Origin of the sequence: Vibrio sp. Hep-1b-8 (assembly GCF_006124995.1) — a bacterium.
Taxonomy (GTDB): Bacteria; Pseudomonadota; Gammaproteobacteria; order Enterobacterales; family Vibrionaceae; genus Vibrio.
Genome location: NZ_QEWN01000087.1, coordinates 1 through 57,671, shown reverse-complemented (window position 1 = coordinate 57,671; position 57,671 = coordinate 1). Strand labels below are relative to the sequence as shown.

The following is a 57,671-nucleotide window of genomic DNA, read 5'->3' as shown; positions in this document are numbered from 1 at the left end:
TCTACGATGCGCTTCACGCAAAAACTGATCAAATTAAGCATGTACTCGTTCGTCATGAACAAGCAGCAACTCATATGGCTGATGGCTATGCACGAGCCACTGGCAACTCAGGTGTAGTGCTTGTCTGTTCTGGCCCTGGTGCTACCAACACCATTACCGGTATTGCGACGGCGTATATGGACTCTATTCCAATGATCGTAATTTCGGGCAACGTACCGAATAACATGATTGGTAATGACGCATTCCAAGAGTGTGATATCGTGGGTGTATCTCGCCCAGTTGTTAAACACAGTTTCTTAGTAAAGAAAGCTGAAGACATTCCTGAAACGGTTAAGAAAGCCTTCTATATTGCAACCACCGGTCGCCCTGGCCCTGTACTTATTGATTTACCTAAAGATGTAATGAATCCTCAGGTTAAGCTGCCGTATGAGTACCCTCAAGCTATTTCAATGCGCTCTTACAAACCGACAACGACTGGTCACAAAGGTCAAATCAAGAAAGGCCTGAAGACCCTTCTAGAAGCAAAACGACCTGTGCTGTATGTAGGTGGTGGCGCCGTTATTTCTGGTGCAGAAGAGCACCTAACTAAATTGGCTGAAGCGCTAAATCTACCTGTAGTCAGTACTTTGATGGGGCTTGGTGCATTCCCCGGCACTCATAAAAATTCCTTAGGAATGTTGGGTATGCATGGTGTGTATGAAGCCAATATGGCGATGCATAGAGCGGATCTCATTTTTGGTGTCGGCGTTCGTTTTGATGACCGAACCACAAACAATCTAGAGAAGTACTGCCCAGACGCTAAAGTAATGCATATCGATATTGATCCTTCATCAATCTCGAAAAACGTGAAAGCGGATCTGCCTATTGTAGGCTCTGCAGAAAAAGTTCTCGAAAGCATGGTTAAACTGCTTGAAGAGCAGGGTAGCACGAACGATCAAGATGCTTTAAATCGCTGGTGGGATGAGATCCAAGTGTGGCGTGATCGTGAGTGTTTGTCTTATGAGACATCACCTGAGCGTATTAAGCCTCAGCAAGTTATTGAAACCTTGCACAAGCTGACAAATGGCGACGCTTATGTTGCTTCTGATGTAGGTCAGCACCAAATGTTTGCAGCCCTTTACTACCCATTCAATAAACCTCGCCGCTGGATCAACTCTGGTGGTCTTGGCACGATGGGCTTCGGTCTACCAGCAGGTATGGGTGTTAAGTTCGCCAAGCCTGAAGAAGAAGTGGTGGTAGTGACTGGTGACGGCAGTATCCAAATGAATATTCAGGAACTATCGACAGCAATGCAATACGATATCCCTGTTAAAATCATTAACTTGAATAACCGATTCTTAGGCATGGTAAAACAATGGCAAGACATTATTTACCAAGGCCGCCATTCAAACTCATATATGAGTTCTGTTCCTGATTTTGCCGCCATTGCTGAAGCTTATGGCCATGTTGGTATCCGAATTGAGTCTCCAGATCAGTTGGAATCTGGTCTAAAACAAGCACTTGATATGAAAGATCGCTTAGTGTTTGTTGATATCAATGTGGACGAGACTGAGCATGTATATCCAATGCAGATCAAAGGTGAGGGTATGGACAAAATGTGGTTAAGCAAGACGGAGAGAACGTAATTATGAGACACATTATTTCACTACTAATGGAAAACCAACCGGGGGCTTTATCGCGTGTTGTTGGTCTGTTTTCTCAACGTGCTTACAACATCGAATCTCTAACGGTTTCACCGACAGATGATGAAACATTATCGCGTTTAAACATTACAACCATCTCTGATGACATGGAACTGGAGCAGATCCAGAAGCAACTTAACAAACTGATTGATGTCCTTAAAGTGCAGGAAGTGACAGAGCTTGACCATATCGAACGTGAACTGATGATGGTGAAAGTGAAAGCCAGCGGTTTTTCACGTGCGGAAGTTAAACGTACTGCTGATATCTTCCGTGGTCAGATTGTTGATGTTACGGCTTCCCAGTACACGGTACAGATGGCAGGAACCAGCGAGAAACTTGATGCCTTTATTCAGGCCATTTCTGAAGTCACAGAAGTGATCGAAGTAGCACGCAGTGGTGTCGTTGGAATCGCTCGTGGTGAACGCGCTTTAAAACCTTAAAAGTCGCTGTTTAGCCAATAAAAAAACCACCGTATAACGGTGGTTTTTTGCATTTATGAATTGATTAGTGAAGGATACGAGCGCGAATAGTACCTTCGATGCTTTTTAGCTTTTTCAGTGCTTCTTCAGAGCGTTCCGTTTCTACATCAATAACCACATAACCGAAGTCTGCTGCTGTCTGTAGGTACTGACCTGCGATATTAATCCCCTCTTCAGCGAAGATGGTGTTAATTTGAGTCAGAATACCTGGACGGTTTTCGTGAATGTGCAGCAGTCGTGAACAATCGCGATGCTCTGGTAGAGAAACTTCAGGGAAGTTAACGCTTGATAGCGTTGAACCATTGTCTGAGTACTTAGCCAATTTTCCTGCTACTTCTACGCCAATGTTTTCTTGAGCTTCCTGAGTTGAGCCGCCTACGTGAGGAGTTAGGATCACGTTATCGAATTTTTGCAGTGGAGACTCAAATGGATCTGCGTTGGTTTTAGGCTCGGTCGGGAATACGTCAATTGCCGCACCAGCAAGGTGACCTGCTTCCAGGCTATGGCAGAGTGCTTCGATATCAACTACGGTACCACGAGCAGCGTTGATAAAGATTGAACCTGGCTTCATGCGAGCGAACTCTTCGGCACCCATCATGTTCTTTGTATCAGCGGTTTCAGGAACGTGAAGTGAGATGACATCACATTTATTTAGAAGCTCACTCATGGTGTGGACTTGAGTCGCGTTACCTAGTGAAAGCTTGTTCTCAATATCGTAGAAGTAGACACGCATCCCCAGGTTTTCAGCAATAATGCCTAACTGTGTACCAATGTGACCATAACCGATAATACCTAAACGTTTACCGCGTGCTTCGTATGAATTGTCAGCACTCTTCTTCCAAATACCACGGTGAGCTAGCGCGTTCTTTTCTGGAATACCGCGTAGTAGCAATAAGATCTGACCCAGTACCAATTCCGCAACACTACGTGTATTTGAGAAAGGTGCGTTAAATACTGGAATACCGCGAGATGCGGCTGCTTTAAGATCAACTTGGTTGGTACCAATACAGAAACAGCCAATGGCGACTAACTTTTCGGCAGCGTTGATCACTTCTTCTGTCAAATTAGTGCGCGAACGGATACCAATAAAATGGACATCCTTAACGGCTTCTAGAAGCTCATCTTCTGGAAGTGAACCTTTGTGATACTCAATGTTGGTGTAGCCGGCAGCCTGAAGAACTTCTACTGTTGATGGATGTAGACCTTCAAGCAAGAGAATTTTTATTTTGTCTTTTTCCAGTGAAACTTTGGCCATTGTCTTCTTCCTTAAAGTGGGGAAATTGGGCTTAAGTGGCGCACATTAGACTAAAGCAGATAAAGCAAACGTTTTTATCAGCGTTATGTAGCACGCAAACGTTTTCCTTGTGCGTCTTCTGACCATTAACTTAACAAAAAAAATACAGTTTGGGTAAGAAAATTACGGAATAAGGCAGAATATTTATTGATTAAAATGAAAAAAACGGCGCCAAATGGCGCCGCTTGTAATGAAATAACCAAAATTGATGGGTTACTCTTCGATTTTTGCCCCTTCCGGCGTACCAGTGATGACAACATCAGCACCACGGTGTGCGAATAGACCAACAGTGACGACACCAGCAATAGAGTTGATTTTATCTTCTAGATCTTTTGGATCTGTAATCTTCATGCCATGCACATCAAGAATAACGTTGCCATTGTCAGTGACTACACCTTCACGGTAAGCAGGATCACCACCGAATTTAACCAACTGGCGAGCGACGTAAGAGCGTGCCATTGGGATAACTTCTACTGGTAGTGGGAATTGGCCAAGTACGTCGACTGCTTTAGTATTGTCAACGATACAGACGAACTTCTCAGAAATAGCAGCAACAATTTTCTCACGAGTCAGTGCTGCGCCACCGCCTTTGATCATGTCACGAGATGCGTTGATCTCATCAGCACCATCAACATAGATGTCTAGCATCGCAACATCGTTGCAGTCGAAGACTTCGATGCCGAGACCTTTTAGCTTTTCAGTTGATGCATCAGAGCTTGAAACAGCACCTTTGATGTCATCTTTCATTGTTGCAAGTGCATCGATGAAGTGATTCACAGTAGAGCCTGTACCAACACCAACAATGCTGCCTTTTTCAACATACTTGAGTGCTGCCCAACCAGCTTCTTTCTTCATTTCATCTTGAGTCATGCTCATCTCCTAGAGGCGGTAGTTAAATCGTTTGCGGCGGCGATTATAGCTGCAAATTGGTTTTATTCCCAATCCCAGATCTGGCTTGGCGTCACTATTTTAGGTAGAGGTACATCCCAAGACTCAATAGGCAGTGAGTCGACTTGCTGGCAGTCATGGGCTAATCCAATCGGTTTAGGCCCGAGGCGAGTGTTGAACCAAGGCTCTAGCGTTCGATCGTAGTAGCCCCCTCCCATTCCTAGGCGATGTCCAGTCGAGTCAAAAGCGACTAAAGGGGTGCAGATGAGATCAAGCTGAGCGACAGGAATAATCTGAGTCTGGTCTAATTTGGGTTCTGCAATTGCATAGCGGTTTAGCACCATAGGTGTCGTGCTTGAGTATCGAAGAAACAGTAGATGACCGTGGGAGAAGGGATGAATTACAGGCAAGTAGACATCCTTTCCCTGCTGCCATAGCCATTCAATGAGTGGTTTAGTATCGATCTCGCCATCTGCGGTGATGTACAAAGCGATGTGTTGTGCTGAGGCGATCTCAGGCAATTGCTTGAATTGTGTCACTAAGTCTAATCCTGCCAGATATTGCGTGTCGCTACTGAGCGCATTGCGTTTCTGTCGAATGACTTTGCGTAAGTCTTGGCGTGAAAGAGTCATGACATTACCCATGGTTGCTGGGTATCGAGATAGGGATACCCCAGAGTGCCGTTGGAGATATGGACCCTTGAACCAGCTGGTTCAAGGCGGATCAGCAGAGATAACCGTAGGCTTCTCGGTACAAGCCGAGCTTGCTCAATAGCTATCAAGTACTAACCCTTGGGTATTGCTTATCGGCTCAGGGACTTAATCCCCTCACGAACACTCCAGGGTAAATTCTTGATGGTGTAAAGGTTACTGCTGTCCTGGCTTAACTTTACTAATTGCATCATCCAAAGACGCAGAGAGCAGTTCCATACGCTCAACCATTGCATCTTGTTCCTGCTTTGAATCGTTGTCGCGGACTTCGAGTTCGTGACAAAAGTTTAAGGCAACAAAGGTCAGCAGCTGTACTTCGTTGGTCATCTTGGTTTTAGCCGCTAACTCTTTAAGGCGATCATCTAAACGTGCTGCTGCATTGATCAAAGACTCTTCTTGTCCTGCTGGACAGTTAACACGAGTTAGTTTGCCTAAGATTTCGACTTCTACCGCTTGATTACTCATACCGACTCTATATCTGTTGTCTAAGGTGATAAAGCAGATAATCACCGAGGGAGAAACTATAGAAAAAGCCTTATTAAGATTCAAGCTTTTCAGTTAGACCTAACCAAAATCAGTGTGTAACAACACAGTAATTGGGCAATTTGTGTAAAAGCTCCCCATAATTGCGCAATCACGCGTTTTCGCCTGCTTTGGTAAGTGATACGATTGAGGATATTTACTTTATTTTAGGTCATAGCAATGAGCGACACCAAATTACCTGATTATCTGACATTTGCCAGTGAGTTACAGTCGGCAGGCTTAGCGGTTAACCCAGCAGAACTTCACGGCTTGCTTACTGGAATGCTTTGTGGCGGTTTGAGCCTAATAGATAAAAGTTGGCAGCCACTTGTTTATGACTATGTGAGTGAAGGTATGGGGTGGCCTACAAAATCTTTGCAGTTAGCCGAAGGCACTTTAGATGCAACTATTCAGGAGCTAACAGGTTCTGGAATGGATCTTGAGCTACTCCTTCCCGATGATGAAGCGAGTGCAACACTGTTTGACGTCGCAGATGGTTTGGCCGAATGGGTTAACCACTTTATTTCTGGTCTTGGTTTAATCAATGCTGCGCTCAATAAGGCATCAAGTGACGTTAAAGAGGCATTGGCTGATTTAGAAGAAATAGCCAAACTGGGTATTGACGAAGAGGATGATCTCGAAGAACAAGCTCAGTTATTAGAGCACGTGATCGAACATGTTAAGGCATGTGTGTTGACCATTCATGCAGAATTTGGCCAAAAACCGGTCGAGAAACAGGCTCCAACGATTCATTAATAGGTAACGCGATGAAGCAGTTTGATGTGGTGATTGCTGGTGGTGCTATGGCAGGAATGACCTTAGCATTAGCGATAAATAAGCTTTCCAAACAACCTTTGTCTATTGCGGTGATAGAACCTTTTCCTGTTGACGATCAGGCTCATCCTGGCTTTGATTCACGTTCGATTGCACTTTCCTATGGTAGCGCGGCGATCCTGAGGAAGTTTGGTTTATGGGAAGAAATTGCAAAAATTGCCACGCCAATTGAACACATTCATGTCTCCGACCGAACCCATGCAGGTCTGACCGATATCGCAACTCAGGAAGTGGGTCTAGAAGCCTTGGGGTATGTTGTCGAATTGGCTGATGTTGGTCGTATTTACAATAGTCAGGCTCAGTTAGACGGCAATATTGAACTGATCCAAGCTTCTGTAAGTCAAGTTACTCGTCATGAGAAAAAAGTGCAGATAAGGCTCACCAATGAAACGGTGGTTGAAGGTAAATTGTTGGTTGCGGCAGATGGCGCGATGTCTACCTGTTGCCAGCAGTTGGGGCATGAACTGACTGAGCATAACTTCGATCAAGTTGCTGTGATAGCGAATGTTACCACAGAGCTTGCTCATAAGGGGCAAGCATTTGAGCGTTTCACCGAGTCCGGACCTGTTGCCCTGTTACCTATGTCGGAAGGGCGTATGTCCTTAGTTTGGTGTTTGCGTCCAGAACATGCGACAGAAGTCATGGACTATGATGACAAACAGTTCTTGTCAGAGCTTCAAACGGCATTTGGTTGGCGGTTAGGTAAGTTAAAAAAAGTCGGACAGCGAGCGAGCTACCCGTTACTACTTAGATATCGAAAAGAAAATGTTTCGCACCGCTTTGCTGTTGTCGGGAATGCGGCACAAACGCTTCACCCTATCGCTGGACAGGGATTTAACTTAGGTATCAGAGACGTCGCTACCTTGGCTGAAAGTATTGCAAATTCGACACATGATGTGGGTTGTTATCAGGTTTTAAAACGCTTTAAGCAGTCTCGATGTGATGATCGTGATGCGACAATTGAGATGACCTCTGCGTTAGTACATCTGTTTTCAAATGATTACTTAGTGACGCGGATCGGGCGAAATGTGGGTCTGTTTGCGATGGATAATTTGCCGATACTCAAAACACCACTATTGAGAAGAACATTAGGTTTGGTGTCTCGTTAGAGATATCAGCAAGGACACAAAGATATGATGCAAAGTGTAGATATCGCCATTGTTGGTGGTGGAATGGTTGGCTTAGCGCTCGCCGCTGCGTTCAAAGATACAGAACTACGTATCGCGGTGATCGAAAGTCGTGAACCAGAAAGTGAGCTTGGTGAGCTTCCTGATGTGCGTGTTTCAGCATTAAGTCGTTCTAGTGAGACAATTTTGCGAAACCTAGGGGCATGGCAAGGAATCGTTCAGCGTCGAGCGGCCCCTTATCGTGCAATGGAAGTCTGGGAACAAGACAGTTTTGCTCGAATTGAGTTCGAAGCACAGCAGCTAGCGCAACCGGACCTCGGTCATATTGTAGAGAACCGAGTTATTCAACTTGCGTTACTTGATCAAGTTAAGCAGCAAAGTAATGTCACTCTATTTATGCCGGCGAAATGTGCTTCGATGGCGATTGGAGAGAGTGAAGCATGGATCAACTTAGATAGCGGGCAATCATTGACGGCCAAGCTAGTTGTTGGTGCTGATGGCGCCAACTCTTGGGTACGCAAGCAGCAAGATATTCCTTTGACACATTGGGATTACGGTCACAGCGCGATTGTTGCTAACGTTCGTACTCAAGAATCTCACCAAAGTGTTGCACGTCAAACCTTTACACCTCAAGGTCCAGTGGCTTTTCTTCCTTTAGGTGAAGATAATTTGAGTTCTATTGTGTGGTCGACGGAACCGAATCGTGCTGAACGTTTACTTGGTATGTCAGCCAATGAGTTTAGTAAAGTGCTTACTGCTGAGTTTGATAATAGACTTGGCTTGTGTGAAGTGCTTGGTGAGCGATTCGCCTTCCCATTAAAAATGCGCTATGCACGCGACTTTGTGACAGAGCGAGTTGCATTAGTTGGAGATGCGGCACATACCATTCACCCACTCGCAGGGCAGGGGGTAAACTTAGGTTTGCTTGATGCGGCGAGTCTTGCCCAACACGTACTAGAAATGTGGCAGCAAGGTGAAGACTTTGGGACTAAACGAAATCTACGGGGTTATGAACGTTGGCGTAAAGCTGAGGCCGCTAAGATGATTGCGGCAATGCAAGGATTTAAAGATCTCTTCGAAGGCAATAATCCAGCGAAAAAACTGCTCCGCGGTATAGGTATGAAGCTAGCAGGCCAACTTCCTGGTGCAAAAGATGAGATTATGAAGCGCGCATTGGGTTTGAAAGGTGATTTGCCGAAACTGGCACAGAACAGAGGAATAAAATCTCAAACCCACTAAAGTGGAAAGGGTTGGCATTGCCAACCCTTTTTAAATTCTGTTATGCGTATGCACAGCGGAGTTTCATGATTTCTTTATTGATCTCTTTTACCGCTTGAAAATGCCTGCGCTCTGCCTTTTCTGGCAGAATAAGCTTACCGTTATCAAACTCAAATTTACCTACTCCGTAGATATAAATCCTTCCTTTAAATAGTCGACTAATGTGTTTAGCAATCATACCTGGTGTATAGCGCTTAAACAGTCTCATACATTTGTCCTTATGTTTAGCAAGCACCGCAATTATACTGAGTTCCCACCATTAATAGTGTGATTGTCATGGGGGAATATGCAGTCAAAACTGTGTTATTTGGATATTTGTGTTGCTGTAAGCAAATTCGCGGATAAATATCCAAATTATTGTGATAGTTACCTCATTTATGTTCTGAGTTAGGAACTTATAGAAGGTCTTAATCGTGAAGTATTAAGCCTGAACTATGTGACAGTTTTAAGAATAGTTTAACTTTCTAATTAGGTGTTAAATTTGCAAAAAAAAGCCCGCTTCAAGGCGGGCGAATAGTCACAGATGCATTACACAAAAAGTGGATGTCCTGAAACAATCAGTGGATTCACTTTTTTTTGTTGGAGAAGGAGTGCACTCGCATTGCAAGTTATATACAGACTCTTCAGCGAGTGTCGAACGGGGCACATGACCTTTGTTCGAACTTTAACCAACAAAAACAGAATACTTCAAAAAATGCACCTTGACTACTTATGCTTTTAAATTGAATAAAAATCTAACAACCAATACTTAGGCGTGAGACGCTAATCACCAATTGATGCAATCGATTGCAAAAAAATATCTGAATGTTATCCAACTTGGGTAGGTTTCGTTTCAGTCACGGCAGATATTGGCAACTCTAGGTTGGCAAAGGCGAATCAAATCATCACATTGGAGGGCAATACCCGCCATATTGGAGCCACTGCTGATGGTGACTTCAGGTTCACTCAGAAGTTGTTGATCGAAGATCACGGCCATTGGCGTTTTTAAAAGAAGGGGAACGACGGTACCAATCTGGTAGCCCGTTAAACTCGCTACCTGCTCCATAGATACGCAGGTCATACGTCGCCACTCTAGTAAAGCCCTGACTTTCTTGGGATCGATAGATTGATCTCCGGGTGCACAAGCGATGGCGTAACGATTGCTCATATCTCTCAGTACAATCGACTTCACCATCTGACTTGGGCGAATACCTCTTTGCATCGCCGCATCTTCAATTGTGACGGCTGGACGTTGATGAGGCAGCAGGCGAAAATTGACCTGCTGCGATTCAAGGTATTGGGTAATATGAGTAGAAAACGGACTAGTCATTGTCTTCAAGTGAATAAGGAAGGGACGCGAAAGTCCACTGACTTTGAGCCTGGTCTTTAAGGCGTAGCTGAGTGTCCTCTTCTAAGTTGTTTGGTAATACAACAAGAGCCAAGGCATGGTTATTACTATAGCGATAGTGTGCGAGCAGTTGACCCGCGCTACGCCAGTTTTCTCCAACAGCGCGCTCTAGTTCTGCGTTAGCAGCAATCTCCTGCTGTGCTTCCCCTTTAATAATGAATAGCGCACGTTTGTTAATCCCGCGATATTTAGCTCGTGCTACCGTTTCCTGTCCGGTGTAACAGCCTTTAGTGAAGCTAATACCCGCTAAAGCTTGAACATTGAGTGCTTGTGGTATGTGCTCATTTTGCTGTTCAGCTGTTAAGATCGGCAAACCCGCTTGGATATCGAGGAGTGTCCAAAGTGTCTCATCAACCTTGTCAGCTTGGCTTGAAGCCACAATGTGCTGTGCCGCCTCTTGTGTTATTAGCAGCAACCAGCGCTGGTGGTCTATTTTAACGGCTGTTCCGCCATCTATTGGGCGCACATCTCCAGATAGAGTAGATAGTCTATCAACCAGTTCGGTTGCCTTTTCACCCATCACCCCCAGAGCGATCTCGTCGGCTTGCTTGATTTCTACCTTTGAAAAAACGGCATATTTTTTAATTTCAGCCAGCTCTTTTTCGATCACTGCTGACGGTTGAAACATGGCATAACCATCATTGTGATGGAAGAGTCGGAATACACTCCAGACTTTACCTTTGGCATCGCAGTGGGCGCCAAATGTGGATAAATGTGGTTCTAGCTTAACCACATCGCAGGTAACTTGGCCTTGTAAGTAAGACTTCTTATCTTCACCAACCATGGTGATTGCAGCCCATGAGTTGAGAGGGGCAATCGCCAGTTGGGGAAGAACATCATTCGACGCGAGTTGTAAGGGTGCAAAGTCGTTGTGCCAATCCATGATAGTTACCTAATAAGTAGTTGATGGCCGTATGTTATCGCCTATTCCTAGTGATAAACAACCTTTTGAATTGTGTGCCATTCATAATCTAGATAGTGAACGAAAATAGTGACCTTAGTCGGGAGTGTGACTGACGTACTAGTTGTAAGCTTATTTGCTTGTTACACTCGGCGCAAACAACCGATAAGGTGAGGAAGTAGAATGTATCCCGCAGAACAAAAAGCGCGTATTAAATGGGCGTGTCGCCGTGGAATGTTAGAACTCGACGTAGTGATCATGCCATTTTTTGAAGAATGCTTTGATGGCCTACAAGAAAATGAACAACGTGACTTTGTCTCACTGCTGGAGTGTGATGATCCAGATTTGTTTACCTGGATTATGGGACATGGTCGAAGCGAGAACTTAGGCCATGCAGCAATGGTAGATAAGATTGTCGCGCATAACCTCAGCAAAGTGCGTTAATCTCACTTTAACCCCATCAGCTATTGCGCTAAAGGCCAATACCTTGCTACTGGTTTTGGCCTTCTCAATAATTACCCTCTCTACATTACCGTTAGCCCCAACCTTTTTGCTTCTGTTTGTGCTTTTTAAACACGTCAAGGCAGAACCGTTACTTATTAAGTCATTGCGAGATGAAGTGAGCTTTTTTTCTGCAACGCAATATCAATCAACTCGTGGTCGGCATAAGATCAAAAAAGTGATGTTCACGTTTCTACCGATCGGCTTGGTGATCATTCATCGCAATGAGGAAAGAGTGATGCTGTGGCGAGATAGTGTCACAGAAGCAAAATATCGTGAGTTAGTGGTGATGTTAAAAAGGGAGCCATAGGCTCCCTCAAGTGAGATTATTTTAGCTTCTCTGGTACTAAAATTGTTGGACCACTGTCTTCGGCAAGTTCAGGGTAGTCTAGAGTGTAGTGTAGGCCGCGGCTCTCTTTGCGTTCCATTGCACAACGTACCATAAGCTCAGCAACCTGTAGTAGATTACGCAGTTCAAGTAAGTTGTTAGATACTCTGAAGTTACTGTAGTACTCGTGTGTTTCCTGCTGAAGTAGCTGGATTCGGCGCAATGCACGCTCCAAACGCTTATCGGTTCTAACGATCCCCATGTAGTCCCACATAAAGAGACGTAACTCATGCCAGTTATGCTGAATGACGACCTCTTCATCTGAGCAGCTAACCTGACTTTCATCCCAAGCAGGAAGACTTGGTGGCAACGTTGCTTGATCGAGATTTGTGATGATGTCATTGGCTGCAGCCCACGCGTAGACCACACACTCAAGCAAAGAATTTGATGCCATGCGGTTTGCACCGTGTAGACCGGTATAGCTGACTTCACCGATTGCATAGAGTTGAGAGAGATCCGTTTGGCCTGTCTGCTCAACCATAACGCCACCACAGGTGTAGTGTGCCGCAGGAACCACTGGGATTGGTTCTTTGGTCGTATCTATGCCAAGATCGAGCAGGCGCGTATTGATGGTTGGGAAGTGTTTCTCAATAAAATCTGCTGGCTTATGACTAATGTCTAGGTACATACAGTCTGCACCCAGTCGTTTCATTTCAAAGTCGATAGCACGAGCGACCACATCACGTGGTGCAAGCTCTTCACGTGGATCGAAATCAGGCATAAAGCGAGAGCCGTCAGGACGACGCAAATAGGCGCCTTCACCGCGCAAAGCTTCTGTGAGCAAGAAGTTTCGAGCTTCTGGATGATATAAACAGGTTGGATGGAATTGATTGAACTCTAGGTTTGCCACTCGACAGCCTGCACGCCAAGCCATCGCGATACCATCACCGGATGAAACGTCAGGGTTAGACGTGTATTGGTATACTTTTGATGCTCCACCTGTCGCAAGAACGACGAACTTTGAACGTACGGTTTCGACGTGCTCCTGATTACGGTTCCAGATGTATGCACCGACAACCTTTTTGCTGTCTCCACCGACCTTGTCTTCGGTAATTAAGTCTAGGGCGTTATGACGCTCTAAAACCGTAATGTTTGGGTGATTATGAACATTGTCTTGCAGAGAGGTTTGCATTGCCATACCTGTAGCATCGGCGGCATGTAAAATGCGACGATGGCTGTGACCACCCTCTCTGGTTAAGTGGTAACGAGGGGCCTCATCACTATCGTTTTCTTCACGATCAAATGGAACGCCACCGTCGATTAGCCATTGCACACACTCTTTGGCGTTTCGGGCAATAAACTCAACCGTCTCTTTTTCGCAAATGCCTGCACCTGCGATTAGGGTGTCTTGAACGTGCGATTCAATACTGTCTGACTCATCGAAAACTGCGGCGATACCACCTTGCGCGTAATAGGTCGCTCCTTCGCTACGAGCTCCTTTACTCAGCACGATGACTTTGCCGTATTCAGCGACACGCAACGCCAACGATAGACCTGCTGCGCCACTACCCACCACCAACACATCACACTGATGTTCACAGTTTGCGTTCATAAAACTTTATCATTCCCGAGTTAAGTTGTATCTGTGCGCCTTCCTTCCCGAAAAAACGCATAGACAACAGAGCGAACCCGCTCTTAAATCTGTCATTGAATTGCATATTTGACTCACAAAACAAAAGAGTCAATCCGCTATAGTACCACTCCAAGAATGGCTTTGCATAAATGCAATTGTTCGTAAATAGCATTGCTTTTCTTTACCTACATCCCCACAATTTGGAACATAGGTAGTTTGGTGCATCATTGCGTAAAAATAGTTTGAAGAATTTTTGAACTTATCTTTATTAGCTAGGTCACAATAGTGCTCAAGTAAGCAGTGGTGTCAAGACTACATTTTGCATAATTAATGTCCATGTCAGAGAAGATAGGGGCGAATAACAATAGGAGTACCCGCTCGAATGAACGAGCAGCTGACCGATCAAGTATTAATTGAGCGAGTTCAGAATGGGGATAAGCAAGCATTCAACTTGTTGGTGACTAAGTACCAGAACAAAGTTTGCAATCTTATTTCTCGCTATGTGAATAATCCTGGTGATGTTCCCGATGTAGCACAAGAAGCATTTATTAAGGCGTACCGAGCGATACCAAGCTTTCGTGGTGAAAGTGCCTTCTATACTTGGTTATATCGGATTGCCGTTAATACTGCAAAAAACCACCTTGTCGCACAGGGCAGAAGACCCCCTGCACAAGATGTGGATACTGAAGATGCTGAATATTACGAAACGGGTAATGCATTAAAAGAAATTTCGAACCCTGAGAACTTAACGTTGTCCAATGAATTGAAACGTGTTGTTTTCAGTGCGATTGATGCACTGCCTGATGATTTAAAAACCGCAGTGACGTTGCGCGAGCTCGATGGCTTAAGCTACGAAGAAATAGCAGCGGTTATGGATTGCCCTGTAGGAACGGTACGTTCGCGTATCTTCCGTGCTCGTGAAGCGGTTGAAAAGAAAATTCAACCCCTTTTGCAACGCTAGACCAGTAACATTAATGGTGAAAATAATGGCTGACAAAGAGAAACTTTCAGCACTCATGGATGGAGAGTTGGTTGATAAAGCTCTGATAAGTGAACTAGAGCAAGACCAAGAAGGCCTGCAATCATGGCACAATTATCATTTAATTGGTGACGTGATGCGTGGTGAGGCTCCGGAAAAACCGGAGTGGAACATTGCTGAAAGCGTAGCGCTAGCACTTGAAAATGAACCAGCGCACTCAACAGTAACTCAGTTAGCGCAGCACCGTCGTGTTGAGTCTCAACCGACGCCGTCACAAGCTCGTCGTCAAATGCCTGCTTGGTTAAGCCAATTTGGTCAGGTCGCTATGGCTGCCTGTGTCTCGTTGGTTGTTATTCTTGGCGTGCAACAATATAGCGGCTCGGATGCTAGCGTTCCAGAAGCGGAAACTTTACCTGTTCTGCAAACCATTCCTTTCTCTGGAAGTGCTGAACCAGTGAGCTTAACCCGCTCTTCGCTTGAACAATCGAATACCAATGAATTAAATGTTCAGGAACAACGTCGTCGCATTAATGCGATGCTACAAGACTACGAATTACAGTTACGCTTGAATAGTGACAACGGCCTTGAGCACAGTGATAATCCTGAAACGGTAGTTGAATGAAAAAAATTCTGATCAGTGTGCTGACACTGCTCAGTTTGAATACAACATTGGCCTTTGCAGATGATGATTCTGCAGAGGCTTTGTTGCATCAAATGAACGAGGCAAGTCAGCATTTAAATTACGAACTGTCTTATATTTTAATTAAGAAAAATAGCATTGAACCACTGCTGTACCGACACGCTCGCGCAGAGGGTAAGCAACTTGCTCATCTACTTTACTTGAGTGGCCCAGTAAGAGAGGTTATTCGACGTGGTGATGAAGTGAGTTACATCGAACCTGGCGTCGAACCTTTTACGATTGAATCCGGTAACTTGGTTGCACCAACCATCCCTATGCTCAATGCCAATGTTGATAAGTTGAAAGGGTTTTACGACTTTATTCCTGTCGGACGCGCGCGCGAAGCGGGTACCGCATGTCAGGTGTTACGTGTTGTACCTAAAGATGGGCAGCGTTACTCGTATGTGCTGTGGGTAGATGAAAAAAGCAAATTACCTTTACGGGCTGATCTGGTTGATCGAGATGGTGAAGTGTTAGAGCAGTACCGAACCATCTCATTTAGTGTTAACGATCAGATTGGACAGGCGATGAGTGGACTGAATCAGGTCAAATTGCCAGAAGTTCTCTCTTTGCCTAAAGGTCAGGTGAGCAGTTCATATTGGACGGTTGGTTGGATCCCTAATGGTTTCGAGCCGAAAGAGCTCAATCGTTATCGAATGAACAATACCGACCGCATGGTCGAAAGCCAAATGTACAGTGATGGCTTATTTAATTTTTCTATCTATATCTCGGATAGTGATGACTTGTCGCTTAAAGGACAGCTAGTGAGACAAGGTCGCAGAACGCTGCATAGCTTTGTTCGCGGCGAGTACGAAATCTCTGTTATCGGTGATATCCCCCCTGCTACTGCCAAACGTATTGCTCTGTCAGTGACGTTTGTAAAGAGTGAGAGTACCACCCAATGATGACCGCATTGGCAACAGTTTCTGAGGTGACAGAGCTGGCATCGGGATTTGATGTCGAGCTAAGTTGCGAACAGCAGACGAGCTGCAGTAGCTGTTCATCTCAGAAGAGCTGTGGGACGGGCATTGTATCTAAAGCCGTGGGGAAAAAATCGCTCCACTGGCATCTAGTGACAGATAAGCGAGTTGAGAAAGGGCAAGTGGTGGAAATCGGTTTGCCTGAAAAAAGCGTATTGCAGTCCGCAGCGCTGGTTTATCTCTTGCCACTGTTTGCGATGATCATTGGCGCCTTGGTCGCTCAATGGTGGATTGCCCCTGCGTTTTCTCTCGGAGAGGGGGTAGTCATCCTCACTTCGGCTCTTGCAACGGTTGGAGGGATTTATCTAGCAAAAAGATTATCTTTCAGATTAGAGCAGCAATCTTCGCAGCAAGTCATATTATTAAGGGTATTAGGTGAGCCAATTAGCTAGTGCGAAGCGGCTAGAAATTGGGTAGAATCTGCCAACTTGATTGAAATGCCGTCACAAGACGGCTTTCTTGTCCCCATTTATAAGAGTTTAGTCACCCCAAATCATGAAGCACATTCGTAACTTTTCGATTATCGCCCACATCGACCATGGTAAGTCGACCCTATCAGACCGTTTAATCCAAGTATGTGGTGGTTTAAGCGACCGTGAAATGGCCGCACAGGTTCTGGACTCCATGGATCTAGAGCGTGAGCGTGGTATCACCATCAAATCACAGAGTGTGACGCTAAACTACACCGCTAAAGATGGTGAAACGTATCAGTTGAACTTCATCGATACTCCGGGACACGTTGACTTCGCCTACGAAGTATCCCGTTCTTTAGCCGCTTGTGAAGGTGCGCTACTGGTTGTTGATGCGGGTCAGGGGGTAGAAGCTCAAACTCTTGCTAACTGTTATACGGCGATCGAGATGGATCTTGAGGTTGTGCCAATCTTAAACAAGATCGACCTTCCTGCTGCCGATCCTGAGCGTGTTGCTGAAGAGATCGAAGAAATCGTAGGCATTGATGCGATGGAAGCGACGCGTTGTAGTGCAAAAACAGGCCTTGGTGTGGATGATGTGCTTGAAAACATTGTCTCTGCGATTCCTGCACCAGAAGGTGATCCAGATGGGCCACTTCAAGCTCTAATCATTGACTCTTGGTTTGACAACTACCTTGGTGTTGTTTCTTTGGTTCGTATTAAGAATGGCCAGTTGAAGAAAAACGAAAAAATTAAGGTAATGAGTACAGGCCAAGTGTGGGGAGTTGATCGTCTAGGTATCTTCACACCGAAACAGGTCGATACAAATTCACTAAGTACGGGTGAAGTGGGCTGGGTGGTTTGTGGCATCAAAGATATTCTAGGTGCTCCGGTAGGTGATACGCTCACACTGGCTAAACATGGTTGTGATGCACCGCTACCGGGCTTTAAGAAAGTAAAACCTCAGGTTTATGCCGGTCTATTCCCTGTATCATCTGATGATTATGAAAACTTCCGTGATGCACTAGGCAAGTTAAGTCTAAATGACGCCTCTCTGTTCTATGAACCAGAGAACTCTGCTGCTCTTGGCTTTGGTTTCCGTTGTGGCTTCCTAGGCATGCTACACATGGAGATCATTCAGGAGCGTCTGGAGCGTGAATACGACCTTGACCTGATTACCACAGCTCCAACCGTAGTTTACGAAGTTGAAGAGACCAACGGTAACCTTCTGTATGTAGATAGCCCGGCTAAGCTACCTGCAGTGAACGATATCGAAGAGATCCGTGAGCCTATCGCTCGCTGTAACATTCTTGTTCCTTCTGAGTACCTGGGTAACGTTATTACTCTGTGTGTTGAGAAGCGTGGCGTTCAGGTAGATATGGTTTACCACGGTAACCAGGTTGCGGTGACTTACGATATTCCAATGGCAGAAGTGGTACTTGATTTCTTTGACCGTCTGAAATCAACGTCTCGTGGTTATGCATCACTTGATTACAACTTCCAGCGTTTTGAAGCGTCTAACATGGTACGTGTTGATGTACTTCTGAACGGTGACACTGTTGATGCCTTGGCAATGATCACTCACAAAGATCAATCTCAGACTCGTGGTCGTCAGCTAGTTGAGAAGATGAAAGAGTTCATCCCTCGTCAGATGTTTGATATCGCGATTCAGGCTGCTATCGGTAACCACATTATCGCTCGTTCAACGGTTAAACAGTTGCGTAAGAACGTAATCGCGAAATGTTACGGCGGTGACGTGAGCCGTAAGAAGAAGCTACTGAAGAAGCAGAAAGAAGGTAAGAAACGTATGAAGCAGATCGGTAACGTTGAACTGCCTCAAGAAGCATTCCTTGCAATTCTGCACGTAGGTAAAGACTAATCCCTGCCATATTTGGCACCACAGCGTTGTTGCTTTCAGTCTGGCTGTAGCAACAACTATTGATGGGATTACTAGAAACAAATTTAATTGGTAAGTGGAAGAGTTCTGCTCTTTCACTTTCGTATTTTTGAGATAAGGGAAGTCAATGGCGAATACATTTTCACTCATCCTAGTGATCGTTACTTTAGTAACGGGCGTTGTCTGGGTTCTGGAAAAGCTCGTTTTTGCTAAAAAGCGTCAAGAAAAACTGGCTGAAGTTGAAGCTCAAACCAATGGTTTGGATGCAGCCGTTCTAGCAAAAGTGCAGACTCAGCCTTGGTGGGTAGAGAATAGCGTCTCTATTTTTCCAGTTATTGCTGCTGTCCTTGTATTGCGCTCATTTATCTATGAACCTTTTCAAATTCCATCAGGCTCGATGATGCCAACCCTGCTGGTGGGCGATTTTATCCTGGTTGAAAAATACGCCTATGGTCTGAAAGATCCAGTATGGCGCACTCAGTTAGTCGAAACAGGCAAGCCTGAGCGTGGTGACATTGTAGTATTTAAGTACCCACCTCAGCCAAATATCGATTACATCAAGCGTGTTGTAGGCCTTCCGGGAGATACGGTTCGCTACAACAGCAAGAAAGAAATCTGCATTCAGTCTTCAGGTGAGACCAGTTGTCAGCCAGTCAAACTGTCTAATGTAGAAGAGAGCCAGTTCATTCAAAATGGCATCCCATTGATTCAATTGGATGAAAAGTTGGGTGAAGTGGGTCATCAGATTTTGGTTAACCCACTGCGTCGTGACCGAGTTGAATTGTATCAACCTCGCAACGGTGTGAGTGAGTGGGTGGTTCCAGAAGGTCAGTACTTTGTGATGGGGGATAACCGTGACAACAGTGCTGATAGCCGCTACTGGGGCTTTGTCCCAGAAGCCAACCTAGTGGGTAAAGCTGTTGCTATTTGGATTAGCTTCGAATTCGAACGCGATGCAGATAGTGTCTTACCTTCTTGGATTCCAACTGGTGTTAGGTTTAACCGCATCGGTGGTATTAACTAAATTATGAATGAGAGAGCATGAATTCTCCTATTGCAAAACTAGAGAAAAAGCTCGGCTATCAATTTAATGATGCCGAGCTAATCAGCTTAGCACTGACACATCGCAGTGCTAATGGAAAACACAATGAGCGTCTTGAGTTTCTGGGCGATTCAATTTTAAGTTTTGTCATTGCTGATGATCTTTACCATCGTTTCCCAAAAGTGAATGAAGGGGACATGAGCCGCATGCGTGCCACCTTAGTGCGTGGCAATACACTCGCGGAGCTAGGTCGTGAATTCGAACTAGGAGATCACTTAAAATTAGGTCCAGGTGAATTAAAGAGCGGCGGCTTTCGTCGTGATTCAATCCTTGCTGACGCTGTAGAAGCGATCATTGGTGGTATCTACTTAGATAGTGATATCGAAGTCGTGCGTGGCATCATATTGAGTTGGTACAAAACTCGTCTTGATGCGATTAAGCCAGGGGTTTCACAAAAAGATCCTAAAACTCGCCTACAAGAGTTTCTTCAGGGTCGAAGAAAACCTCTACCTGCTTACACAGTGACTAATATTAAAGGTGAAGCACATAACCAAGAGTTTACGGTTTCGTGTGATGTAGCAGGTATTGGACAACCTGTTATTGGTAAAGGCACCAGCCGCCGCAAGGCAGAACAAGCGGCTGCTGAATTAGCACTAGAGCAACTGACCAATGACTGATTCAACAGACAACAACGAATTTGATATCGATGCGTTTTTCTCATCGAGCAATGAACAGACAAGTTCGCCAGACAATCAACACTGTGGCTTTGTGGCGATTGTAGGTCGTCCAAACGTGGGTAAATCAACACTTCTTAACCGTATCCTAGGTCAGAAGATTTCGATTACTTCACGTAAACCTCAGACGACTCGGCACCGTATTATGGGCGTTGATACCGAAGGCGACTACCAAGCTATTTATGTCGATACTCCGGGTCTGCATATTGAAGAGAAGCGTGCGATTAACCGTTTGATGAACCGTGCAGCTAACTCTTCACTCAGTGATGTTAACCTAGTCTTTTTCTTGGTTGATGGCACGCACTGGACTAGTGACGATGAAATGGTGTTGACCAAACTGCAAAAGTCTAACTTCCCAGTGGTACTGTGTGTCAACAAAGTTGACAATGTACAAGACCGCAATGACGTCATGCTGCATATGATGGAAATGTCTAAGCGCATGGACTTTGTTGATGTGGTGCCTATCTCGGCGAAGCATGGCAAAAACATTGATGTGTTGCGTAAACATGTTCGTGAGCACTTGCCGAAGGCGACACACCACTTTCCTGAAGAGTATGTCACTGACCGTTCTCAACGCTTTATGGCGTCAGAGATTGTTCGCGAAAAGTTGATGCGTTTTACGGGTGAAGAGCTTCCTTACTCTGTTACCGTTGAAATTGAACGCTTTGACTACAACCCAGAAACAGACGGATTCCACATTAACGCTTTGATTTTGGTTGAACGCAGCGGCCAGAAGAAAATGGTAATTGGTAAAGGCGGCGAAAAGATCAAAACGATCGGCCGTGAAGCGCGTCTGGATATGGAAGAGTTATTTGGTCGCAAGGTTTACCTTGAAACTTGGGTTAAGGTGAAATCTGGCTGGGCGGATGATGAGCGCGCTCTTCGTTCACTCGGCTACATCGATGACCTTTAACGAGTGCGAGGCTTGAGCTTCGCTCCGTAGAATACGAAATAAGGAGCCACTGGCTCCTTCTTTTTTATGTAACACTAATCTGGCAGATTCTATGTCTTCTGATGGCTTACAGCGTTGCTTTGTTTTACACCGTCGCCCTTACAGCGAATCAAGCTTAATCCTTGATGTCTTTAGTGAGGAATATGGCCGTATTACCTTGATGTCTAAAGGTGCACGTAGTAAACGTTCTAACCTGAAAGGGGCTTTGCAGCCATTTACGCCTTTATTGCTCAAGTGGTCAGGCAATGGTTCGATGAAAACGTTACGTCAGGCTGAGCCAATTAGTCTCGGATTACCACTGTCGGGGATCTCCCTTTATTCGGCTATGTATGTCAATGAGCTTGTCGGTCGAATTTTGATGGCGGAAGTTCCAATGCCTGCGCTGTTTCACGATTATTTACATGCCCTGACGGAATTGGCGCAGTGTGAAAATCCAGAGCCGGCCCTGAGACGATTTGAACTCGCTATGTTGTCAGCAATGGGCTATGGCGTCGATTTTATGCACTGCGCGGGTACGGGTGAACCCGTTGAACCGGCAATGACTTACCGTTACCGAGAGCAGAAAGGTTTCATCGCTTCGGTACGCAAAGATAACCTAACGTTTTACGGCAGTGAGCTTATCGCGATTAGTGAGCGTAGATTCACCACAAAAGAACAACTTAAAGCGGCAAAACGCTTTACACGCATAGCCTTAAAGCCGTATCTTGGCGGCAAACCATTAAAAAGCCGGGAACTGTTTTTATCCAGAGCAAAGGTTCCCTATACCAAGAACATTAATTGATAGACGATTGATGGGCTGGGTATTAAGCACGGAGTATTGGAAAATGAGCTCAATCTATCTAGGTGTTAATATCGATCATATTGCGACTTTGCGTAACGCGCGAGGTACAAAGTATCCAGATCCTGTACATGCTGCGGAAGTCGCGGAGCGAGCTGGCGCTGATGGTATTACCATCCACCTACGTGAAGACCGTCGTCATATCAATGATCGTGATGTACGTATCCTACGTGAAACGCTTCAAACGCGTATGAACCTAGAGATGGCTGTGACTGACGAAATGGTAGAGATCGCGCTAAAAACTAAGCCTGAATACGTGTGTCTGGTACCTGAAAAACGTGAAGAATTGACCACTGAAGGCGGTCTAGATGTTGTTGGTCAGCTAGAGAAAGTTAAAAACGCGACACAAAAACTGACTGAAGCGGGTATTAAGGTATCGCTATTTATCGATGCAGACCGTGAACAGATCGATGCAGCAAAAGCATGTGGAGCGCCATTCATTGAGCTTCATACTGGTCACTACGCTGATGCAGAGAGTGAAGAAGATCAGCAAGATGAGCTGAAAAAAATCGCTGCTGGCGCAAGCTACGCGAACGATCTTGGTATTGCAGTGAATGCTGGACATGGCCTGACTTACCACAACGTCGCACCGATTGCTGCTATCCCTGAAATTTATGAGCTTAACATTGGCCATTCAATTATTGGTCGTGCGGTGTTTGATGGTCTTCACAAAGCCGTTGCTGATATGAAAGCGCTAATGGTTGCAGCGCGTCGTTAAGTTATGGCAATTGTTGGCTTAGGGACGGATATTTCTGAAATAGAACGAGTAGAGAAGGCGCTCACCCGTAGCGGTGAGCCCTTTGCTAAACGCATTCTCACCGTCAATGAACTCGCAAAGTTTACAGGACTGAAGCAGCAAGGACGTTTTTTAGCTAAGCGTTTTGCGGCTAAAGAAGCAGCTTCAAAGGCGCTAGGAACTGGCATCGCGTTGGGGGTTAGCTTTCAAGACTTTGAAATTACCAACGATGCGTTAGGTAAACCAGTGCTGACATTAAGTGGCAAAGCTTTAGAAATGGCACAAAAAAAACAGGTGGAGCATATCCACCTGTCCATCTCCGATGAGCGCCACTATGCCGTGGCGACAGTGATATTAGAAAGCTAGCTGCCTAAGTAGGGCTGAGCACTCGCCACTACTTTTTCCATTTCATCCTGCAATTCAAATAACTCAGGCTCAATGTCCTCGATACTTGAGCCTGAACGAAGCTCCTTCTCAATCGTTGCACAGATATTCTTGAGTCGTGGTACGCCACAATAAGAGCTACTGCCATGCAGTTTGTGCACATGATGAATCAACTGTTTAGTGTCAAAGTGATCATCTTCAAGGGCGCCCTCAACAATCGCACTCACTTCAGGCACATAGTCGACAAGCATCTGTAGCATGTCGCGTGCGAGATCTTCTTTATTCGCAGACTGTTTAAGTGCCGCTTGCCAATCGATGATCATATTGCTGTGCTCTGGAGCAGCTTGTTCAACCACTTCCTCAATCACAGCTGAAGTGCTGATATCGAGTTTTTCGAGCTCTTCTTGGTTGGTATGCGGATTCCAGTGCATTAGAACCTGTTGAAGCACATGTTCTTCGATCGGTTTGGTTAGGTAGTCATCCATGCCTGCTTTCAATAGTCGATCACGTTCGCCACTCATAGCGTGAGCAGTAACTGCGATCACTGGCGTGTTGGCATTCAACTCTGTTTGTTTAATCTTCTTACACGCGGTCACCCCATCCATATGCGGCATTTGAATGTCCATCAGGATAATATCGAAATGCTGAGCTTCTGCTTGTTTGACGGCATCGATACCATTGGTACAGGTAATGACTTGGTCAACACGCTCTTGCAGAAGGGCACTGATGAGCTTCAAGTTGGCAGGGTTGTCGTCGACAGCCATGACGGTCAGTGGCAGCGTTTTTCTATTCTCTGTAACACTTTCCAGCAACGGCTCGCTTTCTTGATTCGCCGCCAGAGTCTGAAGCAATTTGCGTCTAGAGAGTGGCTTGGTGATACAGTGAATATGATACTTCTGGATCAGGTGATCTGATAGCGCGAGGCTGGTACTAGGTGTACCAACGACGACGTGTGGAGCACAGCGCATCGCTTGTTCCACCCAGCTCTGTACTGTCGCCACTTCGTTATCGCCGCTCGGCGATAGGTTGAGTAGAACGTAGTCATATTTCTCCACTTCCTCTGGTAATGAGGAGCGATAAGTCACGACTAAGCCTTCTTGAACCAGTGTCTGCTGAATGACAGATGCTGCTTGCATGTTTGGCTCAACCAGTAGCAATGAGCGTTGACGTAGTACTTGAGTTTCTAGCAACTCACTGACTGGCATATCGGTTGACGATAGACGTAAAGTAAACCAGAAGGTAGATCCTTGGTGGAGGCGACTGGTAAGACTGATTTCACCGCCCATCTGGCTAACCAGTTTTTGCGTAATAACCAAGCCTAGACCTGTACCGCCATAACGTCTGGAGATACTGGCATCAGCTTGGCTGAACGCTTGGAATAGTTGCGATTGCTGACGCTCTGAAATACCGATACCAGTATCTCGTACCATAAATTGCAATTCGACAAAGTCATCTTTTTGAGAGCGCATCTCAACACTGATATCGATGTTGCCACGTTCTGTAAACTTGATCGAGTTACCGACTAAGTTAGTCAGAACCTGTTGAATACGCAGAGGATCCCCCACCAACCCAGCTGGAATTTTAGGATCGATCTTTAATGTTAATTCGAGCCCTTTCTCATGGGCGCTGGTGGCCTGTAGATTGACCACTTCTTCCAGCGAGCCTTGGAAATCAAACGGGATGTTCTCCAGTGCCAGTTTACCCGCTTCCAATTTAGAAAAATCTAAAATGTCATTGATGATATTGAGTAAGTTGTTTGCCGACTTTTCTATCGTTTGTAAGTAGTCGGCTTGGCTATTGGTTAGAGTTGTCTTGAGCATTTGTCGAGTAAAGCCGATGACACCATTAAGAGGGGTACGCAGTTCGTGGGACATGTTGGCCAAAAACTCGGATTTGACCCGAGCGGCTTCTTGAGCGCGTTTTTTGGCGATGTCGAGCTCGACGTTTTGAATTTCTAGCTGTTCAAGCGTTTCTCGTAAATCGGAGGTTGCTTGGTCAATGCTGTGTTGCATTTCTACGTGATATTCCGACAGTGACACCGCCATCGAGTTGATACCATTTTTCAGAGAGTCTAACTCGCCATGCATCTTACCTTCGATACGGACATCAAGATGACCGCGACGAATTCGGTCGACCATGTTTTTCATATGGGAGATAGGGCGTGTCACGTCATACATCAATCGGTAAGCGAAGACGGCGGATAGACCTAACCCGATCAAGAGTACTAAGCAAGCCGAAAATATTTCCTGATACTGCTGCAAACGAAGTGAGGATAAATCGAGTTCAATCGCGACATAACCCAGAGCGGGGTTATTTCCCTGATCTTTCATTGTCGCCATGAGGCCTGATTCAGCGATCACAGGCGCTCTAAGTACCAAGGTGTTGTCTGTTAAATCAGAACTGACTAATAGTGGAATCGGTTCCGTGCGAGGAAAAGTAAGCAGCTCGAAATTGGGGTGAAAGTTTGAGGTAACAAAGAGGTCATGATTGTAATCGAATACTGCAATGCTTCGAACAAACTTAGAATTTTTTCGATGTGCATAACTAATGATTCGGCGCACTGACTCGCGGCTATTATTTTTTAACCCCTCTTCACTCGCGATCGCTAATGGTTCGATAATACTTAAACCTGAATTGATCACTTGCTTTTCAAGATCGTGATAGCGATTGAAAGAGAAAAATGCGCTCAAAAGCAGGCCGATAATCAGCGTAGGTGCTAACGTGAGTGTAATAACGCGGGCGCGCAAGCCATATCTTGTCATTATTATCTAAACATCGTGGTGTGGATATGGGAAAATGACTTCCAAAATTAATCGAAGTCGTCGAGTCCTTAAGCATAATCAACTCAGTCGGCTCAGACAATGATTCAGGCGTAAAAGCTTGGGACGTATACCTAAATAACCTCTAGATGAGGTTTGTCTTACGGGTATTTTAAGCAATTCGAGCACAAGGTCGTTAGACCATAGAAATAGGCACACAGCATGGCGCGTTTTTTCCAACCGAAGAAGAAAACTCAACTCAATACTAAGCATCAATCGCTAACCATTGAAAAACTCGATCATCACGGCGCAGGCATGGCTTATCAAAATAACAAACCTATCTTTATTGAAGGTGCTCTGCCCGGTGAGCAAGTGTTGGCGCAGCTGACAGAAAGTAAGAGTAAGTTTGCACGAGCCAAACTCATCAAAATTCAGCAACCCAGCCAGCAACGTATTGAACCTTTCTGTGCACATTATCATGAGTGTGGGGGCTGTAATATGCAGCACCTATCGAGTGCAGCGCAGCAAGAGTATAAGCAACAGACGTTGAGTCAGTTAATGAGTAAGTTTGCTGGGCAAAGTATTGAATTGGACGCGCCAATTTTAGGGGACTCTCAGAGTTATCGCCGTCGTGCTCGAGTGAGTATCAAGCTAAACAAAAAAACACGTCAGCTTGAATTTGGTTTCAGAAAAAAGAACAGTCAGGATATTGTCAACGTGACCCACTGTCCTGTGTTGGATACAGAACTGGATGCTTTGCTTGCTCCGCTGTATTCACTGCTACGAGGTTTCTCCAATCAAGAGAACATCGGTCATTTAGAATTGGTAAAAGGCGACAACACCAAGGTGATTGTGTTGCGCCACTTAAAGCCTCTAAAAGCACAAGATCAGCAGGCGCTTGAAGATTTTGCACAGCAGCAGGGAGCGGCGCTTTACCTCATGCCAGAGAGTGATCAGCTAAATCGAGTTGTTGGTGAGTCGGCACACTATCGAGAAGCGGGAGTGACGATTCCATTTGAGCCGAATAACTTTATTCAGGTAAACCAGAAGGTCAATCAAGCTATGGTGCAGCAAGCTATCACTTGGCTAGAATTGACGGCTCAAGATAGAGTGTTGGATCTGTTCTGCGGTCTGGGTAATTTCAGTTTACCTATCGCTAAGCAGGTGATGAGTGTCGTTGGGGTTGAAGGTGTTGACGTTATGGTTGAAAAAGCCGCATCCAATGCCCAGTTTAACCAAATAGACAATGCGTCATTTTATCAGGCGAATTTGGAACAAGACGTTTCTGGTCAGCTCTGGGCCGCTGAAAAATTTGATAAAATACTGCTCGACCCGGCCAGAGCGGGGGCTAGTGGTATTATTGAGCAAATCTCTGCGTTGGGTGCAAGTCGAGTAGTTTATGTTTCTTGCAATCCTGCTACCCTAGCCAGAGATTCGCAAAGCTTGCTAAGTCAGGGCTACAGATTACAAAAATTGGGTATGCTTGACATGTTTCCGCATACCAGCCATTTAGAGTCGATGGCACTCTTTGTAAAGGATTAAACGAACTTCCTCAGCGGCTGGTAGTCTCAATGCTGAGGATATCGAAGATAAAAAATATAACAGGACGAAGATAATGGTTGCGGTAAGAAGCGCACATTTAAATCAAGACGAACAGTTTGAGCTAGATAAGTGGATTGCTAGCTTAGGGCAAGCCCCTAAAATTGCTAAGCGCTTAAAAGAAGTTTACCGTCGTGGCGAAGAAATCTTAGAGGGGAACGATCAAGGCCCACTGCTTTTGTGGCGTGGTCGGGAAATGATCGAGATCTTGATTACTTTGTCGATGGACAAAGCGACGTTAGTCGCTGCATTGCTATTTCCGCTGGTGACCAGTGGGGCTTACGATAGACAGCAATTTGAAGAAGATTTTGGTAAAGAGACCATCAAGCTGATTGATGGCGTTGAAGAGATGGCCGCGCTTGGTCAATTAAACGTCACAATGGAAGGCGGTGCTGCCTCAACGCAAGTGGACAATGTTCGTCGCATGTTACTCGCGATGGTCGATGATTTCCGTTGTGTGGTTATCAAGCTTGCAGAACGAATTGCTAACCTAGTCGAAGTTAAAAAGGCGCCAGAAGAAGTTCGTCAAGCGGCAGCAAAAGAGTGTGCCAATATCTATGCGCCTTTGGCTAACCGACTTGGCATTGGTCAGTTGAAATGGGAAATGGAAGACTACGCGTTCCGTTATCAGCAACCAGAAACCTACAAACAGATAGCTAAGCAACTTTCTGAACGCCGTATCGTGCGTGAAAAATATATCCAAGACTTTGTCGATGACCTGATGGCAGAGATGAAGGCCTCGTCGATCAATGCAGAGGTCAGTGGTCGTCCTAAGCATATCTACAGTATTTGGCGAAAAATGCAGAAAAAAGGTCTCGCATTTGATGAGCTATTTGACGTGCGAGCGGTACGTATCATTGCTGATAAGCTTCAAGATTGTTATGCCGCGTTAGGTGCTGTCCATACCAAATACAAGCATCTCCCAAGCGAGTTTGACGACTACGTCGCGAACCCGAAACCGAATGGATACCAATCGATCCATACCGTGATACTTGGCCCTGAAGGTAAGACGATAGAAATTCAGATTCGTACTAAAGATATGCACGAAGACTCTGAGTTAGGCGTGGCCGCACACTGGAAATACAAAGAAGGTGGCGGTGGCCGTAGCGGTTACGACGAGAAGATTACTTGGCTTCGTAAGCTGCTGGATTGGCAAGAAGAAATGTCAGATTCAGGCGAGATGCTTGATGAACTGCGCAGCCAGGTGTTTGATGATCGCGTTTATGCCTTTACACCACATGGTGATGTCGTCGACTTACCTATGGGCGCGACGCCTTTGGACTTCGCTTACCATATTCACTCAGAAGTCGGACATCGCTGTATCGGTGCGAAAGTCGCGGGACGTATCGTACCGTTCACTCACAAGCTGGCGATGGGTGATCAGGTCGAAATCATCACATCCAAAGAGCCGAATCCATCACGCGACTGGCTAAACCCTTCAATGGGCTTCGTCACTTCAGGTCGTGCTCGCGCTAAGATTAATGCTTGGTTCCGCAAACAGAGCCGCGAGAAGAACCTGGAAGCCGGTCGAGAGATCCTTGAAACCGAGCTGAACAAAATTGGTGCGACACTAAAAGATGCAGAGCAGTATGCGCTGAAACGTTTTAACGTTAACAGTGCTGACGAGCTCTACGTTGGTGTCGGTAGTGGTGATTTGCGTATCAACCAGATCATTAACCACATCAACGCCTTGGTGAATAAGCCGACGGCAGAAGAGGAAGATAAGCAAGCCCTCGAAAAACTGCAAGAAGCAGAAAGCCGAGCTCCGGCTCAGAGCCGACCAAAGAAAGATGCCGTTGTCGTTGAAGGGGTTGATAACCTGATGACTCATCTCGCGCGTTGCTGTCAGCCAATCCCTGGGGATGAAATCGCAGGTTACATTACCCAAGGGCGTGGTATCTCCGTACACCGCAACGACTGTGAGCAACTGGAAGAGCTACGTCTTCATGCGCCAGAGCGAATCATTGATACAGTCTGGGGCAGTGGTTTTATCGGCTCATACATTCTGACAGTGCGAGTAGAAGCAATGGAACGTGGTGGCCTGCTCAAAGACATCACAACCCTGTTCGCTAACGAGAAAATCAAAGTGACCAGTGTGAAGAGCCGTGTCGACTACCGTACTCAAATGTCGATCATGGACTTTGATCTGGAAGTGACCAATGTGGAAATCTTGTCTCGTGTGTCTAAGCGAGTAGAACAAATAAAAGATGTCATGTCGGTAAAACGCCTAGGCTAATTTTTACGTCGTATTTGGCTCTCTAACAGCGTTAGCTGCACTTACTCGCTCCATCACATAGACGAGCTATGCTCAGGAGCCTCATAAGTTTGCTGCCTTGTTCGGAGAGCCAACTACTTAGTAAAAATAGTTTGTCGTATTTGGATCCCTAACAGCGTTAGCTGCACTTATTTAGAGAACTGAGCAACATATAATCAAGGTGAGTGGTTTTGGCTACTCGCCTTTTTGTTTAAAGGAAGAGATTAAAGATGAGTCACCCAATTGAACAGTTAGAACAGATAATGGCAACGCTGCGTGATCCTGAAAAGGGTTGTCCATGGGATCTGAAACAGAGCTTCGACACCATAGTCCCTCACACCATCGAAGAGACATATGAAGTGGTTGATGCGATTCAAAACCGTGATTGGCCAAATCTCAAAGAAGAGTTGGGTGACTTGTTATTTCAGGTTATTTTCTATAGCCAGTTGGCTAAAGAGCAGGGCTTGTTCGACTTTTCGCAGGTCGTTGATACGGTCAATGAGAAGCTCACACGTCGCCATCCACACGTGTTTTCGGATATCGAATTTGAGAATGAAGAGCAAATTAATGCCAACTGGGAGGCTGAAAAAGCCAAAGAGAAAGCGCAAGTAGGCAAAAGTGAGCAAAGTATTCTAGACTCAATACCAGTTTCTCTACCGGCGCTTTCGCGTGCTACAAAAATACAGAAGAAATGCGCGAAATTCGGTTTTGACTGGGACTCAATTGGCCCTGTTGTAGGCAAGGTTCATGAAGAAATTGAAGAGGTTATCGACGAAGCGCTACAGGTTGAGCCTAATGATGAAAAGATTGAGTTAGAGTTGGGGGACTTGCTGTTTGCGACGGTTAATCTGGCGCGTCATTTAGGTAAAGACCCAGAAGTAGCCTTGAGTAAAGCCAATCTTAAATTCATGCGACGTTTTAAAGGTGTCGAGGGTTTGGTAACAGAGCAAGGCAAGCAACTGACTGATTTTAATCTTGAACAGCTTGATGCCTTTTGGGATGAGGTTAAATTACGAGAGGTCAGCGGAGAATAAACCGTTACTCGAATTTGATTTGAAGCAAAAAATAAAAAATTGCAGTGTGATAGATTTCACGTTGTAGCGGAAAAGGGCTTCTGGTATATTTATATCCCGTCCAGAAGAAATCCATTTTCCCTCATTCAACCAATTTCAGGTTAAACATGACGACAAATTACATTTTTGTTACTGGCGGGGTTGTATCCTCTCTAGGTAAAGGTATTGCAGCAGCATCTCTTGCGGCTATTTTAGAAGCTCGTGGTCTTAAAGTGACTATGATGAAGCTTGACCCTTACATCAACGTTGATCCAGGCACAATGAGCCCGACTCAGCACGGTGAGGTGTTCGTCACTGAAGATGGCGCTGAAACTGACCTTGACCTTGGTCACTACGAGCGTTTCATCCGCACTAAAATGACCAAGCGCAACAACTTCACAGCAGGTCGTGTTTACGCTGACGTACTACGTAAAGAGCGTCGTGGCGACTACCTAGGTGCAACGATTCAGGTAATCCCTCACATCACTAACGCTATCAAAGACCGCGTAATCGCTGGTTCTGAAGGACATGATGTTGCTATCGTTGAAGTGGGTGGTACGGTTGGTGATATCGAATCACTACCATTTATGGAAGCTATTCGTCAGCTAGCGGTAGAACTAGGCCGTGAGCGCGCAATGTTCATGCACCTAACTCTTGTTCCTTACCTAGCAGCAGCGGGCGAAGTGAAAACTAAACCGACTCAGCACTCTGTAAAAGAGCTACTGTCTATCGGTATCCAGCCAGATATTCTTGTTTGTCGTTCAGATCGTATGATCCCAGCGAACGAACGTAAGAAGATTGCTCTTTTCTGTAACGTTCCAGAGAAAGCAGTTATCTCTATGAAGGACGTAGATTCCATCTACAAGATCCCTCAACTAATCAAGTCTCAAGGTCTAGACGATCTTGTTTGTGCTCGTTTCGGTATTTCTGCACCTGAAGCTGACCTTTCTGAATGGGAACAGGTTATCTATGAAGAGGCGAACCCAACGGCTGAAGTGACTATTGGTATGGTTGGTAAGTACATCGAACTTCCGGATGCATACAAGTCAGTAAACGAAGCACTTAAGCACGCAGGTCTTAAGAACCGTCTGAGCGTGAAAATTAAGTACGTTGATTCACAAGACGTAGAAACCAAAGGTGAAGAAGCTCTACATGGTTTAGATGCTATCCTTGTTCCTGGTGGCTTCGGTGATCGTGGTGTAGAAGGTAAGATTCTTGCTGCGAAATACGCACGTGAAAACAAAGTACCTTACCTTGGCATCTGTCTAGGTATGCAAGTGGCACTTATCGAATACGCACGTAACGTTGCGGGTATGGAAGGCGCACACTCAACAGAATTCAACAAAGAAACTAAGTACCCAGTAGTAGGTCTAATCACTGAGTGGGTTGACGGCGAAGGTAACGTTGAAGAACGTACTGAGAAGTCTGACCTAGGTGGTACTATGCGTCTTGGTTCACAGCTGTGTCACCTGGAGAAAGGGACTAAAGCTCGTGAACTCTACGGTAGCGCGACGATCCACGAACGTCACCGTCACCGTTACGAAGTGAACAACAACCTTCGTCCACAAATTGAAAAAGCAGGTCTGAAAGTATCTGGTCTGTCTGCGGACAAGAAACTGGTTGAGGTTATTGAGAACCCAGCTCACCCATGGTTTGTAGCGGCTCAGTTCCACCCAGAGTTCACTTCTACACCTCGCGATGGTCACCCACTATTTGCAGGTTTCGTTAAAGCAGCTGGCGATTACCAGCGCAACGAAATAGAGAAGTAAGGAATACAGGCAGTAGCGTTAGTAGTGCTGCTGCCTTTAATTTTGACATTATATATTCAACGAGAAGGAAACATTCAATGTCTAAGATCGTTAAAGTTCTAGGTCGTGAAATCATCGATTCACGTGGTAACCCAACTGTAGAAGCTGAAGTACACCTAGAAGGCGGTTTCGTAGGTATGGCTGCTGCTCCATCTGGCGCATCAACTGGTTCACGCGAAGCTCTTGAGCTACGTGACGGCGACAGAGCTCGTTTCCTAGGTAAAGGTGTTCTTAAAGCTGTTGAAGCTGTAAACGGTGCAATCGCTGAAGCTCTAGTTGGTAAAGATGCTAAAGACCAAGCTGCAATCGACGCTATCATGATCGAGCTAGACGGTACTGAAAACAAATCTAAGTTCGGTGCTAACGCAATTCTAGCTGTATCTCTAGCGAACGCTAAAGCTGCTGCAGCGGCTAAAGGCATGCCTCTATACGAGCACATCGCTGAGCTAAACGGTACTGCTGGTCAGTTCTCTATGCCTCTACCAATGATGAACATCATCAACGGTGGTGAGCACGCAGACAACAACGTTGACATCCAAGAGTTCATGATCCAACCAGTTGGTGCTAAGACTCTTAAAGAAGGTCTACGTATCGGTGCAGAAGTATTCCACAACCTAGCTAAAGTTCTTAAGTCTAAAGGCTACAGCACTGCAGTTGGTGACGAAGGTGGTTTCGCTCCAAACCTAAAATCTAACGCTGAAGCTCTAGAAGTTATCGCAGAAGCTGTTGCAGCTGCGGGTTACGAACTAGGTAAAGACGTTACTCTAGCTATGGACTGTGCAGCATCTGAGTTCTTCGACAAAGAAGCTGGCATCTACAACATGAAAGGCGAAGGTAAAACGTTCACTTCTGAAGAGTTCAACCACTACCTAGCTGAGCTAGCTAACCAATTCCCAATCGTTTCTATCGAAGATGGTCTAGACGAGTCTGATTGGGCTGGCTTCAAGCACCAAACTGAACTACTAGGTGACAAGCTGCAACTAGTAGGTGACGATCTATTCGTTACTAACACTAAGATCCTTGCTGAAGGTATCGAGAAAGGCGTAGCTAACTCTATCCTTATCAAGTTCAACCAAATCGGTTCTCTAACTGAGACTCTAGCTGCAATCAAGATGGCTAAAGACGCAGGTTACACAGCAGTAATCTCTCACCGTTCTGGCGAAACTGAAGATGCAACTATCGCTGACCTAGCGGTAGGTACAGCTGCAGGTCAAATCAAGACTGGTTCTATGAGCCGTTCTGACCGTGTTGCTAAGTACAACCAACTAATCCGTATCGAGGAAGCTCTTGGTGAGCGCGCTCCTTTCAACGGTCTAAAAGAAGTTAAAGGTCAATAATTCATAGTTTGAATTATTAGCTTAAAGCTCTAATAAATGCCTCACTTTTTAGTGGGGCATTTTGCATTTAAGGCTCTAAGAACAATGAGCCGTTCTGACCGTGTTGCTGCTATACCTAAAAGAAAGCAACCAACTAATCCGTATCGAAGAAGCTCTAGGTGCTAAAGCTCCTTTCAACGGTCTTAAAGAAGTTAAAGGTCAATAATTCATAGTTTGAATTATTAGCTTAAAGCTCTAATAAATGCCTCACTTTTTAGTGGGGCATTTTGCGTTTAAGGCTCTAAGAACAATGAACCGTACTGACCGTGTTGCTGTCGAAAGGGTTGGTAAGAGTTATTGCCTAAAAGAGCTCATATTCTAGTTAGCGGCTAGTTCTTTAATTGCCGTAACTCTGCGTTTTTCCATCTCTTCTCGAATATCCGCACCTTTAAAGCCATCCTGAATGATTGATTGGACGTCGACAGATAATGCCGCTTGGTAGGCTTGCTCAAAAACCGCTTTTTGCGGGTAATCAATCTCTTCATGGCCTGTTCTGCCACGGCTATCGGCCATACAGCACAGTAGAATGTCTTGTAGGCGCTCTGGCTTGCGCCATACATCGAACTTATTAAGCACTTTGAGTTTGGTTTCAGGGCGAAGCTCAGCTGCACGATGGATATTTGAGTGCTGTTCACAAACCATCAATGCTAGGTCACGATATTCGTTGGGCACTCTCACTCGTTCGCATAACTGCTTAATTAACTTTAGTCCTGTGTGGCAATGCATTTTATGGCTCGGCCATTCAGAAGGAGGGGTGACACCTTTGCCTAAGTCATGAACTTGCGCTGCAAAGCGCACAGGTAACGAGTTGCTGAGCAAGGCTGCTTGCTTAGCGACCATTAACGTGTGAATACCGGTATCTATTTCTGGATGCCATTTTTCTGGCTGAGGCACACCGAATAGGGCATCAAGTTCAGGAAGCAATACGCTAAGAGCACCACATTGCCTTAATACAGATAAAAATACTTGTGGGTTGGGGGTTGAAAGAGACTTTTGCCATTCAAGCCAAACTCGCTCGGGAGTAAGGTTATTCAATTCTCCAGAATGTACGATTTGGCGCATTAGCGTTAAAGTTTCATCAGCAACACTGAACCCCAAATGATCAAGCTTACCGGCAAAGCGAGCGACGCGTAACACGCGCAACGGATCTTCAGTAAAGGCACTAGAGACATGGCGCAAAATACGATCTCTTAGATCGGCTTGACCATTGAATGGATCGATGATGGTGCCATCAGGATCTTGTGCCATCGCGTTGATAGTAAGATCTCGGCGCAGGAGATCTTCTTCTAAAGTCACATCGGCGGCAAAGTAACACTCAAATCCAGTATATCCCGAGCCAATCTTGCGTTCGGTGCGGGCAAGGGCATGTTCCTCTTTCGTTTTAGGATGAAGGAATACAGGGAAATCTTTACCGACAGCGGTATAGCCTTTTTCAAGTAGTTGTTCGGGTGTTGCACCGACCACGACCCAATCTTTGTCATAGACGTCGATCTCGAGTAACTGATCGCGGATTGCACCACCAACAAGGTATCTTTGCACCTAGCTCTCCCTTTTATCTATAATGCCATTGGCTAATTGTGCCAGCAATGGTACTTTCCTTAGCGACAAATTCCCAGAGACGAGAAGTATGTATCAACAATATTTTGCACTAACAGAGCTGCCATTTTCGATTGTGCCTAACTCTCGTTTTGTATTTCAAAGTCGCCGCCATAAAGAAGCCATTTTTCAAATTCAAGCCGGTCTTGGAGAAGGCGGTGGCTTCGCAATGCTTACTGGTGAAGTGGGTACAGGTAAAACGACCATCGCTCGCTCAATACTAAATACTCTAGCAGAGACAACACAGGCAGGGTTAATCCTCAATCCTACCTTTTCTGATATTGAGTTGCTTGAAGCGGTATGTGATGAGTTTGAACTCGATTATCCGCAGCAAGCGTCACTTAAGCAGCTTAACCAACGTATTCATAAGTTCTTACTGGATAATCACTCTAAGGGGATTCAGACCTTACTGGTGATTGATGAGGCACAACATTTATCTGCGGATGTTCTTGAGCAGCTAAGGTTGCTGACGAATCTTGAAACCGAAAGTCAGAAACTTCTCAAAGTCCTTTTAATCGGACAGCCGGAGCTACAACTTAAGCTACAGATGCCACAACTGAGGCAGCTAGCTCAACGCATTACGGGGCGATACCATTTGCTCCCGTTAAGTAGCGATGAAACTCGAGATTACATTCGATTCCGGCTTACTCTTGCAGGTGGCCCCCCTGACTTATTGCCTGCCAATGCAATTAAGTACATCGCGCGTAACACGCAAGGAATACCGAGATTAATCAACCTCGTCTGTGATGCAAGTTTAAAGCGTGCGTATGCGAATGGAGAAAATCATCCGACGGTAACGACTGTTCAACAGGCTTGCGATGAAGTGATGAGTTTTCAAACCGCGTCTGTTCAAACCTCGGCAGTTATTGGCAGCCATCCACCGCCACGCATCGCTAAGTATATGACGGCGATGAGCGTAGGTGGATTATTCTCTGTGATGGTCTATTTAATGACGCCTAGCCTAGTGAGCTCGACTATCTCTGAGTTATTGCAACAACAGTATCCAAGGGTTGAAAACGTTGAACAGATAACGACGGTATTTCCTCAACAGCTTAAAGCACAGTTGGCGCAAGCGAGCGATCAGGAGCAGGCGATTTCGGATCTTTATCGAGTATGGGGCTATCGGGCTTCAGTACTGGATCAGTTATGTTTGGATAATGGCAATTCCCAGTTCCGCTGTGAACTGGCGAACGGCACATTAAGTGAGCTTATTGAACTCAATACACCTGTCGTCCTCACTCTGAATATTGATGGACAGGCTCGTTTTGCTGTTCTCTATGCGCTTTCGAACAGCAAAGCAAAGTTATTGGTCAATAATGAGCTGGTGGCGTTTGATACTCAATGGCTAGAAAGCATCTGGCATGGTGAATATCGGCATATCTGGCGCGGTTATTGGGACGAAACGCTCAAGCTAGGTATGCAAGGTGAGAAGGTAGTGATGCTTGACCAGTTTATATCTCAAGCTCTCGGGCAGCCAAAATCGGCGACGTTTGTATTTGATCAACAGCTAAAAGAGAAAGTCGAACTATTTCAACGTTGGAAAGGGCTGACAGTGGATGGTATTGCAGGGAAAAAGACCTTGCGTTTACTGGAGATGTTATCTCAGCCAGATAGACCCAAACTAACAGTAGATAAGGAAAATACCGATGTCTAAGGTTATGCGACAACTCAAAAGTTCAGAGCGAAGCCGATGCTCAACTGGCATGCAAGCGCCAATGTTGGCTCCTGTCATGACGACGCAGCCACAGCCTATAGGCAGGTTGCGATACTTCTCGATAGCATTAGTTCCGCCTATGGTGATAGCGGGTCTAGTCGTTATTCATACCTATCAGTCACAAAAACAAGCTTGGCTTGAATCCAATGTTAGTGAGACGGTATCAATTGAAGTTCCGTTCGAATACCAGATTGAAAAAACGCCAGATTTTGGGCCTCTGGCTGCGACCTATTCTCAGCGTGATGATAGAGTGTCTAACGTTACCGAAGGTGAAATAGACGATGACGCTCTGCCTGATGAGATACTCGGCAAGGCTGAAAACACCGTTCAAAGTGTAGCTTCAGATCAAACCGATCTGCTGACAGGTCTGGATTTGTCAGGTCTATCACCAGAGCTGGCGCAACGGTTTGCAAGCGCCGTTAATACAATCCCTCAAGTTGAGCCAGTGAACTCGGATGACCGAGTGTCAAACCTGTCACAACAGCCTGATAGTTGGTATGGAAAACTGCCAGCAATGAACTTTCAGACGCATGTCTACTCGAGCCGAGCCGATAAGCGTTGGGTTAAGGTAAATGGGGTAGAGTACAGTGAAGGTGACTGGATTAGCGCGGATGTTGAGTTGGTGGCGATCGAGCAGCAAGCCTGTCGGATTCGCTACAAGGGCGAGTTGATAGAAGTGCCTGCCTTATATGATTGGAAAGGTTAACTGATTAAAAAAGGTCACGACATCGTGACCTTGTTAATTTCTGTTCTACTTACGCCCAACCGGATGGAGAACGTTTTCTGCGTGGAATGATATGTGGCAGAATCAAGCCAAGCAGTAGACCGATACCTGCAACGCCACCACCATACATAAAGTATTTCAGTAGTAAGTCATCTTTCTGTGTATCCAGTTTCGCACGCAGTTTGCGAACTTCTTCCTGAGAAGCGGATAGCTGTTGGCTCATTTCGTTGTAGCCTAGTTCTAACTCACTGATTTGGCGGTTACGAGTTTCTAGCGAATCGACTAATCCCGCTTTTTCCTGGTCAGCATTAGAACGGGCATTCGCCAGCTTTTCTTTAACATCTTTTAGCTCATTCTCAAGCTTTGGTAGTCGAAGTGCCATGCTTTCTTGGTTAGTCACAAAGCGGCTTTCAACCCAGCCTTTACGACCTTTACTGTCCTGTACCTGGGTATATCCCGAGTCTTTGTTGGTTGACAGTAGCTTTACTTTATCTCCAGCATCAACGCTGCCGATAATGCGGAATTGGTTGCTAGGACCAGAGTGCATATAGGTAAATAGCTTATCAGAGATATAACGGTCTTGAGCGAATGCCGCTGGAACAGCGAGCATCGAAGCCAAAAAGAAGCAAACCAGTTTTTTCACGGTAAATCCTTTAACAGTCTAAGAGGGTCTGCAAACCCATTATCTATATAATTCTAGAGCCAAATAGTAAGTAGTTTCTGAGATGACTGCAACAAAGAAGGGAGGCTTAGCCTCCCTTTATGCGGTTTTGAGTCAATAATGACAGTGAGTTAACACATCACTGATGTCATTGATTAAACAAACATCGCTTGAATCGCGTAGAAGAATACCACTGCCAATAGCGCACCTGCTGGCAGTGTAACGATCCAAGATGCAACGATGTTACGCACAACACCAAGGTTAAGTGCTGCGATACCACGAGCAAAACCAACACCTAAAACAGCACCAACGAGTGTTTGAGTGGTAGAGATTGGCAGACCTGTACCTGACGCTAGTACTACAGTACATGCAGTAGCAAGCTGAGCGGCGAAGCCACGGCTAGGTGTTAGTTCTGTAATACCAGTACCAACCGTTGCCATTACTTTGTGACCAAGAGTCGCAAGACCAACAACAATACCAAAGCCACCGAGTGGTAGAATCCACCAAGCGATGGTACTCTTGGTTGTAATCTCACCCATGTGCTCCACTGTCGATACAACCGCAGATAGAGGGCCAATGGCGTTAGCGACGTCGTTTGAGCCGTGAGCAAATGCCATCGCACAAGCTGTGATAACCATCAGAACGCTGAAGATGCCTTCTACACCAGCAAAGCCATGATCATCTTCGCGGCTAGCAAATTTCTTCTGAATGTAGAAGTAACCACCAGCCATTACGATTGCAGATACAATGGCTGCCCACATCCAAGCTTCACCGTTGGATAGGTGCAGACCAACGTGCTTAAGGCCTTTCTTAATCGTAACCAGAGCAATTACCATAGTGGTAATGAACATGTAAACAGGTACGAAGCGTTTAGCGTTAAACAGAGGTTTTTCAGTATCGAATATCAGTCGTTGTGCACTGACAAAGATTACGTAAGCAAAGAAACCAGAGATAACAGGAGTAATAATCCAGCTACCTACAATGCCTTGAACACTGCTCCAGTCAACCGCTTCTGTACCTACTGAAACACACGCAAAACCGATGATTGCACCGATGATTGAGTGAGTCGTTGAAACTGGCCAACCCATGTAAGAAGCGAGTAGTAGCCATGTACCAGCAGCTAAAAGCGCTGACATCATACCGAAGACAAGTACGTCAGGTTGGTGAGCAAATAGGGACGTTTCAATTACGCCTTTACGGATAGTGTCGGTTACTTCACCACCTGCTAAATATGCACCAGCAAACTCAAAGATCATCGCAATGATGATTGCTTGTTTGACGGTTAGCGCTTTTGACCCCACAGATGTGCCCATCGCATTGGCTACGTCATTTGCGCCAATACCGATAGCCATCATAAAGCCAAAGACTGCTGCAATAATAATCAGGACAGTGCCGTAGTTCGCAAGGATATCCATCGTAATACCTAGTTGTTGATAACAAGCGGAGCAAAAATTAAGAACGACGAAACCCCTTCAGCGCGTCAGTATTTATCGCCTATAAGGGGTGTGAACTAGTTAGATGCTCTTCGTTATTTGGTTAACTTATATTTATGAGCGAGACAACATTACTTCCAGACGCGCACCAACACGTTGCGCCTGATCAGCAATACCGCCTACCCACTCTAGAATTTTGTAAAGGAACATCACATCAACAGGATTTAGATCCGATTCGATCGCCATTAGTTGTTGGCGAAGTTGGATCTGCATCGCGTCTGTGTCGTCCTCAATCACATCCAGTTGGTGGATCATTTCAGCCACAAGCGTTACTTCGCGGCCTTTAAATCCAGTTTCCAATAACTCATCAAGCTCATTGATAACTTTTTGCGCTTGTTCAGCTGCGTCTAGGCAACGTCTTACGTACGCAATAAAATTCTCTTGAAGAGGTGCAGGGATAGTCAATTGACGGCCATAAACTCGGCCAGCAATGTCTTTTGCAAGGTTTGCGAGTTTGTCCTGTTGTGTCAGTAGTTCAAGCATGTCGCTGCGATCCACTGGCATAAACAAACCACGAGGAAGTTTTAGACGAATTTCGCGCTTAAGTACGTCGGCTTCCTTCTCAAGATGAGAAATCTGTGCACGAATTTCAGATGCTTTCTCCCAATCCCCTTTTGAACTTACTTCGAAAAAGTTGATTAGGTGTGAGCAACATTCATTTACACACACAACGTGGCGCTGCAAAGGTTTAATAGGGGACTTTGCAAATAGCCCCATAATTGTATTTACTGGCATGGTCATTCAACCCAATTAATATAACCTAAAAACTAACATACACCATTTCATGGCGAAATGTTGAACGATGGCTATAAAGGCGCGCATGTTAACTCATTAAATCCATCATTAAAACTGTTTTAGATCATCATTAAGTCGATATTTCTTTCTTGCCGAGTAAGAAAATTGGCAATATCCTGTCTCTATCTGCTTTGAAAGGTATAACTATGGAAACCGAGATAGAACTGAAGTTTTTTGTATCTCCCGATTTTTCAGACACTTTACGAGACAAGATTTCTGAAACAAAAGTACTTCAGCACAGCTGTCGAGAGTTAGGTAACACTTACTTTGATACACCGGATAACTGGCTTCGTCAGCACGATATTGGTCTAAGGATTCGCCGTTTTGATGACGTCTATGTTCAGACGGTGAAAACATCAGGTCGTGTGGTTGCAGGATTGCACCAGAGACCGGAGTACAATGCTGAACATGACAGCAATGACCCGCAATTAGCCCTTCACCCGGGCGATATTTGGCCGGCAGGAAAAGATATCGCCACGCTACAGTCTGAGCTTCAGCCACTTTTCTCTACTAATTTCACCCGAGAGCAATGGTTGATTGGTATGCCTGATGGTAGCCAAGTTGAGGTTGCGTTTGACCAAGGCATGGTCGAAGCCAATGGTAAGCAAGATCCGATTTGCGAAGTTGAGCTCGAGCTAAAGTCCGGACAGACCGATGCGTTATTTACACTGGCTCGTAGCTTCTCTGAAGATGGTGGTATGCGCTTAGGCAACTTGAGCAAGGCAGCCAAAGGCTACCGTTTAGCGATGGGCTACACGGGGGACGAAGTAAAACCGTTAACCTTAGTTGCAACGAATAAGAATGACACCGTTGAGTCGTGCTTTATCAACTCTTTAGAACATGCTCTTTCTCATTGGCATTACCATGAACAGATTTATTCAGAGCGTGATTCGATCGAAGCGGTGCATGAGATAAAAAATTCGCTCAGCTTTATTCGACAGATTTTAACGGTTTACGGTGGTGTGGTTCCTCGTCGTGCAAGTGCTATTTTGCGCCAAGAGCTTAAATGGCTTGAGCAAGAACTTGAGTGGTTACATGATTACGACTACCTCGAAGATCTGCTTGATGACAAAGGCCATGCGCTACGTAAACTCGATGCGCGTAAGTTTCTTGTCAGTGAATTGAAACTGCTTCAGGAACAGCTACCGAGTCGTGAACAAGTTTTGGAGTTACTGAATTCAGCACGTTATACTGGCTTGTTGTTAGATTTAAGTCGCTGGATCCTGACTCGCGGTTGGCAGCCTTTCCTTGATGATAAGTCTCGCGAAAAAATGGCACTTAATATTGAGCATTTCTCAATACAGCAACTTGATCGTACATGGGCTGAGTTGATGGAAGCTTTCCCACCAGAACGCAACCTAACTAGCCAAGACTACATTGAGCAGCAATACCGTTTGATGCGTAATCTATATACTGGTGTTAGCTTTGCTAGCCTGTTTGATGTTGATGAGCGCAACGGTTTCCGTTTGCCTTGGAGTGATCTATTGCATGGTACGGATGACCTGCAAAAGCTAAAAACGTTAGAGCAATTAGTGGACAAGCTAGAAGGCGAAGAGCGTGAACAACTCGAGCGTTGGTTGACAAGACAAGAAAGCTCGATACTTCATGCTATGGAGCAGACTCGAGTCATTTGTATTGAAGCTCAGCCATATTGGCAAAGCTAATCAGTAAATAACGTAAAAACAACGGGAGCCTTATGGCTCCCGTTTTGATTGCTGTTTCTCTAATTGATCGAGACGTTTAAGGATCTGGTCTTGTTTCTCGACCAGTTCACGTAGTAGTCGCTCTTTGTTCTCAGAACGCTGGGTTTGAACCTTGTTTGGAGAAGTGATCAAAGAGGTAATCAGACCTGAGATCATACCGAATAAGCCAACACCACAGATGATCAACCCCGCAGCTAAAAATTTACCGCCATCAGTCACAGGGTAGTGATCGCCATAACCAACCGTTGATATTGTCACCAGTGCCCACCACAAAGCATCACCACCACTTTGAATATTGGCATCAGGCGAAGAGCCTTCGATCATGAGCATCATGCTCGATCCAACGGTGAGTAGAATAACCATTAACAAAAGGATCGAGGCCAGCGTAGTTTCACGGCGATTATTGAGTAGCTGGCTAAAAATGTAGCGGCTGGAACGAATAACAAGAATCACCCGCATGATATGGAAGATTCGTGCGTATCGCAGCGGTTCAACCATCGGGATACTGGCAATAAAATCGATCCAGTGTCGTTTCAAAAATTGCACACGATCTGTCGACCGGATCATATCTACGCTGAGCTGCAGGATGAAAATGCTACAGATAATAAAGTCTAAGCCGATAAGTACTTGTCGAGTTTCAGAGCGTAGTGGAAAAAACAATAAGCCCGAGATCACAAATAGCGCCATAAATGACAGGATCAGTGACAACAAGCTCATCGGTTTTGTATCGTCTTTGGTAGTATCTCTTTTCATACGAGGCTCGAAAAAAATAACAATCAGCGCGTTCGGGGGAGTGAGAGAAGCTGCATCACTCTAGTATAAGGCACTGAAATCAAAAAATTCATATATTGGAGAACGGACAATGACCAAGATGGCATTTAAGCCGTGGGAACGAGTTATCACGGATATCCGACTGGTTCCTAAAATGGTGATGCTGATGGTATTCAGTACACTGTTGATCATCGGTAAGCAACTCTGGGACGCAAGCACCTTTTACGACTCTCTTCTCGCCGCAACTCAAGACGCTCAGGTTGCACAACAGCATTACGAAGCTTATCTGGTGCAAGTCGCTTGGCAAACAGCAATCATGATAGTTGTATTCGTCGTTCTCTTACTATTTGCTGCTCGGGTTATGTTACGTCAAACCCAATATCTAAGCGAATCTATTAAATTGATGGCAGAAAGAGATCTTTCAGTGCCTATCGAAATGGCGTGTAAAGATGAATATGGTGATGTAGCGCGTGAGCTAGAAAAGACTCGTGTCCAATTACAAGAGATGATTCGTTTACAGATCGATGCCTCTCAGGAGCTGTCTGGATTAACTGAAGTAATGACGTTGAGCATGTCTGAGACTAAAGAGTCAGCGCAGGAAGAGTTTAATGAGATTGATCAGCTAGCCACGGCGATGAGCGAAATGACATCGACGGTCCAAACTGTTGCTGGCCACGCTCAAAACGCTTCATCACTGACTGAAAGTGCGTCTGGACAAGCCGAGACAGGTCAACGCTTTGTCCAAGATACGGTCTTGAAAATCAGTGAACTTTCTAAAGATATTTCAGCTTCAGCACAGGCTGTCAATCAAGTAGAAGAGAGTGTCGATTCCATTGGTAGTGTGGTTGGTACCATTCAAGGGATCTCTGAGCAAACTAACTTGCTAGCGCTCAACGCCGCGATTGAAGCGGCACGTGCGGGTGAAGCGGGTCGAGGCTTTGCGGTTGTTGCCGACGAAGTGCGCAACCTTGCTCAGCGTACTCAGCAGGCGACTGTCGAAATCCAAGAGATGATTTCTCAGCTACAAACAAGTGCCAACTCTGCGGTTGAACTGATGGAAAAGAGTGTGGTTGAAGCCGCTGAAGGTGTGGAATTGGTGACCAACGCGGGTAGCGAATTGGATGGTATCGTGAGTCAGGTCAATCAAATCAATGATATGAACTTCCAAATCGCCACCGCAGCAGGTCAGCAGAGCAGTGTTGCGGAAGAGATGAGTCAAAACCTGACGAATGTGCGAGAGCTGGTGCAAGCATCGGTCACCGTGGTTTCCGAGTTGCTCGAGACATCAGAAATCATGCAGCAAAATGCTGAGGAACTGGATAAGAAAATCACTTCATTTAAGGTGTAGCTTCTCAACTTAATTGCAATAAACGCCCACTTGCTACTAGTGGGCGTTTTTTATTGGTATAAATAGAGCGTTACCTTTCACTCAACTGGTATTTCTATCACAAGGAAGAATCATGCAACTGCCAGAAAGTCTTGTCTCCATCTCCCAGTCTGCGACCGACTCATTATTTCAATCTGATGCAATTTCACACTGGCCTGACTCTTTGAAACAGCAACTTAGCTACGTCGCAGGTTTAAGTCAGTTTGTCTGTAATACCTTGGTGGCAGATGAGCAACTTCAGCAATTGTTGCCACATATGTTGGCAGAGAATTCGCGCTACGAGCAATACCGAGAAAGATTGGCCAGTATGCTGAGTGAATGCAGCGATGAAATGCAGGGACATCGAGTCCTGAGACAGTTCCGCAACAGAGAAATGGTTTATATTGCGTGGCGTGATTTCACCGCTTCGTGGTCACTAGAAGAGAGCCTTACTCATTTGTCCCAGCTTGCCGAAGCGATGATTTTCGAGACATATCATTGGCAGTACGATGCTTGCTGTGAACTGTGGGGAACGCCGATGAATGCTCAGGGTGAGGCTCAGCCAATGCTAATCATTGGCATGGGTAAGCTTGGCGGAGGAGAGCTCAATTTCTCTTCCGATATCGATCTGATCTTTACCTATCCAGAAAATGGTGAGACGCAAGGAACACGCCGCAGTATTGCGAACGCTCAATTTTTTACTCGTTTAGGCCAGCGCATCATTAAAGCCCTTGATCAGCAGACCTTTGATGGTTTCTGTTATCGGGTTGATATGCGCCTGCGTCCTTTTGGTGACAGTGGTCCGTTGGTAATGAGCTACGCTGCTTTGGAGGACTACTATCAGGAGCAGGGGCGTGATTGGGAACGCTACGCAATGATTAAAGCACGGGTCATGGGCAGTGAGATGTACCCGCAATATCAAGAATTGCGTCAAATGCTGCGCCCATTTGTGTTCCGGCGCTATATCGATTTCAGTGCGATTCAGTCTCTTAGACGCATGAAGTCGATGATCAGCAGCGAGGTTCGCCGTCGTGGTCTCAGCAATAACATTAAGCTCGGTGCTGGTGGTATACGTGAGATTGAGTTTATTGCCCAGGTATTTCAGTTGATAAGAGGTGGCCGAGAGCCAAGTCTACGTCAGCGCGGACTGCTCGTCACGATTGATGCCGTTGAAGCGTTAGAGCTACTTACGAAACCAGAAACGCAGGCTTTAAGAGAGGCCTACAAATTCTTACGTCGATTGGAAAACCTGCTTCAAGCGATGGCAGACAAACAAACTCAGACTCTTCCTGAATGTGAAACTGAGCGATTGCAGCTTGCGGTTGCCATGGGGTACGGCGCTTGGGCAGATCTTATCGCGGATGTAGAAACGCACATGGCGAATGTACATGGCGTGTTTGCTGCGCTGATCGGAGACGATGAAGAAGAACAGCAAGACATTGCTCAGCATTTTGTTGAACTATGGGATATGGCGGCAAAACAAGATGTTATCGAGAACATTCTTGAACAGGATATGGCCGTTGAATCGCCTCAGACTATGGCCAGTACCATCATGCAATTCAAGCAAGATTTAGCGAAAAAGACCCTCGGGCCACGTGGTCGTGAAGTTCTTAATCGCTTGATGCCAAAAGTGTTCGCTGCTATTTACTCTCATCAAGACGCCAAGTTTGGTTTGCCTCGAGTGCTGCACTTATTGCATAACATTGTTACGCGAACAACGTACCTTGAACTGTTAGATGAGCACAATGCTGCGTTAACCCAGTTAGTCCGTTTATGTACGGCCAGTCCAATGATTTCCGAGCAGTTGGGGCGCTACCCGATTTTGCTTGATGAGTTGATTGACCCACAACAATTGTATAACCCGATTCCACTGGAGAGTTACCGCACTGAGTTGCGAGACTTTTTGGCCCGTATCCCTGAAGATGATATGGAGCAACAGATGGAAGCTTTGCGCCAGTTTAAGCAGATTTGTATCTTGCGTATCGCCGCAGCCGATATCGCGGGTGCACTGCCGGTAATGAAAGTAAGTGACCACTTAACCTATTTGGCGGAAGCGATTGTTGAGTCGGTGGTTGGGCAGGCGTGGTTGCAGATGGCTGAAAAGTATGGAGAGCCGACTCATCTTAAAGAACGGAGTGGAAAAGGCTTTGCCGTCATTGGCTATGGCAAGGTTGGTGGTTGGGAGCTAGGCTACAACTCAGATTTAGATATCGTCTTTATGCATGACTGCCCGGCTACTGTATATACCGATGGTAAGAAAGAAATCGATGGCCGCCAGTTTTATCTCAGACTGGCACAACGAATCATTCATATATTCTCAACCCGAACCGCTTCAGGGATCTTGTACGAAGTGGACACTCGCTTACGTCCTTCTGGTGCATCTGGTTTGCTGGTCAGTCCTAGTGATGCGTTCGACCTATATCAACGAGAAGAAGCTTGGACGTGGGAACATCAGGCGCTCGTTCGTGCACGAATGATATATGGTGACGAATTATTACAGCAGGCATTTGCAAAGACCCGCCATGAAATTCTTTCACTTCAACGAGACGAAGCCACTTTGAGGAAAGAAGTGTCTGAGATGCGAGTGAAGATGCGCGACCATTTGGGGGGGAAAAAGGCAGGTCGCTTTATGCTCAAGCAAGATCCAGGAGGCATCACCGATGTCGAATTTCTCGCTCAGTACCTTGTACTGCGCTTTAGTCAGCAAAAACCAAAACTGACCCGCTGGAGTGATAACGTTCGAATCTTTGAGAGTATGATGGCACAAGGCATCATGGAGGAGCAGGATGCGATGGCATTGACCTGTGCTTATACCACCATGCGTGACCAAATCCATCATCGTAATCTTTTGAACCTTGATGCAGATGTTGCTGAAGATAAATTCATCAATGAACGTGAATTGGTGACTAAACTATGGCACGAGTGGCTCGAATAGGTTTTGACCACTAAAACACTATGTTAAACTCTTGCCCGAATTAGAATTTGGAGATCCACAATGAAGCCAATCCTACCGAACTACAGTGATTCTGGTGTGCTAATTATCGGCGATGTAATGCTAGATCGTTATTGGTATGGCCCTACAGGCCGTATTTCACCTGAAGCTCCAGTACCTGTAGTTAAAGTAGAAAATAACGAAGAGCGACCAGGTGGCGCTGCTAACGTAGCGATGAATATTGCCTCACTTGGTGGACATGCTCATATCGTTGGTTTAACAGGGATTGATGAACCTGCCAAAGTTCTCAACGAAACTCTCTCTGCATTGAAAGTGAAATGTGATTTTGTGGGACTGCCAAACTACCCAACTATCACTAAACTCCGCGTTCTTAGCCGTGGTCAGCAACTTATCCGTCTCGACTTTGAAGACAAGTTTGAAAATGTTGATGCTGAGCTTATTCTGGATCGTATGGAGCAAGCGCTACCAAAAGTGAAGTCAGTTGTCTTGTCTGACTACGCTAAAGGTGCTTTGGAGCACGTACAGCAGTTTATTCAAAAAGCGCGCGCTGCAAACGTGCCAGTATTCATCGACCCAAAAGGGGCGGACTTCGAACGCTATCGTGGCGCGACTCTACTGACTCCAAACATGGCGGAATTTGAGCATGTCGTCGGTAAAGTTAAGTCGAATGATGAGTTGGTTGAGAAGGGCTTAGCGCTAATTGAACAGTTTGATTTCGAAGCCCTGCTTGTTACTCGCAGTGAGCATGGCATGACGCTGCTTCGTCGTGGTCAAGAGCCGTTCCATTTACCAACACAAGCAAAAGAAGTGTACGACGTGACAGGTGCGGGAGATACGGTTATTTCTGTTCTCGCTGCCTCTGTTGCAGCTGGTAAGCCTCTAGATGAAGCGTGTGCGCTTGCAAACGCTGCTGCGGGCGTAGTTGTTGGTAAACTCGGCACTTCTACCGTTTCGACTATTGAATTGGCTGAAGCCGTTCATGGAAGCCAAGACACCGATTTTGGTGTTATCTCTGAGCATGCCCTCATTGAAGCGGTTAAAAAGGCTCAAGCATGTGGTGAGAAGGTTGTGATGACCAATGGTTGTTTCGATATTCTTCATGCAGGTCACGTCTCTTACCTTAACCATGCAGCACAATTGGGTGATCGTCTTATTGTTGCGGTTAACACGGATGAGTCAGTAAAACGCCTAAAAGGCCCAGGTCGTCCTGTGAACCCAACGGATCGCCGTATGGCTGTACTTGCAGGTTTAGGTGCAGTGGACTGGGTTGTGCCATTTGGTGAAGATACTCCACAGCGCTTAATTTCAGAAGTGCTTCCAGATCTGCTGGTGAAAGGTGGTGATTACAAACCCGAAGATATTGCTGGTGGTAAGGAAGTAATTGCCAACGGCGGTGAGGTTAAAGTACTTAACTTTGAAGATGGATGTTCAACGACTGAAATCATCGATGCGATTAAAGGTGGTAGGGGCTAACCTTACTATCCATTGCTAACAAAATGCTCACCAGTCCGGTGAGCATTTTTTTATAACAAAGAAAAATGGAGCCATTTGGCTCCATTTTACTAATTGATTCAGAGGTGAATTAGTCCTCTAGGTCACCACAGAAGCGGTAGCCTTCACCATGAATGGTTGCGATGATTTCAGGTGTACCTGAAACAGATTCGAAGTGCTTACGGATGCGACGAATGGTTACGTCAACAGTACGGTCGTGTGGCTTAAGCTCACGGCCAGTCATCTTCTTAAGCAGGTCAGCGCGAGTCTGGATCTTACCTGGGTTCTCACAGAAGTGCAGTAGTGCACGGAACTCTGAGCGAGGTAGTTTGTAACCATCACCACTTGGACTAACAAGTGAGCGGCTATTGATATCCAGAACCCAACCATTGAAAACGTATTTATCTACGCTACGCTTCTCTTCACTAACGACGCTTGAATTCATCGAACGACTTAGTAGGTTACGAGCACGGATAGTCAATTCACGCGGGTTGAATGGCTTAGTGATGTAATCGTCAGCACCAATTTCTAGGCCAAGGATCTTATCAACTTCGTTGTCGCGGCCTGTTAAGAACATTAGCGCAACGTTAGCTTGCTCACGTAGCTCACGAGCTAGCAATAGACCATTTTTGCCTGGTAGGTTAATGTCCATAATGACCAAGTTAACTTGGTTATCAGACAGCACCTGGTGCATCTCTTCACCGTCACTGGCCTCAAAAACAGCGTATCCCTCTGCTTCAAAAATACTCTTAAGAGTGTTACGAGTTACTTGCTCATCTTCGACAATAAGAATGTGCGGGGTTTGCATTGGCGGTACCTAAACTTGTGAAAAATTTGTGCTAATAGAATAAATTCTAGGCAAAAACATAACATACAGGTAATGTGATGTTGATAATAAACCAAAGACTGTAAAAATACACTCTCTTTGATTGCCCGCCATCCGTGGTACTTCTTTTCTACCCTTAGAGGTCCTTTATCCTCTGAATCCTACTAGTCTTTGAGGCGGATTCTATAATGTTAACAGCATGCTAACAACGTAGAAGTGTTAATTCCAATCACTTTGTTGATTTATATCAAGAGTTAGAATGTAACAAATATTAATAGTGTCCAGTAAATGTAAAACTGTTGGTTTTATGATAACTGATGCAAAGCTATGGCAAGCCTATTGTGATCCTTATTTTCGTTTCGAAGGTAAGATCAAGTACGAAAATTTTGCCATCATAACAGCTTGGAATCCGAGTAGCGTTTGGCTCTCACCGGACGAGAATTATCAAAATAATCAGTACTTAGCAGCAGAAATAGGCCATACTTGTTGTATGTCGGTCAATGTTGGCCATGAGGATTTCTCGTGGTGCGAAGAGATAAGCTTTACCTTATCTCGTGCCTAGAACAAAAACAGACAACGGTGTTGCTTGGTGACTGGCGATCCCGTTGCAGATAAAGGATTTACTTTTTAGAAGTTCAAGGAGGAAAAATGAAAGATATTACCCCTGATATTTGTGATAAACATGCGGATAAAGTCACCTTGCTCGAGCTGCCATTGCATAGTTTCGGTCGCAAGGATGCATTCTTTGGCGAAATTGTCACTGTTCGTTGCTATCACGATAATTCCAAGGTTCGTGAAATGCTCAGTCAGGATGGTACAGGCAAAGTGCTGGTGGTCGATGGGCATGGCTCATGTCAAAGAGCTTTGCTTGGTGATCAATTAGCTATTCTTGCGATTGATAATAATTGGGAAGGTGTCATCGTTAATGGTGCTGTACGTGATGTTGCTGCAATGGCCGAAATGGATCTTGGGGTTAAAGCCTTGGGTGCTTGCCCGTTTAAGACAGAAAAACGCGATGTCGGTGAAATCAATGTCACTTTAACAATACACAACCAAATGATTCAGCCAGGTGATTACATCTACGCCGATTGGAATGGTGTTTTAATGTCTACTGAATTGTTAGATTGGATCTAGAAGCGAAATCCAAGACCAACTTCAATCCCTTTCTGCCACTCTTGATAGTCGAGAGTGGCATGAATATCTAGATTCTCAGTCAGCTTCATATGACTCGAAACTTCTGCTGCAATTGTCGATTCTTTACCATCATTCAGAGTGTCATCACTGTAGGAGTGAAGGGTACTTTTTACTGAGAATCTTGGTGTCAATTGGTAACTTACGCCACTCAAAAAACCGGTCTCGTTTGCTCGTTCGCTATTGTTTAAACGAGCACCTACGTACAGGTCGACCTTGCTGAAAATGTTATAAGAATAACCACCGTCTATTTTCCATGAATCAAAGTCATTGTTGTCATTTGTACTGGAAATAAAAAGCTTGTGTGGTGAAACGTTTTGTTGGGAAGGGAGTACGGGCAACTCAGCAGCAAATGACGAGCAGGCGCAAAGTAGCACTGATAGGCTAAATATTGTTTTCATACGCCACTCCTTTGCTGTTGTCTGCATTCCACTGCAAAATTAATTAAAGCATAAAACTTCCGGACTAGATGCAACTTTTATATAGCAATTAGTTATTATGATATGTGCCTATGGTTTCATTGGTTGTTGGAATTATGAGAAAGTTGGTCACATTGTGTAAAGACTGCAGAGTCGGCGTGTGAACAAAAAATAGTAACTTTTCATTGACGTGAAGATGAAAAATAGGTTAAACGTATGGGTAAGCAAAGACACATTGTTATAGAAAACTAATTTTATGCAGCACCAAAGCCTAGTAATGACCACTACCATTATTATTACCGACATCGCTATTGTTGGGGCAGGCTGCTAAGCGAAAGAAAATCATAAATAAGGCCTGTATCCCACAAGATACAGGCCTTTTTTTATGTCAATTTAAGACATTTGGAGGAAGGGATGCGAGTTTTAAAGTTTGGAGGATCATCATTAGCCGATGCTGATCGTTTTTTACGAGCGGCAGATATCATTGCTAATAATGCTCAACAAGAAGAAGTCGCAGTCGTGCTTTCAGCATCAGGCAAGACGACCAATAAATTAGTTTCTGTCATTGAAGGGGCGCTAAAAAATGGCGAAGCAGAATTGCAAATCGTCGAGCTTGAGGATTCTTTCCGCGACCTTTACCAAGACATCAAGCAAGTGCTGCCGAACATCAATGGCAGTGCTTACGACAATCAAGTTAAAACATCGCTATCTCAGCTGCGCCAATTCGTTCATGGCATAAACTTGCTGGGTATGTGCCCTGACAACGTCAACGCACGTATCATTAGTAAAGGTGAACGAGTTTCTATTCAGCTTATGAAAGCGGTATTAGAGGCGAAAGGCCAACCAGCCAGTCTGATCAACCCAGTGCAATACTTATTTGCTCGTGGTGATCATCTTGAAGCGATGGTTGATGTTGAAATCTCTACTCAAAACTTCCGTCAGAATCCTCTTCCACAAGGCCATGTAAACATCATGCCTGGCTTTACTGCTGGTAATGATGAAGGCGAGTTAGTGACGCTAGGACGTAATGGTTCGGACTACTCAGCAGCCGTTTTGGCCGCGTGTCTTCGTGCCGATTGTTGTGAAATCTGGACTGATGTTGATGGCGTTTATAACTGTGACCCTCGCTTAGTAGCGGATGCGCGTTTATTAAAATCTCTCAGCTACCAAGAGGCGATGGAGCTTTCGTATTTTGGTGCGTCTGTACTGCATCCTAAGACCATCGCGCCGATTGCCCAATTCCATATTCCTTGTCTGATCAAAAACAGTTTTAACCCACAAGGTGCGGGGACGCTCATTGGCCAAGACACGGGTGAAGATAACCTAGCGATCAAGGGTATTACCACACTCAGCGACCTGACTATGGTTAACGTGTCTGGCCCTGGTATGAAAGGCATGGTTGGCATGGCTAGCCGCGTATTTGGTGCGATGTCCTCAGCGGGAGTATCGATCGTTTTGATTACTCAGTCTTCTTCAGAGTACAGCATCAGTTTCTGTATAGAAGCTCAAGATCAGGCAATCGCAGAGCAAGCGCTTGGTGATGCTTTTGAGCTTGAACTGAAAGATGGTCTGTTGGAGCCTGTTGAGTTCCTTAATGATGTTGCGATCGTAACGTTAGTGGGTGATGGAATGCGCACTTCTCGTGGTGTTGCGTCTCAATTCTTCTCTTCGTTAGCCGAAGTTAACGTTAATATTGTTGCGATTGCTCAAGGCTCATCTGAGCGTGCTATCTCAGCAGTGATCCCAGAAGATAAGATTTCAGAAGCCATCAAAGCCTGTCATGAAAACCTATTCAATTCAAAACACTTCCTCGATGTGTTTGTGGTTGGTGTTGGTGGTGTGGGTGGCGAACTGGTGGATCAGATTGATCGTCAGCAAGCGAAACTGGCTGAAAAAGGCATCATCTTACGAGTTTGTGGTTTGGCAAACAGTAAAGGTCTTCTGTTGGATAGCGAAGGGCTTCCACTTGAACACTGGCGTGATCGTATGAAAGATGCGTCAGAAGAGTTCAGTCTGGCACGCTTAATCTCGCTGGTGCAACGCAACCACATTATCAACCCAGTATTGGTTGACTGTACTTCTAGTGAATTAATCGCGAATCAATATGCTGACTTCTTAGCAGCTGGTTTCCACGTGGTTACGCCGAACAAAAAAGCGAACACCGCGAGTATGTCTTACTACCATCAATTGCGTGATGTTGCGCGTAGCTCACGCCGCAAATTGATGTACGAAACAACCGTTGGTGCGGGTCTGCCTGTTATTGAAAACCTACAGAATCTTATCTCAGCGGGTGACGAACTGGAACGTTTCAGTGGCATCTTGTCTGGTTCACTATCATTTATATTCGGTAAGTTGGATGAAGGTATGACACTTAGCCAAGCGACGAATATTGCTAAAGAGAGTGGTTTTACAGAGCCAGATCCACGTGATGACCTGTCGGGTATGGACGTAGCACGCAAACTACTGATTCTTGCTCGTGAAGCCGGTATGAACTTAGAACTGGAAGATGTCATTGTTGATCAAGCTCTGCCACCAGGCTTTGATGACTCAGGCACTATAGAAGAGTTTATGCAGCGTTTACCTCAAGCAGACGCTTATTTCCAACAACTTTCTGCGCAAGCAGCCGAAGAAGGAAAAGTGCTACGCTACGTGGGTGAAATCTCGGATGGTGAATGTCGAGTAAGCATTGCGGCGGTCAATGAAAACGACCCAATGTTTAAGATTAAAGATGGTGAAAATGCGTTGGCGTTTTACAGCCGTTACTACCAGCCAATTCCATTAGTATTACGAGGTTACGGTGCGGGTACTGAAGTGACAGCGGCAGGTGTGTTTGCTGATGTGATGCGTACATTAGGTTGGAAATTAGGAGTATAAAGAAATGAGTCGAGGTATGGATGTCGTTGTTTATGCTCCTGCGTCAATCGGTAATGTGAGCGTTGGTTTCGATGTTTTGGGGGCGGCCGTGTCCCCCATTGATGGCACGCTACTGGGTGACCGAGTTATGGTCAAATCAGGCGATGAGCCGTTTAGCCTAAAAACAGCAGGTAGCTTTGTCTCAAAACTACCTGAAAACCCGAAAGAGAATATTGTTTATGACTGCTGGCGTGTATTTGCTCGCGAGCTAGACAAGAAAGGTCAAGCGCTTTTGCCCCTAGAGATGACTCTAGAAAAGAATATGCCTATTGGCTCAGGATTAGGTTCAAGTGCTTGTTCCATTGTGGCTGCTTTGGATGCGCTCAACCGTTTCCATGGCGAACCTCTCAACGAAACTGAGTTGCTTGCATTAATGGGGGAAATGGAAGGACAGATATCTGGTGGTGTTCACTACGATAATGTCGCACCATGTTACCTTGGCGGCGTACAGTTGATGTTGGAAGAGTTAGGCATTATCAGTCAAGAAGTGCCATGTTTTGACAATTGGTATTGGGTAATGGCTTATCCGGGAATCAAGGTCTCGACTGCCGAAGCGCGTGCAATTCTGCCATCACAATATCGCCGTCAGGACATTATCGCCCACGGTCGTCATCTTGCTGGCTTTATACATGCTTGCCACTCTAATCAGCCTGAACTGGCAGCGAAAATGATCAAAGACGTGATCGCTGAACCGTATCGTGAGAAACTGTTACCTGGTTTTGCTGAAGCGCGTAAATACGCTGTAGCAGCCGGTGCTTTGGCGACGGGTATTTCGGGTAGTGGTCCAACGCTATTTAGTATTTGTAAAGATAAAGATGTCGCTGAGCGTGTGGCACGCTGGCTTGAACAAAACTACGTACAAAATGAAGAAGGATTCGTCCATGTTTGTCGTCTCAACAAGCAAGGTTCGAACGTAACAGGAAGTGAGCTATGAAGCTGTACAACATAAAAGAAAATGACGAACAAGTATCCTTTGGCCAAGCCGTGCGCCAAGGGTTAGGTCGTAACCAAGGCCTTTTTTTTCCATCAGAACTGCCTAAGTTTGACGATGTAGATGCGCTTTTAGCTGAAGACTTTGTTTCACGTAGTACTAAGATTCTCTCAGCACTTATTGGTGATGAGTTAGCAGAAGAAAAAGTAAATTCAATGGTTGATGCAGCGTTCCAATTTCCTGCACCAATCAAGCAAGTAAAAGAGGGTGTTTATGCCCTTGAACTGTTTCACGGTCCAACTCTAGCGTTTAAAGATTTCGGCGGCCGCTTTATGGCTCAGTCGTTAGCTGCTGTTTCTAATGGTGGTAAAATCACCATTCTGACAGCAACGTCTGGCGATACTGGTGCGGCAGTGGCACACGCTTTTTATGGGATGGAAGATATCAACGTTGTTATCCTTTACCCGAAAGGCAAAATCAGCCCTCTACAAGAAAAGCTATTCTGTACGCTTGGCAACAATATCCACACGGTTGCTATCGATGGTGATTTTGATGCTTGCCAAGCGCTCGTTAAGCAAGCTTTCGATGACGCCGCTCTGCGTGAAGAGATTGGCTTAAATTCCGCTAACTCAATTAACATTAGCCGCCTAATGGCTCAGATCTGCTACTACTTTGAGGCCGCTTCTCAACTAAGCAAAGAGCAGCGTGAAAACCTCGTGGTATCGGTACCAAGTGGTAACTTTGGGAACCTGACAGCCGGTTTGTTAGCAAAAGCTCTAGGTTTGCCGATTAAGCGTTTCATTGCTGCGACTAACGCGAATGATACTGTGCCACGTTACTTAGAAACGGGTAAGTGGGATCCAAAACCAACGGTTGCAACCTCTTCAAACGCGATGGATGTGAGTCAGCCAAACAACTGGCCGCGTATCGAAGAGCTATGCCAAGTGAAAGATTGGGGCTTAGAGACGTTAGGTAAAGGTGCGGTGAGTGATGAGCAAAGCGCGGAATCAGTAAAAGAGCTGTACCAACAAGGTTATCTGTGTGAACCGCACGGTGCGATCGCCTACCGAGTGCTGCAAGAGCAGCTTCAAGAAGGTGAGACAGGGTTATTCCTATGTACAGCACATCCAGCGAAGTTCAAGGAAGTGGTTGACGATATTTTAGGTACAGATATTGACCTGCCAGGCCCGCTAGCAAAACATGCAGTGATGGATTTGCTGTCTGAAGACCTCGCCAATGATTTCGATGCATTGAAAGAAGTCCTGCGTCGAGTGCAGAAATAAGTTAGCAAAGGTCGCTCAGGCGGCCTTTGTTTTATAGAGCGCTTCGCTTCGAGGATGGACTTCGTCCTGCGAGAATTTAGAACGGGCTGCGCCCTTCGAGAGGTGCACGCTATAGATGCTGAGTAGGTATCTGATACAGAGTTTTTTGTTAGGGACTTACGTCTAAAATCCAGAAAAAAAGGTTGACGCTTTCACGTCAACCTTCCAAAAATCTCTCGCTTCTCGCTTCTCGCTTCTCGCTTCTCGCTTCTCGCTTCTCGCTTCTCGCTTCTCGCTTCTCGCTTCTCGCTTCTCGCTTCTCGCTTCTCGCTTCTCGCTTCTCGCTTCTCGCTTCTCGCTTCTCGCTTCTCGCTTCTCGCTTCTCGCTTCTCGCTTCTCGCTTCTCGCTTCTCGCTTCTCGCTTCTCGCTTCTCGCTTCTCGCTTCTCGCTTCTCGCTTCTCGTTTCTCTTATTTGTTCAAAGCAAATGTCGGTAACGAAAGGTGCCAGCGAATAGCGCCTAAGCGAATAATCAGTGTAGAAGCGACACCTGCGAGGAAAGCTGTATCGTTATCATAGCCAATCGCTAAGGCTGTGGTATGGAATACCCCACCAATCAAACACGCAGTCGCATAGACTTCACTTCGTAGTACCATTGGGACTTCACGCGCTAATACATCGCGAATGATGCCGCCGCCACAACCCGTTATTACACCCATGATGATAGCGACCAACGCTGAATCTTGATAATGCATCGCTTTGTCTACACCAATACCGACAAAGACGGCTAATCCAATCGCATCACACACTGGTAAAACCC

51 protein-coding genes, 1 other RNA gene and 1 other annotated feature (1 of these 53 running past the window's edge) are annotated in these 57,671 nt (G+C 45.5%); of the genes, 34 read left to right on the top strand and 18 right to left on the bottom strand.

Annotation, left to right across the window (positions count from 1 at the left end; translation table 11 throughout):
• Together DA100_RS09205 and ilvN are read left to right on the top strand one after the other, a co-directional pair.
• On the top strand, nucleotides 1-1,625 hold the 3' portion of the coding sequence (locus tag DA100_RS09205; RefSeq protein WP_138971868.1) for an acetolactate synthase 3 large subunit. It extends 100 nt beyond the left edge of the window; the window shows 1,625 of its 1,725 coding nt (coding positions 101-1,725); its start codon lies off the left edge, out of view; its stop codon occupies nucleotides 1,623-1,625.
• Nucleotides 1,626-1,627: 2 nt separating this feature from the next.
• Entirely contained in the window at nucleotides 1,628-2,122 is a 495-nt protein-coding gene (ilvN, locus tag DA100_RS09200) for an acetolactate synthase small subunit (RefSeq protein WP_138971867.1), read from the top strand.
• 64 nt (nucleotides 2,123-2,186) lie between these two features.
• Here ilvN and serA read toward each other — a convergent pair whose 3' ends face one another.
• The 5 genes from serA to zapA all read right to left on the bottom strand — a co-directional run bounded on the left by serA (nucleotide 2,187) and on the right by zapA (nucleotide 5,518).
• The gene (gene serA / locus DA100_RS09195; protein ID WP_138971866.1) at nucleotides 2,187-3,416 is read right to left on the bottom strand and encodes a phosphoglycerate dehydrogenase; all 1,230 of its coding nucleotides are present in this window, start codon (nucleotides 3,414-3,416) and stop codon (nucleotides 2,187-2,189) included.
• A gap of 252 nt (nucleotides 3,417-3,668) precedes the next feature.
• Nucleotides 3,669-4,325, bottom strand: coding sequence for a ribose-5-phosphate isomerase RpiA (rpiA, locus tag DA100_RS09190; RefSeq protein WP_138971865.1), 657 nt, complete (start codon nucleotides 4,323-4,325; stop codon nucleotides 3,669-3,671).
• Nucleotides 4,326-4,387: 62 nt separating this feature from the next.
• Nucleotides 4,388-4,975: a 5-formyltetrahydrofolate cyclo-ligase gene (locus tag DA100_RS09185; protein WP_138971864.1), complete on the bottom strand. Its 588-nt coding sequence runs from the start codon at nucleotides 4,973-4,975 to the stop codon at nucleotides 4,388-4,390.
• 33 nt (nucleotides 4,976-5,008) lie between these two features.
• Nucleotides 5,009-5,191: non-coding RNA, 6S RNA (gene ssrS, locus DA100_RS09180), on the bottom strand.
• Between the two features lie 18 nt (nucleotides 5,192-5,209).
• Entirely contained in the window at nucleotides 5,210-5,518 is a 309-nt protein-coding gene (gene zapA / locus DA100_RS09175; RefSeq protein ID WP_138971863.1) for a cell division protein ZapA, read from the bottom strand.
• A gap of 237 nt (nucleotides 5,519-5,755) precedes the next feature.
• Here zapA and DA100_RS09170 point away from each other — a divergent pair, with 237 nt between their 5' ends.
• Genes DA100_RS09170 through DA100_RS09160 form a run of 3 tightly spaced genes read left to right on the top strand, consistent with a single transcriptional unit; the run spans nucleotide 5,756 to nucleotide 8,775 of the window.
• The gene (locus DA100_RS09170) at nucleotides 5,756-6,331 is read left to right on the top strand and encodes a YecA family protein (protein WP_138971862.1); all 576 of its coding nucleotides are present in this window, start codon (nucleotides 5,756-5,758) and stop codon (nucleotides 6,329-6,331) included.
• A gap of 11 nt (nucleotides 6,332-6,342) precedes the next feature.
• The gene (gene ubiH / locus DA100_RS09165; RefSeq protein WP_138971861.1) at nucleotides 6,343-7,518 is read left to right on the top strand and encodes a 2-octaprenyl-6-methoxyphenyl hydroxylase; all 1,176 of its coding nucleotides are present in this window, start codon (nucleotides 6,343-6,345) and stop codon (nucleotides 7,516-7,518) included.
• Between the two features lie 24 nt (nucleotides 7,519-7,542).
• Nucleotides 7,543-8,775 carry an FAD-dependent 2-octaprenylphenol hydroxylase gene (locus DA100_RS09160; protein ID WP_138971860.1) on the top strand — a complete coding sequence of 411 codons (1,233 nt, stop codon included), beginning with the start codon at nucleotides 7,543-7,545 and terminating at the stop codon, nucleotides 8,773-8,775.
• Nucleotides 8,776-8,815: 40 nt separating this feature from the next.
• On the opposite strand, the gene DA100_RS09155 is transcribed toward DA100_RS09160, so the two are convergent.
• The 3 genes from DA100_RS09155 to ygfZ form a co-directional block, all read right to left on the bottom strand.
• Nucleotides 8,816-9,022, bottom strand: a complete 207-nt coding sequence (locus DA100_RS09155) for a DUF1107 domain-containing protein (RefSeq protein ID WP_138971859.1) — start codon at nucleotides 9,020-9,022, stop codon at nucleotides 8,816-8,818.
• 624 nt (nucleotides 9,023-9,646) lie between these two features.
• Nucleotides 9,647-10,123 (bottom strand): YbaK/EbsC family protein, encoded by a 477-nt coding sequence (locus DA100_RS09150; RefSeq protein ID WP_138971858.1) that lies wholly within the window; start codon nucleotides 10,121-10,123, stop codon nucleotides 9,647-9,649.
• Complete coding sequence (gene ygfZ / locus DA100_RS09145; RefSeq protein ID WP_138971857.1) at nucleotides 10,116-11,084, bottom strand: tRNA-modifying protein YgfZ; 969 nt, start codon at nucleotides 11,082-11,084, stop codon at nucleotides 10,116-10,118. Before ygfZ ends, DA100_RS09150 begins: the two co-directional genes overlap by 8 nt.
• Before the next feature lie 201 nt (nucleotides 11,085-11,285).
• Between ygfZ and DA100_RS09140 the strand changes: the two genes are divergently transcribed.
• Complete coding sequence (locus tag DA100_RS09140; protein ID WP_138971856.1) at nucleotides 11,286-11,546, top strand: succinate dehydrogenase assembly factor 2; 261 nt, start codon at nucleotides 11,286-11,288, stop codon at nucleotides 11,544-11,546.
• Nucleotides 11,515-11,913, top strand: a complete 399-nt coding sequence (locus DA100_RS21590) for a protein YgfX (RefSeq protein WP_346763717.1) — start codon at nucleotides 11,515-11,517, stop codon at nucleotides 11,911-11,913. The genes DA100_RS09140 and DA100_RS21590 overlap by 32 nt, the downstream gene beginning before the upstream one ends.
• Nucleotides 11,914-11,929: 16 nt before the next feature.
• Here DA100_RS21590 and nadB read toward each other — a convergent pair whose 3' ends face one another.
• Nucleotides 11,930-13,543, bottom strand: coding sequence for an L-aspartate oxidase (nadB, locus tag DA100_RS09130; protein ID WP_138971854.1), 1,614 nt, complete (start codon nucleotides 13,541-13,543; stop codon nucleotides 11,930-11,932).
• Nucleotides 13,544-13,946: 403 nt separating this feature from the next.
• On the opposite strand from nadB, the gene rpoE reads away from it, so the two are divergent.
• From rpoE to acpS, 11 genes are all read left to right on the top strand, one after another.
• The gene (gene rpoE / locus DA100_RS09125) at nucleotides 13,947-14,525 is read left to right on the top strand and encodes an RNA polymerase sigma factor RpoE (protein ID WP_138971853.1); all 579 of its coding nucleotides are present in this window, start codon (nucleotides 13,947-13,949) and stop codon (nucleotides 14,523-14,525) included.
• A 25-nt stretch (nucleotides 14,526-14,550) separates the two neighbouring features.
• Complete coding sequence (locus DA100_RS09120) at nucleotides 14,551-15,165, top strand: RseA family anti-sigma factor (protein WP_138971852.1); 615 nt, start codon at nucleotides 14,551-14,553, stop codon at nucleotides 15,163-15,165.
• Complete coding sequence (gene rseB / locus DA100_RS09115) at nucleotides 15,162-16,127, top strand: sigma-E factor regulatory protein RseB (RefSeq protein ID WP_138971851.1); 966 nt, start codon at nucleotides 15,162-15,164, stop codon at nucleotides 16,125-16,127. The genes DA100_RS09120 and rseB overlap by 4 nt, the downstream gene beginning before the upstream one ends.
• Nucleotides 16,124-16,594 carry a SoxR reducing system RseC family protein gene (locus DA100_RS09110; RefSeq protein ID WP_138971850.1) on the top strand — a complete coding sequence of 157 codons (471 nt, stop codon included), beginning with the start codon at nucleotides 16,124-16,126 and terminating at the stop codon, nucleotides 16,592-16,594. Before rseB ends, DA100_RS09110 begins: the two co-directional genes overlap by 4 nt.
• A gap of 103 nt (nucleotides 16,595-16,697) precedes the next feature.
• Nucleotides 16,698-18,491 carry a translation elongation factor 4 gene (gene lepA / locus DA100_RS09105; protein ID WP_138971849.1) on the top strand — a complete coding sequence of 598 codons (1,794 nt, stop codon included), beginning with the start codon at nucleotides 16,698-16,700 and terminating at the stop codon, nucleotides 18,489-18,491.
• Between the two features lie 145 nt (nucleotides 18,492-18,636).
• The gene (lepB, locus tag DA100_RS09100; protein WP_138971848.1) at nucleotides 18,637-19,533 is read left to right on the top strand and encodes a signal peptidase I; all 897 of its coding nucleotides are present in this window, start codon (nucleotides 18,637-18,639) and stop codon (nucleotides 19,531-19,533) included.
• A 17-nt stretch (nucleotides 19,534-19,550) separates the two neighbouring features.
• Nucleotides 19,551-20,228: a ribonuclease III gene (rnc, locus tag DA100_RS09095; RefSeq protein ID WP_138971847.1), complete on the top strand. Its 678-nt coding sequence runs from the start codon at nucleotides 19,551-19,553 to the stop codon at nucleotides 20,226-20,228.
• Nucleotides 20,221-21,198: a GTPase Era gene (gene era, locus DA100_RS09090; protein ID WP_138971846.1), complete on the top strand. Its 978-nt coding sequence runs from the start codon at nucleotides 20,221-20,223 to the stop codon at nucleotides 21,196-21,198. Before rnc ends, era begins: the two co-directional genes overlap by 8 nt.
• A 91-nt stretch (nucleotides 21,199-21,289) precedes the next feature.
• Nucleotides 21,290-22,018 (top strand): DNA repair protein RecO, encoded by a 729-nt coding sequence (gene recO, locus DA100_RS09085; RefSeq protein ID WP_138971845.1) that lies wholly within the window; start codon nucleotides 21,290-21,292, stop codon nucleotides 22,016-22,018.
• Between the two features lie 43 nt (nucleotides 22,019-22,061).
• Complete coding sequence (gene pdxJ / locus DA100_RS09080; protein WP_138971844.1) at nucleotides 22,062-22,793, top strand: pyridoxine 5'-phosphate synthase; 732 nt, start codon at nucleotides 22,062-22,064, stop codon at nucleotides 22,791-22,793.
• Between the two features lie 3 nt (nucleotides 22,794-22,796).
• Nucleotides 22,797-23,177 carry a holo-ACP synthase gene (gene acpS / locus DA100_RS09075; protein WP_138971843.1) on the top strand — a complete coding sequence of 127 codons (381 nt, stop codon included), beginning with the start codon at nucleotides 22,797-22,799 and terminating at the stop codon, nucleotides 23,175-23,177.
• Here acpS and barA read toward each other — a convergent pair.
• Nucleotides 23,174-25,957, bottom strand: a complete 2,784-nt coding sequence (barA, locus tag DA100_RS09070) for a two-component sensor histidine kinase BarA (protein ID WP_138971842.1) — start codon at nucleotides 25,955-25,957, stop codon at nucleotides 23,174-23,176. The genes acpS and barA overlap by 4 nt on opposite strands.
• A 219-nt stretch (nucleotides 25,958-26,176) precedes the next feature.
• Here barA and rlmD point away from each other — a divergent pair, with 219 nt between their 5' ends.
• The 5 genes from rlmD (at nucleotide 26,177) to eno (ending at nucleotide 34,004) form a co-directional block, all read left to right on the top strand.
• Entirely contained in the window at nucleotides 26,177-27,496 is a 1,320-nt protein-coding gene (gene rlmD / locus DA100_RS09065; protein WP_138971841.1) for a 23S rRNA (uracil(1939)-C(5))-methyltransferase RlmD, read from the top strand.
• 73 nt (nucleotides 27,497-27,569) lie between these two features.
• Entirely contained in the window at nucleotides 27,570-29,789 is a 2,220-nt protein-coding gene (gene relA, locus DA100_RS09060) for a GTP diphosphokinase (protein ID WP_138971840.1), read from the top strand.
• Between the two features lie 248 nt (nucleotides 29,790-30,037).
• Nucleotides 30,038-30,841 (top strand): nucleoside triphosphate pyrophosphohydrolase, encoded by an 804-nt coding sequence (gene mazG, locus DA100_RS09055; protein WP_138971839.1) that lies wholly within the window; start codon nucleotides 30,038-30,040, stop codon nucleotides 30,839-30,841.
• 146 nt (nucleotides 30,842-30,987) lie between these two features.
• A complete protein-coding gene (locus DA100_RS09050) occupies nucleotides 30,988-32,628 on the top strand; it encodes a CTP synthase (RefSeq protein WP_138971838.1) in 1,641 nt (546 codons plus the stop codon).
• A 77-nt stretch (nucleotides 32,629-32,705) separates the two neighbouring features.
• Nucleotides 32,706-34,004: a phosphopyruvate hydratase gene (eno, locus tag DA100_RS09045; RefSeq protein ID WP_138971837.1), complete on the top strand. Its 1,299-nt coding sequence runs from the start codon at nucleotides 32,706-32,708 to the stop codon at nucleotides 34,002-34,004.
• A gap of 357 nt (nucleotides 34,005-34,361) precedes the next feature.
• On the opposite strand, the gene DA100_RS09040 is transcribed toward eno, so the two are convergent.
• The gene (locus DA100_RS09040; RefSeq protein WP_138971836.1) at nucleotides 34,362-35,582 is read right to left on the bottom strand and encodes a multifunctional CCA addition/repair protein; all 1,221 of its coding nucleotides are present in this window, start codon (nucleotides 35,580-35,582) and stop codon (nucleotides 34,362-34,364) included.
• A gap of 88 nt (nucleotides 35,583-35,670) precedes the next feature.
• Here DA100_RS09040 and DA100_RS09035 point away from each other — a divergent pair, with 88 nt between their 5' ends.
• Together DA100_RS09035 and DA100_RS09030 are read left to right on the top strand one after the other, a co-directional pair.
• On the top strand, nucleotides 35,671-37,293 hold the full coding sequence (locus tag DA100_RS09035; protein ID WP_138971835.1) for an ExeA family protein: 1,623 nt from the start codon (nucleotides 35,671-35,673) through the stop codon (nucleotides 37,291-37,293).
• Nucleotides 37,286-38,059: a general secretion pathway protein GspB gene (locus DA100_RS09030; protein WP_138971834.1), complete on the top strand. Its 774-nt coding sequence runs from the start codon at nucleotides 37,286-37,288 to the stop codon at nucleotides 38,057-38,059. The genes DA100_RS09035 and DA100_RS09030 overlap by 8 nt, the downstream gene beginning before the upstream one ends.
• A gap of 49 nt (nucleotides 38,060-38,108) precedes the next feature.
• Here DA100_RS09030 and DA100_RS09025 read toward each other — a convergent pair whose 3' ends face one another.
• The 3 genes from DA100_RS09025 to DA100_RS09015 all read right to left on the bottom strand — a co-directional run bounded on the left by DA100_RS09025 (nucleotide 38,109) and on the right by DA100_RS09015 (nucleotide 40,966).
• Complete coding sequence (locus DA100_RS09025) at nucleotides 38,109-38,720, bottom strand: TIGR04211 family SH3 domain-containing protein (RefSeq protein ID WP_138971833.1); 612 nt, start codon at nucleotides 38,718-38,720, stop codon at nucleotides 38,109-38,111.
• A 173-nt stretch (nucleotides 38,721-38,893) separates the two neighbouring features.
• On the bottom strand, nucleotides 38,894-40,153 hold the full coding sequence (locus DA100_RS09020; protein WP_138971832.1) for an inorganic phosphate transporter: 1,260 nt from the start codon (nucleotides 40,151-40,153) through the stop codon (nucleotides 38,894-38,896).
• 132 nt (nucleotides 40,154-40,285) lie between these two features.
• Nucleotides 40,286-40,966, bottom strand: coding sequence for a TIGR00153 family protein (locus DA100_RS09015; RefSeq protein WP_171052190.1), 681 nt, complete (start codon nucleotides 40,964-40,966; stop codon nucleotides 40,286-40,288).
• Nucleotides 40,967-41,172: 206 nt separating this feature from the next.
• On the opposite strand from DA100_RS09015, the gene DA100_RS09010 reads away from it, so the two are divergent.
• Nucleotides 41,173-42,690, top strand: coding sequence for an inorganic triphosphatase (locus tag DA100_RS09010; protein WP_138971830.1), 1,518 nt, complete (start codon nucleotides 41,173-41,175; stop codon nucleotides 42,688-42,690).
• A 30-nt stretch (nucleotides 42,691-42,720) separates the two neighbouring features.
• Here the strand turns inward: DA100_RS09010 and DA100_RS09005 are convergent, their stop codons facing one another.
• Nucleotides 42,721-43,482, bottom strand: a complete 762-nt coding sequence (locus tag DA100_RS09005) for a potassium channel family protein (RefSeq protein ID WP_138971829.1) — start codon at nucleotides 43,480-43,482, stop codon at nucleotides 42,721-42,723.
• A gap of 109 nt (nucleotides 43,483-43,591) precedes the next feature.
• Here DA100_RS09005 and DA100_RS09000 point away from each other — a divergent pair, with 109 nt between their 5' ends.
• The 3 genes from DA100_RS09000 (at nucleotide 43,592) to hldE (ending at nucleotide 49,292) form a co-directional block, all read left to right on the top strand.
• Nucleotides 43,592-44,848, top strand: coding sequence for a methyl-accepting chemotaxis protein (locus DA100_RS09000; RefSeq protein ID WP_138971828.1), 1,257 nt, complete (start codon nucleotides 43,592-43,594; stop codon nucleotides 44,846-44,848).
• A 112-nt stretch (nucleotides 44,849-44,960) separates the two neighbouring features.
• Nucleotides 44,961-47,801: a bifunctional [glutamate--ammonia ligase]-adenylyl-L-tyrosine phosphorylase/[glutamate--ammonia-ligase] adenylyltransferase gene (glnE, locus tag DA100_RS08995; RefSeq protein ID WP_138971827.1), complete on the top strand. Its 2,841-nt coding sequence runs from the start codon at nucleotides 44,961-44,963 to the stop codon at nucleotides 47,799-47,801.
• Nucleotides 47,802-47,861: 60 nt separating this feature from the next.
• Nucleotides 47,862-49,292, top strand: coding sequence for a bifunctional D-glycero-beta-D-manno-heptose-7-phosphate kinase/D-glycero-beta-D-manno-heptose 1-phosphate adenylyltransferase HldE (hldE, locus tag DA100_RS08990; protein WP_138971826.1), 1,431 nt, complete (start codon nucleotides 47,862-47,864; stop codon nucleotides 49,290-49,292).
• Nucleotides 49,293-49,401: 109 nt separating this feature from the next.
• Here hldE and arcA read toward each other — a convergent pair whose 3' ends face one another.
• The gene (arcA, locus tag DA100_RS08985; RefSeq protein WP_138971825.1) at nucleotides 49,402-50,118 is read right to left on the bottom strand and encodes a two-component system response regulator ArcA; all 717 of its coding nucleotides are present in this window, start codon (nucleotides 50,116-50,118) and stop codon (nucleotides 49,402-49,404) included.
• 325 nt (nucleotides 50,119-50,443) lie between these two features.
• Here arcA and DA100_RS08980 point away from each other — a divergent pair, with 325 nt between their 5' ends.
• Nucleotides 50,444-50,698, top strand: coding sequence for a DUF3293 domain-containing protein (locus DA100_RS08980; protein ID WP_240800898.1), 255 nt, complete (start codon nucleotides 50,444-50,446; stop codon nucleotides 50,696-50,698).
• A gap of 86 nt (nucleotides 50,699-50,784) precedes the next feature.
• Nucleotides 50,785-51,270 carry a putative 4-hydroxy-4-methyl-2-oxoglutarate aldolase gene (locus DA100_RS08975; RefSeq protein WP_138971824.1) on the top strand — a complete coding sequence of 162 codons (486 nt, stop codon included), beginning with the start codon at nucleotides 50,785-50,787 and terminating at the stop codon, nucleotides 51,268-51,270.
• On the opposite strand, the gene DA100_RS08970 is transcribed toward DA100_RS08975, so the two are convergent.
• Entirely contained in the window at nucleotides 51,267-51,728 is a 462-nt protein-coding gene (locus DA100_RS08970) for a hypothetical protein (protein WP_138971823.1), read from the bottom strand. The two genes, DA100_RS08975 and DA100_RS08970, sit on opposite strands and share 4 nt — an antisense overlap.
• A gap of 284 nt (nucleotides 51,729-52,012) precedes the next feature.
• Nucleotides 52,013-52,132 (top strand) — a sequence feature (Thr leader region).
• Nucleotides 52,133-52,160: 28 nt separating this feature from the next.
• On the opposite strand from DA100_RS08970, the gene thrA reads away from it, so the two are divergent.
• From thrA to thrC, 3 genes are read left to right on the top strand one after another with little or no spacing between them, the layout of a single operon-like run.
• Entirely contained in the window at nucleotides 52,161-54,620 is a 2,460-nt protein-coding gene (gene thrA / locus DA100_RS08965; RefSeq protein WP_138971822.1) for a bifunctional aspartate kinase/homoserine dehydrogenase I, read from the top strand.
• Nucleotides 54,621-54,636: 16 nt separating this feature from the next.
• Nucleotides 54,637-55,593 (top strand): homoserine kinase, encoded by a 957-nt coding sequence (thrB, locus tag DA100_RS08960; RefSeq protein ID WP_138971879.1) that lies wholly within the window; start codon nucleotides 54,637-54,639, stop codon nucleotides 55,591-55,593.
• Nucleotides 55,590-56,873, top strand: a complete 1,284-nt coding sequence (thrC, locus tag DA100_RS08955) for a threonine synthase (RefSeq protein ID WP_138971821.1) — start codon at nucleotides 55,590-55,592, stop codon at nucleotides 56,871-56,873. Before thrB ends, thrC begins: the two co-directional genes overlap by 4 nt.
• A gap of 448 nt (nucleotides 56,874-57,321) precedes the next feature.
• Here the strand turns inward: thrC and DA100_RS08945 are convergent.
• Nucleotides 57,322-57,671: TRIC cation channel family protein (locus DA100_RS08945; RefSeq protein ID WP_171052189.1), on the bottom strand; the 350-nt coding region annotated here is incomplete at its 5' end.

Excerpts from the sequence above, each read along its gene's own strand:
- ilvN (WP_138971867.1), top strand. The coding sequence starts at position 1,628 with ATGAGACACATTATTTCACTACTAATGGAAAACCAACCGGGGGCTTTA.
- serA (WP_138971866.1), bottom strand. The coding sequence starts at position 3,416 with ATGGCCAAAGTTTCACTGGAAAAAGACAAAATAAAAATTCTCTTGCTT.
- rpiA (WP_138971865.1), bottom strand. The coding sequence starts at position 4,325 with ATGACTCAAGATGAAATGAAGAAAGAAGCTGGTTGGGCAGCACTCAAG.
- DA100_RS09185 (WP_138971864.1), bottom strand. The coding sequence starts at position 4,975 with ATGACTCTTTCACGCCAAGACTTACGCAAAGTCATTCGACAGAAACGC.
- zapA (WP_138971863.1), bottom strand. The coding sequence starts at position 5,518 with ATGAGTAATCAAGCGGTAGAAGTCGAAATCTTAGGCAAACTAACTCGT.
- DA100_RS09170 (WP_138971862.1), top strand. The coding sequence starts at position 5,756 with ATGAGCGACACCAAATTACCTGATTATCTGACATTTGCCAGTGAGTTA.
- ubiH (WP_138971861.1), top strand. The coding sequence starts at position 6,343 with ATGAAGCAGTTTGATGTGGTGATTGCTGGTGGTGCTATGGCAGGAATG.
- DA100_RS09160 (WP_138971860.1), top strand. The coding sequence starts at position 7,543 with ATGATGCAAAGTGTAGATATCGCCATTGTTGGTGGTGGAATGGTTGGC.
- DA100_RS09155 (WP_138971859.1), bottom strand. The coding sequence starts at position 9,022 with ATGAGACTGTTTAAGCGCTATACACCAGGTATGATTGCTAAACACATT.
- DA100_RS09150 (WP_138971858.1), bottom strand. The coding sequence starts at position 10,123 with ATGACTAGTCCGTTTTCTACTCATATTACCCAATACCTTGAATCGCAG.
- ygfZ (WP_138971857.1), bottom strand. The coding sequence starts at position 11,084 with ATGGATTGGCACAACGACTTTGCACCCTTACAACTCGCGTCGAATGAT.
- DA100_RS09140 (WP_138971856.1), top strand. The coding sequence starts at position 11,286 with ATGTATCCCGCAGAACAAAAAGCGCGTATTAAATGGGCGTGTCGCCGT.
- nadB (WP_138971854.1), bottom strand. The coding sequence starts at position 13,543 with ATGAACGCAAACTGTGAACATCAGTGTGATGTGTTGGTGGTGGGTAGT.
- rpoE (WP_138971853.1), top strand. The coding sequence starts at position 13,947 with ATGAACGAGCAGCTGACCGATCAAGTATTAATTGAGCGAGTTCAGAAT.
- DA100_RS09120 (WP_138971852.1), top strand. The coding sequence starts at position 14,551 with ATGGCTGACAAAGAGAAACTTTCAGCACTCATGGATGGAGAGTTGGTT.
- rseB (WP_138971851.1), top strand. The coding sequence starts at position 15,162 with ATGAAAAAAATTCTGATCAGTGTGCTGACACTGCTCAGTTTGAATACA.
- DA100_RS09110 (WP_138971850.1), top strand. The coding sequence starts at position 16,124 with ATGATGACCGCATTGGCAACAGTTTCTGAGGTGACAGAGCTGGCATCG.
- lepA (WP_138971849.1), top strand. The coding sequence starts at position 16,698 with ATGAAGCACATTCGTAACTTTTCGATTATCGCCCACATCGACCATGGT.
- lepB (WP_138971848.1), top strand. The coding sequence starts at position 18,637 with ATGGCGAATACATTTTCACTCATCCTAGTGATCGTTACTTTAGTAACG.
- rnc (WP_138971847.1), top strand. The coding sequence starts at position 19,551 with ATGAATTCTCCTATTGCAAAACTAGAGAAAAAGCTCGGCTATCAATTT.
- era (WP_138971846.1), top strand. The coding sequence starts at position 20,221 with ATGACTGATTCAACAGACAACAACGAATTTGATATCGATGCGTTTTTC.
- recO (WP_138971845.1), top strand. The coding sequence starts at position 21,290 with ATGTCTTCTGATGGCTTACAGCGTTGCTTTGTTTTACACCGTCGCCCT.
- pdxJ (WP_138971844.1), top strand. The coding sequence starts at position 22,062 with ATGAGCTCAATCTATCTAGGTGTTAATATCGATCATATTGCGACTTTG.
- acpS (WP_138971843.1), top strand. The coding sequence starts at position 22,797 with ATGGCAATTGTTGGCTTAGGGACGGATATTTCTGAAATAGAACGAGTA.
- barA (WP_138971842.1), bottom strand. The coding sequence starts at position 25,957 with ATGACAAGATATGGCTTGCGCGCCCGCGTTATTACACTCACGTTAGCA.
- rlmD (WP_138971841.1), top strand. The coding sequence starts at position 26,177 with ATGGCGCGTTTTTTCCAACCGAAGAAGAAAACTCAACTCAATACTAAG.
- relA (WP_138971840.1), top strand. The coding sequence starts at position 27,570 with ATGGTTGCGGTAAGAAGCGCACATTTAAATCAAGACGAACAGTTTGAG.
- mazG (WP_138971839.1), top strand. The coding sequence starts at position 30,038 with ATGAGTCACCCAATTGAACAGTTAGAACAGATAATGGCAACGCTGCGT.
- DA100_RS09050 (WP_138971838.1), top strand. The coding sequence starts at position 30,988 with ATGACGACAAATTACATTTTTGTTACTGGCGGGGTTGTATCCTCTCTA.
- eno (WP_138971837.1), top strand. The coding sequence starts at position 32,706 with ATGTCTAAGATCGTTAAAGTTCTAGGTCGTGAAATCATCGATTCACGT.
- DA100_RS09035 (WP_138971835.1), top strand. The coding sequence starts at position 35,671 with ATGTATCAACAATATTTTGCACTAACAGAGCTGCCATTTTCGATTGTG.
- DA100_RS09030 (WP_138971834.1), top strand. The coding sequence starts at position 37,286 with ATGTCTAAGGTTATGCGACAACTCAAAAGTTCAGAGCGAAGCCGATGC.
- DA100_RS09020 (WP_138971832.1), bottom strand. The coding sequence starts at position 40,153 with ATGGATATCCTTGCGAACTACGGCACTGTCCTGATTATTATTGCAGCA.
- DA100_RS09015 (WP_171052190.1), bottom strand. The coding sequence starts at position 40,966 with ATGCCAGTAAATACAATTATGGGGCTATTTGCAAAGTCCCCTATTAAA.
- DA100_RS09010 (WP_138971830.1), top strand. The coding sequence starts at position 41,173 with ATGGAAACCGAGATAGAACTGAAGTTTTTTGTATCTCCCGATTTTTCA.
- DA100_RS09005 (WP_138971829.1), bottom strand. The coding sequence starts at position 43,482 with ATGAAAAGAGATACTACCAAAGACGATACAAAACCGATGAGCTTGTTG.
- DA100_RS09000 (WP_138971828.1), top strand. The coding sequence starts at position 43,592 with ATGACCAAGATGGCATTTAAGCCGTGGGAACGAGTTATCACGGATATC.
- glnE (WP_138971827.1), top strand. The coding sequence starts at position 44,961 with ATGCAACTGCCAGAAAGTCTTGTCTCCATCTCCCAGTCTGCGACCGAC.
- hldE (WP_138971826.1), top strand. The coding sequence starts at position 47,862 with ATGAAGCCAATCCTACCGAACTACAGTGATTCTGGTGTGCTAATTATC.
- arcA (WP_138971825.1), bottom strand. The coding sequence starts at position 50,118 with ATGCAAACCCCGCACATTCTTATTGTCGAAGATGAGCAAGTAACTCGT.
- DA100_RS08980 (WP_240800898.1), top strand. The coding sequence starts at position 50,444 with ATGATAACTGATGCAAAGCTATGGCAAGCCTATTGTGATCCTTATTTT.
- DA100_RS08975 (WP_138971824.1), top strand. The coding sequence starts at position 50,785 with ATGAAAGATATTACCCCTGATATTTGTGATAAACATGCGGATAAAGTC.
- DA100_RS08970 (WP_138971823.1), bottom strand. The coding sequence starts at position 51,728 with ATGAAAACAATATTTAGCCTATCAGTGCTACTTTGCGCCTGCTCGTCA.
- thrA (WP_138971822.1), top strand. The coding sequence starts at position 52,161 with ATGCGAGTTTTAAAGTTTGGAGGATCATCATTAGCCGATGCTGATCGT.
- thrB (WP_138971879.1), top strand. The coding sequence starts at position 54,637 with ATGGATGTCGTTGTTTATGCTCCTGCGTCAATCGGTAATGTGAGCGTT.
- thrC (WP_138971821.1), top strand. The coding sequence starts at position 55,590 with ATGAAGCTGTACAACATAAAAGAAAATGACGAACAAGTATCCTTTGGC.